This is a genomic window from Streptomyces sp. L500 (assembly GCF_054551825.1).
On record NZ_JBTOLC010000020.1, the window covers coordinates 1 to 54,053 of the forward strand.

At 72.4% G+C, this 54,053-nt stretch carries 58 protein-coding genes, 2 tRNA genes and 1 riboswitch (1 of these 61 running past the window's edge); of the genes, 17 read left to right on the forward strand and 43 right to left on the reverse strand.

Going from position 1 to position 54,053, the window contains the following annotated elements; translation table 11 throughout:
• The first annotated feature begins 118 nt into the window (after positions 1-118).
• The 3 genes from ACX9I7_RS19340 (at position 119) to ACX9I7_RS19350 (ending at position 2,215) form a co-directional block, all read left to right on the forward strand.
• Complete coding sequence (locus ACX9I7_RS19340) at positions 119-520, forward strand: hypothetical protein (RefSeq protein WP_459388009.1); 402 nt, start codon at positions 119-121, stop codon at positions 518-520.
• 76 nt (positions 521-596) lie between these two features.
• Positions 597-1,361 (forward strand): DsbA family protein, encoded by a 765-nt coding sequence (locus ACX9I7_RS19345; protein WP_459388010.1) that lies wholly within the window; start codon positions 597-599, stop codon positions 1,359-1,361.
• Positions 1,358-2,215, forward strand: coding sequence for a cytochrome c biogenesis CcdA family protein (locus tag ACX9I7_RS19350; protein ID WP_459388011.1), 858 nt, complete (start codon positions 1,358-1,360; stop codon positions 2,213-2,215). Before ACX9I7_RS19345 ends, ACX9I7_RS19350 begins: the two co-directional genes overlap by 4 nt.
• 52 nt (positions 2,216-2,267) lie before the next feature.
• On the opposite strand, the gene ACX9I7_RS19355 is transcribed toward ACX9I7_RS19350, so the two are convergent.
• Positions 2,268-2,858, reverse strand: coding sequence for a lytic polysaccharide monooxygenase auxiliary activity family 9 protein (locus ACX9I7_RS19355; RefSeq protein WP_387574928.1), 591 nt, complete (start codon positions 2,856-2,858; stop codon positions 2,268-2,270).
• Positions 2,859-2,974: 116 nt separating this feature from the next.
• Positions 2,975-3,784, reverse strand: coding sequence for a C40 family peptidase (locus tag ACX9I7_RS19360; RefSeq protein ID WP_459388012.1), 810 nt, complete (start codon positions 3,782-3,784; stop codon positions 2,975-2,977).
• A gap of 173 nt (positions 3,785-3,957) precedes the next feature.
• On the opposite strand from ACX9I7_RS19360, the gene ACX9I7_RS19365 reads away from it, so the two are divergent.
• From ACX9I7_RS19365 to glxA, 3 genes are all read left to right on the forward strand, one after another.
• Positions 3,958-4,031 (forward strand) — tRNA-Lys (locus ACX9I7_RS19365).
• Between the two features lie 344 nt (positions 4,032-4,375).
• On the forward strand, positions 4,376-6,223 hold the full coding sequence (locus tag ACX9I7_RS19370; RefSeq protein ID WP_387574932.1) for a glycosyltransferase family 2 protein: 1,848 nt from the start codon (positions 4,376-4,378) through the stop codon (positions 6,221-6,223).
• Positions 6,220-8,226 carry a radical copper oxidase GlxA gene (gene glxA, locus ACX9I7_RS19375; protein ID WP_459388013.1) on the forward strand — a complete coding sequence of 669 codons (2,007 nt, stop codon included), beginning with the start codon at positions 6,220-6,222 and terminating at the stop codon, positions 8,224-8,226. The genes ACX9I7_RS19370 and glxA overlap by 4 nt, the downstream gene beginning before the upstream one ends.
• Positions 8,227-8,230: 4 nt before the next feature.
• Here the strand turns inward: glxA and ACX9I7_RS19380 are convergent, their stop codons facing one another.
• From ACX9I7_RS19380 to ACX9I7_RS19440, 13 genes are all read right to left on the reverse strand, one after another.
• Entirely contained in the window at positions 8,231-9,286 is a 1,056-nt protein-coding gene (locus tag ACX9I7_RS19380) for a glycoside hydrolase family 6 protein (RefSeq protein ID WP_387575223.1), read from the reverse strand.
• Between the two features lie 190 nt (positions 9,287-9,476).
• Entirely contained in the window at positions 9,477-10,166 is a 690-nt protein-coding gene (locus tag ACX9I7_RS19385; protein WP_387574936.1) for a class F sortase, read from the reverse strand.
• A gap of 25 nt (positions 10,167-10,191) precedes the next feature.
• Complete coding sequence (locus ACX9I7_RS19390) at positions 10,192-10,824, reverse strand: hypothetical protein (RefSeq protein ID WP_387574938.1); 633 nt, start codon at positions 10,822-10,824, stop codon at positions 10,192-10,194.
• A 143-nt stretch (positions 10,825-10,967) separates the two neighbouring features.
• Positions 10,968-11,747, reverse strand: coding sequence for an HAD-IIA family hydrolase (locus tag ACX9I7_RS19395; RefSeq protein ID WP_387574940.1), 780 nt, complete (start codon positions 11,745-11,747; stop codon positions 10,968-10,970).
• A 123-nt stretch (positions 11,748-11,870) separates the two neighbouring features.
• Complete coding sequence (locus ACX9I7_RS19400) at positions 11,871-12,920, reverse strand: 2-aminoethylphosphonate ABC transporter substrate-binding protein (RefSeq protein ID WP_459388014.1); 1,050 nt, start codon at positions 12,918-12,920, stop codon at positions 11,871-11,873.
• Positions 12,921-12,948: 28 nt separating this feature from the next.
• On the reverse strand, positions 12,949-13,755 hold the full coding sequence (locus tag ACX9I7_RS19405) for an ABC transporter permease (RefSeq protein ID WP_459388015.1): 807 nt from the start codon (positions 13,753-13,755) through the stop codon (positions 12,949-12,951).
• Positions 13,742-14,602 carry a 2-aminoethylphosphonate ABC transporter permease subunit gene (locus tag ACX9I7_RS19410; RefSeq protein WP_459388016.1) on the reverse strand — a complete coding sequence of 287 codons (861 nt, stop codon included), beginning with the start codon at positions 14,600-14,602 and terminating at the stop codon, positions 13,742-13,744. The genes ACX9I7_RS19405 and ACX9I7_RS19410 overlap by 14 nt, the downstream gene beginning before the upstream one ends.
• The gene (locus tag ACX9I7_RS19415; protein WP_459388017.1) at positions 14,595-15,650 is read right to left on the reverse strand and encodes an ABC transporter ATP-binding protein; all 1,056 of its coding nucleotides are present in this window, start codon (positions 15,648-15,650) and stop codon (positions 14,595-14,597) included. Before ACX9I7_RS19415 ends, ACX9I7_RS19410 begins: the two co-directional genes overlap by 8 nt.
• Positions 15,647-16,372, reverse strand: coding sequence for a phosphonatase-like hydrolase (locus ACX9I7_RS19420; RefSeq protein WP_459388018.1), 726 nt, complete (start codon positions 16,370-16,372; stop codon positions 15,647-15,649). Before ACX9I7_RS19420 ends, ACX9I7_RS19415 begins: the two co-directional genes overlap by 4 nt.
• A gap of 5 nt (positions 16,373-16,377) precedes the next feature.
• On the reverse strand, positions 16,378-17,499 hold the full coding sequence (locus ACX9I7_RS19425; RefSeq protein ID WP_459388019.1) for a TIGR03364 family FAD-dependent oxidoreductase: 1,122 nt from the start codon (positions 17,497-17,499) through the stop codon (positions 16,378-16,380).
• 111 nt (positions 17,500-17,610) lie between these two features.
• Positions 17,611-18,366 (reverse strand): GntR family transcriptional regulator, encoded by a 756-nt coding sequence (locus tag ACX9I7_RS19430; protein ID WP_387575225.1) that lies wholly within the window; start codon positions 18,364-18,366, stop codon positions 17,611-17,613.
• A gap of 85 nt (positions 18,367-18,451) precedes the next feature.
• Positions 18,452-19,267 carry a hypothetical protein gene (locus ACX9I7_RS19435; protein ID WP_387574956.1) on the reverse strand — a complete coding sequence of 272 codons (816 nt, stop codon included), beginning with the start codon at positions 19,265-19,267 and terminating at the stop codon, positions 18,452-18,454.
• A 362-nt stretch (positions 19,268-19,629) separates the two neighbouring features.
• A complete protein-coding gene (locus tag ACX9I7_RS19440; protein ID WP_459388020.1) occupies positions 19,630-20,733 on the reverse strand; it encodes an ROK family transcriptional regulator in 1,104 nt (367 codons plus the stop codon).
• A gap of 48 nt (positions 20,734-20,781) precedes the next feature.
• Here ACX9I7_RS19440 and ACX9I7_RS19445 point away from each other — a divergent pair, with 48 nt between their 5' ends.
• Entirely contained in the window at positions 20,782-21,882 is a 1,101-nt protein-coding gene (locus ACX9I7_RS19445) for a Gfo/Idh/MocA family oxidoreductase (protein WP_459388021.1), read from the forward strand.
• Here the strand turns inward: ACX9I7_RS19445 and ACX9I7_RS19450 are convergent.
• Positions 21,874-22,800, reverse strand: a complete 927-nt coding sequence (locus ACX9I7_RS19450) for a phosphotransferase (RefSeq protein ID WP_459388022.1) — start codon at positions 22,798-22,800, stop codon at positions 21,874-21,876. The genes ACX9I7_RS19445 and ACX9I7_RS19450 overlap by 9 nt on opposite strands.
• A gap of 98 nt (positions 22,801-22,898) precedes the next feature.
• Between ACX9I7_RS19450 and ACX9I7_RS19455 the strand changes: the two genes are divergently transcribed.
• Complete coding sequence (locus tag ACX9I7_RS19455) at positions 22,899-23,558, forward strand: pyridoxamine 5'-phosphate oxidase family protein (protein ID WP_387574964.1); 660 nt, start codon at positions 22,899-22,901, stop codon at positions 23,556-23,558.
• Positions 23,559-23,681: 123 nt separating this feature from the next.
• A complete protein-coding gene (gene bla / locus ACX9I7_RS19460) occupies positions 23,682-24,608 on the forward strand; it encodes a class A beta-lactamase (protein WP_459388023.1) in 927 nt (308 codons plus the stop codon).
• Positions 24,609-24,639: 31 nt separating this feature from the next.
• On the opposite strand, the gene ACX9I7_RS19465 is transcribed toward bla, so the two are convergent.
• Positions 24,640-25,596 carry a GlxA family transcriptional regulator gene (locus ACX9I7_RS19465; RefSeq protein ID WP_459388024.1) on the reverse strand — a complete coding sequence of 319 codons (957 nt, stop codon included), beginning with the start codon at positions 25,594-25,596 and terminating at the stop codon, positions 24,640-24,642.
• A 72-nt stretch (positions 25,597-25,668) separates the two neighbouring features.
• Between ACX9I7_RS19465 and ACX9I7_RS19470 the strand changes: the two genes are divergently transcribed.
• Positions 25,669-26,616, forward strand: a complete 948-nt coding sequence (locus ACX9I7_RS19470) for an NADP-dependent oxidoreductase (RefSeq protein ID WP_459388025.1) — start codon at positions 25,669-25,671, stop codon at positions 26,614-26,616.
• 5 nt (positions 26,617-26,621) lie between these two features.
• Here ACX9I7_RS19470 and ACX9I7_RS19475 read toward each other — a convergent pair whose 3' ends face one another.
• The 8 genes from ACX9I7_RS19475 to ACX9I7_RS19510 form a co-directional block, all read right to left on the reverse strand.
• The gene (locus ACX9I7_RS19475; RefSeq protein ID WP_387574973.1) at positions 26,622-27,155 is read right to left on the reverse strand and encodes a class I SAM-dependent methyltransferase; all 534 of its coding nucleotides are present in this window, start codon (positions 27,153-27,155) and stop codon (positions 26,622-26,624) included.
• Between the two features lie 54 nt (positions 27,156-27,209).
• Entirely contained in the window at positions 27,210-28,592 is a 1,383-nt protein-coding gene (locus ACX9I7_RS19480) for a choice-of-anchor A family protein (protein WP_459388026.1), read from the reverse strand.
• A 97-nt stretch (positions 28,593-28,689) separates the two neighbouring features.
• Entirely contained in the window at positions 28,690-29,562 is an 873-nt protein-coding gene (locus ACX9I7_RS19485) for a fumarylacetoacetate hydrolase family protein (protein WP_459388027.1), read from the reverse strand.
• Positions 29,563-29,647: 85 nt separating this feature from the next.
• Positions 29,648-30,427, reverse strand: coding sequence for a YidC/Oxa1 family membrane protein insertase (locus ACX9I7_RS19490; protein WP_459388028.1), 780 nt, complete (start codon positions 30,425-30,427; stop codon positions 29,648-29,650).
• Between the two features lie 125 nt (positions 30,428-30,552).
• The gene (locus ACX9I7_RS19495; RefSeq protein ID WP_387574983.1) at positions 30,553-30,864 is read right to left on the reverse strand and encodes a DUF6412 domain-containing protein; all 312 of its coding nucleotides are present in this window, start codon (positions 30,862-30,864) and stop codon (positions 30,553-30,555) included.
• 72 nt (positions 30,865-30,936) lie between these two features.
• Positions 30,937-32,484, reverse strand: coding sequence for a sodium:solute symporter family protein (locus ACX9I7_RS19500; protein WP_387574985.1), 1,548 nt, complete (start codon positions 32,482-32,484; stop codon positions 30,937-30,939).
• Complete coding sequence (locus ACX9I7_RS19505) at positions 32,481-32,681, reverse strand: DUF3311 domain-containing protein (protein WP_387574987.1); 201 nt, start codon at positions 32,679-32,681, stop codon at positions 32,481-32,483. The genes ACX9I7_RS19500 and ACX9I7_RS19505 overlap by 4 nt, the downstream gene beginning before the upstream one ends.
• Before the next feature lie 60 nt (positions 32,682-32,741).
• Positions 32,742-34,091, reverse strand: coding sequence for a DUF445 domain-containing protein (locus ACX9I7_RS19510; protein WP_459388029.1), 1,350 nt, complete (start codon positions 34,089-34,091; stop codon positions 32,742-32,744).
• 138 nt (positions 34,092-34,229) lie between these two features.
• Between ACX9I7_RS19510 and ACX9I7_RS19515 the strand changes: the two genes are divergently transcribed.
• Entirely contained in the window at positions 34,230-35,552 is a 1,323-nt protein-coding gene (locus ACX9I7_RS19515; RefSeq protein WP_459388030.1) for an SGNH/GDSL hydrolase family protein, read from the forward strand.
• A gap of 14 nt (positions 35,553-35,566) precedes the next feature.
• Here ACX9I7_RS19515 and ACX9I7_RS19520 read toward each other — a convergent pair whose 3' ends face one another.
• The 4 genes from ACX9I7_RS19520 to ACX9I7_RS19535 are packed head-to-tail and all read right to left on the reverse strand — an operon-like array spanning position 35,567 to position 38,898.
• A complete protein-coding gene (locus tag ACX9I7_RS19520) occupies positions 35,567-36,250 on the reverse strand; it encodes a DUF1707 SHOCT-like domain-containing protein (RefSeq protein WP_459388031.1) in 684 nt (227 codons plus the stop codon).
• A 47-nt stretch (positions 36,251-36,297) separates the two neighbouring features.
• Complete coding sequence (locus tag ACX9I7_RS19525; protein ID WP_459388064.1) at positions 36,298-37,305, reverse strand: ABC transporter ATP-binding protein; 1,008 nt, start codon at positions 37,303-37,305, stop codon at positions 36,298-36,300.
• Positions 37,263-38,105: an ABC transporter permease gene (locus ACX9I7_RS19530; RefSeq protein WP_459388032.1), complete on the reverse strand. Its 843-nt coding sequence runs from the start codon at positions 38,103-38,105 to the stop codon at positions 37,263-37,265. Before ACX9I7_RS19530 ends, ACX9I7_RS19525 begins: the two co-directional genes overlap by 43 nt.
• Complete coding sequence (locus tag ACX9I7_RS19535; RefSeq protein WP_358628148.1) at positions 38,098-38,898, reverse strand: ABC transporter permease; 801 nt, start codon at positions 38,896-38,898, stop codon at positions 38,098-38,100. The genes ACX9I7_RS19530 and ACX9I7_RS19535 overlap by 8 nt, the downstream gene beginning before the upstream one ends.
• A 324-nt stretch (positions 38,899-39,222) precedes the next feature.
• Here ACX9I7_RS19535 and ACX9I7_RS19540 point away from each other — a divergent pair, with 324 nt between their 5' ends.
• Positions 39,223-41,532, forward strand: a complete 2,310-nt coding sequence (locus ACX9I7_RS19540) for a transglycosylase domain-containing protein (RefSeq protein ID WP_459388033.1) — start codon at positions 39,223-39,225, stop codon at positions 41,530-41,532.
• A gap of 20 nt (positions 41,533-41,552) precedes the next feature.
• Here ACX9I7_RS19540 and ACX9I7_RS19545 read toward each other — a convergent pair whose 3' ends face one another.
• From ACX9I7_RS19545 to ACX9I7_RS19555, 3 genes are all read right to left on the reverse strand, one after another.
• A complete protein-coding gene (locus tag ACX9I7_RS19545) occupies positions 41,553-41,873 on the reverse strand; it encodes a DMT family transporter (protein WP_229348848.1) in 321 nt (106 codons plus the stop codon).
• 32 nt (positions 41,874-41,905) lie between these two features.
• A riboswitch (guanidine-III (ykkC-III) riboswitch) is annotated at positions 41,906-41,971 on the reverse strand.
• Positions 41,969-42,271 (reverse strand): GroES family chaperonin, encoded by a 303-nt coding sequence (locus ACX9I7_RS19550; RefSeq protein ID WP_048831771.1) that lies wholly within the window; start codon positions 42,269-42,271, stop codon positions 41,969-41,971. (Overlaps the previous riboswitch by 3 nt.)
• Positions 42,272-42,380: 109 nt before the next feature.
• The gene (locus tag ACX9I7_RS19555) at positions 42,381-42,740 is read right to left on the reverse strand and encodes a DUF3618 domain-containing protein (protein ID WP_459388034.1); all 360 of its coding nucleotides are present in this window, start codon (positions 42,738-42,740) and stop codon (positions 42,381-42,383) included.
• A gap of 149 nt (positions 42,741-42,889) precedes the next feature.
• On the opposite strand from ACX9I7_RS19555, the gene bcp reads away from it, so the two are divergent.
• The gene (gene bcp / locus ACX9I7_RS19560; protein ID WP_126914314.1) at positions 42,890-43,357 is read left to right on the forward strand and encodes a thioredoxin-dependent thiol peroxidase; all 468 of its coding nucleotides are present in this window, start codon (positions 42,890-42,892) and stop codon (positions 43,355-43,357) included.
• Here the strand turns inward: bcp and ACX9I7_RS19565 are convergent.
• Together ACX9I7_RS19565 and ACX9I7_RS19570 are read right to left on the reverse strand one after the other, a co-directional pair.
• Positions 43,338-44,576: a sensor histidine kinase gene (locus tag ACX9I7_RS19565; RefSeq protein ID WP_459388065.1), complete on the reverse strand. Its 1,239-nt coding sequence runs from the start codon at positions 44,574-44,576 to the stop codon at positions 43,338-43,340. The genes bcp and ACX9I7_RS19565 overlap by 20 nt on opposite strands.
• 53 nt (positions 44,577-44,629) lie before the next feature.
• The gene (locus tag ACX9I7_RS19570) at positions 44,630-45,154 is read right to left on the reverse strand and encodes a hypothetical protein (protein ID WP_387575007.1); all 525 of its coding nucleotides are present in this window, start codon (positions 45,152-45,154) and stop codon (positions 44,630-44,632) included.
• A 184-nt stretch (positions 45,155-45,338) separates the two neighbouring features.
• Here ACX9I7_RS19570 and ACX9I7_RS19575 point away from each other — a divergent pair, with 184 nt between their 5' ends.
• Both ACX9I7_RS19575 and ACX9I7_RS19580 read left to right on the forward strand, forming a co-directional pair.
• Positions 45,339-45,635 carry a hypothetical protein gene (locus ACX9I7_RS19575; RefSeq protein WP_387575009.1) on the forward strand — a complete coding sequence of 99 codons (297 nt, stop codon included), beginning with the start codon at positions 45,339-45,341 and terminating at the stop codon, positions 45,633-45,635.
• A 160-nt stretch (positions 45,636-45,795) separates the two neighbouring features.
• Positions 45,796-45,879 (forward strand) — tRNA-Leu (locus ACX9I7_RS19580).
• Between the two features lie 47 nt (positions 45,880-45,926).
• Here ACX9I7_RS19580 and rdgB read toward each other — a convergent pair.
• From rdgB to ACX9I7_RS19595, 3 genes are all read right to left on the reverse strand, one after another.
• The gene (gene rdgB, locus ACX9I7_RS19585; RefSeq protein WP_358627894.1) at positions 45,927-46,529 is read right to left on the reverse strand and encodes an RdgB/HAM1 family non-canonical purine NTP pyrophosphatase; all 603 of its coding nucleotides are present in this window, start codon (positions 46,527-46,529) and stop codon (positions 45,927-45,929) included.
• A gap of 52 nt (positions 46,530-46,581) precedes the next feature.
• Positions 46,582-47,313 carry a ribonuclease PH gene (rph, locus tag ACX9I7_RS19590; protein ID WP_311611349.1) on the reverse strand — a complete coding sequence of 244 codons (732 nt, stop codon included), beginning with the start codon at positions 47,311-47,313 and terminating at the stop codon, positions 46,582-46,584.
• A gap of 90 nt (positions 47,314-47,403) precedes the next feature.
• Positions 47,404-47,637 carry a glucose PTS transporter subunit EIIB gene (locus ACX9I7_RS19595; protein ID WP_189452664.1) on the reverse strand — a complete coding sequence of 78 codons (234 nt, stop codon included), beginning with the start codon at positions 47,635-47,637 and terminating at the stop codon, positions 47,404-47,406.
• A gap of 192 nt (positions 47,638-47,829) precedes the next feature.
• Here ACX9I7_RS19595 and ACX9I7_RS19600 point away from each other — a divergent pair, with 192 nt between their 5' ends.
• Positions 47,830-49,140: a PTS transporter subunit EIIC gene (locus ACX9I7_RS19600; RefSeq protein WP_459388035.1), complete on the forward strand. Its 1,311-nt coding sequence runs from the start codon at positions 47,830-47,832 to the stop codon at positions 49,138-49,140.
• A 326-nt stretch (positions 49,141-49,466) separates the two neighbouring features.
• Positions 49,467-50,663, forward strand: a complete 1,197-nt coding sequence (locus tag ACX9I7_RS19605) for a PTS transporter subunit EIIC (protein WP_387575234.1) — start codon at positions 49,467-49,469, stop codon at positions 50,661-50,663.
• A 77-nt stretch (positions 50,664-50,740) separates the two neighbouring features.
• Here the strand turns inward: ACX9I7_RS19605 and ACX9I7_RS19610 are convergent, their stop codons facing one another.
• From ACX9I7_RS19610 to ACX9I7_RS19635, 6 genes are all read right to left on the reverse strand, one after another.
• Positions 50,741-51,493: an MBL fold metallo-hydrolase gene (locus ACX9I7_RS19610; RefSeq protein ID WP_459388036.1), complete on the reverse strand. Its 753-nt coding sequence runs from the start codon at positions 51,491-51,493 to the stop codon at positions 50,741-50,743.
• A 384-nt stretch (positions 51,494-51,877) separates the two neighbouring features.
• Positions 51,878-51,997, reverse strand: a complete 120-nt coding sequence (locus ACX9I7_RS19615) for a transposase (RefSeq protein WP_126914323.1) — start codon at positions 51,995-51,997, stop codon at positions 51,878-51,880.
• Between the two features lie 121 nt (positions 51,998-52,118).
• Positions 52,119-53,069: a PLP-dependent cysteine synthase family protein gene (locus ACX9I7_RS19620; protein ID WP_358627880.1), complete on the reverse strand. Its 951-nt coding sequence runs from the start codon at positions 53,067-53,069 to the stop codon at positions 52,119-52,121.
• Between the two features lie 17 nt (positions 53,070-53,086).
• Positions 53,087-53,368: a MoaD/ThiS family protein gene (locus ACX9I7_RS19625; protein WP_387575017.1), complete on the reverse strand. Its 282-nt coding sequence runs from the start codon at positions 53,366-53,368 to the stop codon at positions 53,087-53,089.
• Between the two features lie 137 nt (positions 53,369-53,505).
• Complete coding sequence (locus ACX9I7_RS19630; protein WP_387575019.1) at positions 53,506-53,928, reverse strand: M67 family metallopeptidase; 423 nt, start codon at positions 53,926-53,928, stop codon at positions 53,506-53,508.
• An 85-nt stretch (positions 53,929-54,013) separates the two neighbouring features.
• Positions 54,014-54,053, reverse strand: the final stretch of a protein-coding gene (locus ACX9I7_RS19635; protein ID WP_387575021.1) for an amino acid permease. Its footprint extends 1,409 nt past the window's final position; the window shows 40 of its 1,449 coding nt (coding positions 1,410-1,449); its start codon lies off the right edge, out of view — the gene reads right to left on this strand; the stop codon is at positions 54,014-54,016.

A 54,053-nucleotide genomic window follows, 5' to 3' on the forward strand; every position in this document is an offset into this window, starting at 1 on the left:
GCGTATGCCCCGGGCGCGCGGTCGCGGGCGGGCGGGCGGCCCGTAGCATGGAAGGCCGTCCCGGCGCCGGATCCCGGGACGCGCCGACGACGGGCAGGGAACAGGGAGGAGAGGACACGTGCCGCAGCACCGCCGGAGAGAAGCAGCCGCAGCGCTGCTGCTCCTCCTCGCGGTCCTCTTCGGCCCGGTCGTCTGCGGCGCCGGCTCGGCCGCGTACGCGACGGGCAGCGGCTCCGTCCCGGCCGTCTCCGCGCACCTCCAGCACCCGGCCGCCCCCACGGCGCCCGAGCTCCGGCCGCGCACCGACGTCAAGGACACCGGCGGCAGCTGCCGCCAGCAGGACACGCCCCTCAAGGGCGCCGAGACCGCCGTCCCGCACACCCAGGCCGACCCGCTCGGCGTCCCCGGCACCGCCCGCACGGCGCTCCCCCGCGCCCGGGCCCCGCAGGTCACCACCCCCAGGGCCCCGCCGATAGCGGCGGCCGGCCGCGCCGAGCTGCTCCCCGTCCTACGGATCTAGACCGCCCCACCACGGCCCGCGCCGGGCCGTGCTCCGGCACACCCAGATTCCGTACGACCCAGGGAGTCCCCTCCTCATGTCCGCACGTCCCGCACGCCTCTCCTCGCCCTCCCGCCGTCTGGCGGCCATCGGCGCGGTCCTCGCCCTCGTCGTGGCGGTCGTCGCCGCCGGCATCGCCATCGCCAAGAACACGGGCGGCTCCGGCAAGGACAAGCCCGCCGCCGACGCCGGGCCGTCCTTCGACCCCAACCAGGCCACCTACGACAAGCTGGAGAAGGCCACCAGCCGCCGCGAGAACGGCGACCCGCTCGCGCTCGGCAAGGCCGACGCCCCCGTCGTGCTGGTCGAGTACGCCGACTACCAGTGCTCCTACTGCGGCCGCTTCACCCGGGAGACCCAGCCCGAGCTGGTCAAGAAGTACGTCGACGCGGGCGTCCTGCGCGTCGAGTTCCGCAACTTCCCGATCTTCGGCAAGGACTCCGAGCGCGCCGCCCGCGCCTCCTGGGCCGCCGGCCGGCAGGGCCGCTTCTGGCAGTTCCACGACGAGGTCTTCGCCAAGCTCCGCAAGGGCGACGCGCTCGCCGAGGACAAGCTCGTCGACATGGCCGGCAAGGCCGGTGTGAAGGACCTCGACAAATTCCGCGCCGACCTGTCCGGCGCCGAGTCCGAGGCCGCGGTCAAGAAGGACCAGGAGGAGGGCTACTCCCTCGGCGTGCAGAGCACCCCGTCCTTCCTCGTCGGCGGCCGGCCGCTCGCGGGCGCCCAGCCGATGAAGGAGTTCGAGGCCGCCATCGCCCAGGCGAAGGCGGTCAAGGAGGCCGCCGGGAGGTCGGGCAAGTGACCGACATCGGCTACCTCGCCGCCTTCCTCGGCGGCGTCCTCGCCCTGGTCAGCCCGTGCAGCGCGCTACTGCTGCCCGCGTTCTTCGCCTACTCCCTGGCGAGCCCCACCAGGCTCCTCGCCCGCACCGGCGTCTTCTACCTGGGCCTCGCCACCACGCTCGTCCCCCTCGGGGCCGCCTCCACCGCAGCCAGCCGGCTCTTCAACGGCCACCGCGAGCTGCTGATCACCGTCGGCGGCTGGGTGGTGATCGCCCTGGGCGCGACCCAGATCGTCGGTCTCGGCTTCGCCTCGAAGAAGGCCCAGGCCGCGGCGGGCCGGATCACTCCGCGCACGGCCGCCTCGACCTTCCTCCTGGGCTGCGTCTACGGGCTGGCCGGCTTCTGCGCGGGACCGATCCTCGGCGCGGTGCTGACCGTGACGGCCGTGGACGGCGACCCCCTCCACGGGGCGTCGATGCTCGCCGTCTACGCGCTGGGCATGGCCCTGCCGCTGTTCGTGCTGGCCCTGCTCTGGGACCGCTTCGCGCTGGGCCGGCGGCGCTGGCTGCGCGGGCGGGAGCTGCGCCTGGGCCGGCTGCGGCTGCACACCACCTCGCTGGTGTCCGGGCTGTTCTTCATCGCCATCGGGGTGCTCTTCCTCGGCTGGGGCGGGACGACCGGCCTGCCGGGGCTCGTCGACGCCGAGCAGGAGTTCCGGCTGGAGGAACTGGTCTCCCGGGTGGGCGGCGCGGTGCCGGACTACGCGCTGCTGGCAGCGCTCGCCCTGGTGGCGGCGGGCGCGCTGGCGTGGTTCGCGCTGCGGCGCCCGGCCGACGGGAACGGTGACGGCCCGGACGGGTCCGACGGCCCGTAGGCCCCGGTGCCGCCGTGGGGCGCCCGAGCCGCCGGGCACCCCACGGCGACCGTCAGAACTGCACGTCGGAACAGGCGTAGAACGCGTTGCCCGTGTCGGCGACGGTCCAGACGGCGAGGATCAGCTGCTTGCCGCTCTTCCCCGCCGGGAGCGTGCCCTGGTGGGTGACCGCGGCGTCGGGGATCCGGCCGCCGTAGGGGACGGTGAGGAACGGCTGGGGTTCGAGGTCCGCTCTGCTGAGCGGCCGGTTCGGGTCGTAGTGGTCGTTGGTGATGTAGTAGCGGAAGTCCGTGGTGGCGTGGCGGGCCGTGAGCTTCCAGCGGAAGCTGTAGTCCCGCCCCGCCGTGACCTTGGTGGCCGGCCACTCCCCGCCGCGCGGGTCGTCGAGCTCCGCGAAGCGGCTGTTGCCGCCGGCGCAGAGGGTGCCGTCGGACGGGCCGTGGGACGGGAAGCCCTTGGGGCCCTCGACGGACTGGGGCTCCCACTGGATCTCACCGCAGTCGCTCACCGCGCCCTGGGCGCAGAACACCTGACGGCTGGTGGGTGCGTCGGTGTAACCGTGGCTGTTGGCGCTTCCGGTGGAGACGAGGGAGATACAGGCGACGCTCAGGCCGATGATCGCCGCACTGATCCTTTTGCGCATACGTCACTCCTCGAGAACGTGGGGGGTTCTGTGAGCCGAGTGGATTGCGGTCTAGACCAAGAGTGACGCTAGTACCGGCCGACGGTCATGTCCAGGCCAAAATTGGGGTCTTGACGTCACCGTCGGTCGCACCGCTCCTCGTCGCCCGTACAGGTGACCGGCGACCCGGACTCCTCGTCCCAGCGGAGCCCGTCACGGTCGGGTGACTCGATCCGGCCGTACATGCGCGCGTCGAAGTACGCGAGGCTGGAGATCCGCACCCGGGTCCCCGGGCGGGCCGCCTCGACGTAGCGCCCGCCGCCCAGGTAGATCGCGACGTGGTGCACCCCGGAGGCCCGGCCGTCGCTGGACCAGAAGACGAGATCGCCACGGCTGAGGGCGGAGCGCGGGATGCGCCGGGTGGCGCGGTACTGGTCGGCCGCCAGCCGGGGCAGCCGGACCCCCGCCCGCCGGTACGCCTCCTGGACGAGCCCGGAACAGTCCCAGCGGTGGGGCCCGGCGCCGCCGTAGCCGTAGGGGTCGCCCAGATGGGCCAGCGCGAAGACGATGGCGGGCTCCAGCCCGCGGATCCTGGCGCTCTCGCCGCCGCCACCGCCCCCGCCGCCCTGATCGGCGATGTCATCGCCGTCGACCACGGTCGTGTCGTCGGCGTCGGCGTCGGCCAGGGCCTCGGGGGGCACCTCGGCGGGCAGGTCCTCGGGCCTGGTCGCGGGCGGACCGCCGTCCGGGTCGTCCACGGCCACGACCACGGGGTCCGGGGTGGGGTCGGGCCGCTCGGTCGCGAGGGCGAGCGTGCCCGTACCGGCCAGCAGCGTCGCCCCGGCGGCCGCCAGCAGCGCCCGGCACCCGGTGCGCCGGGGACGCCCGGGGCGTCGATGTCGGGAGTGTCGGTGCCGGCCGCGCCCGGCGGGTATCTCCTCGGGCATCTCCCCGCCGCCTTTCCCTCGGTTCCGCTCGGCACAGCTTCTCAGCGACGAGGAAGAACCGCATGTCGCACGACAGTCACCCTCCGTAATAAATATCGCCTGATTTTCGGGCATAGCGATCTCGGTGGTCGGGGGCACCCCCGAACGTCGGGTAGAGTCTTCTCTGTCAGCAGGCGCCGCTAGCTCAGTTGGTTAGAGCAGCTGACTCTTAATCAGCGGGTCCGGGGTTCGAGTCCCTGGCGGCGCACGCGAGTCTCAGGGCTCCTCACCATCGGTGGGGAGCCCTGAGTCGTTCTCCGTTCGATGCGAACATCTACACGCATCATTGATGACCGCTTCCGCAACATTCGTAAGCATCTTCGTTCGACGTACCGCTTTGCCCGGTAAACACCTTGTTTCACCCTTGCGATCATGATGCGCGGTCCGAGATCCTAAAGCGCACGGCTTCACCCAATGTCACGTCGCCAACGGGTAGTTGGGTGGCGCCCGCAGGGAGCCGGCACGGGGCATGCCCGCGCGCGGCCAGGGGGGCCGGGGGGCCCGCGAAACGGCATACACACGCAGTGAGCATGCGTGCGGGGGGAATGACACATGACGTCCACGCCTGCCGACGCCCGGCAGCAGCCCTACGACCCAGCGGTGACGGCGCGCCCGCGCCTTCCGGCCCCGGCCGGCGCGGACGGACGGCCACCGGCGCCCCACCCGCCCAGACGCGCGTCGCCGCGCCGCCGCGAGCCCCTCCCCCGCTTCGACTACGAGCACTACAGCCGGCTCGCCGGCCCGCTGAGCCCGCCGCCGGAGGGCCCCGGCCCGTACCGGGTGCGCTATCGCAGCCTGCTCGCCGACGAGCCGCACCGCGTCCAGGCGGCGCTGCTGCTCGGCGCGGCGCCCGTGGTCTCGCTCGGCCTGCTGATCTGGCTGATGCAGCCCGCCCACTGGACCCAGCGGGAGCACGGCACCCCGCTGATGCGCGCCCTCGACACGGTGATGCTCGTGTCGATCGGGCTGATCGAGCTGTTCCGCACGCTGAACGTGACGTCCAACGCCCACGCCACCCTCGTCGCCCGCGACCCGATACCGGTCGTCCCCGAGACCGGCACCAGGGTGGCCTTCCTGACCTCCTTCGTACCGGGCAAGGAGCCCCTGGAAATGGTCACGAGGACCCTGGAGGCGGCCGTCGAGGTCCGCCACCGGGGGCCCGTGCACGTCTGGCTGCTGGACGAGGGCGACGATCCCGAGGTCAAGGCCGTCTGCGAGCGCCTGGGCGTCCGGCACTTCTCCCGCAAGGGCGTGGAGAAGTGGAACCAGCCGAAGGGCCCCCACCGCGCGCGCACCAAGCACGGCAATTACAACGCCTGGCTCGACGCCCACGGCGACGACTACGACTTCTTCGCGTCCGTCGACACCGACCACGTCCCGCTGCCCAATTTCCTCGAACGGATGCTGGGCTACTTCCGCGACCCGGACATCGCCTTCGTCGTCGGCCCCCAGGTCTACGGGAACTACGAGGCGGCCGTCACCAAGGCGGCGGAGAGCCAGCAGTTCCTCTTCCACGCGCTGATCCAGCGCGCCGGGAACCGCTACGGCTCACCCATGTTCGTGGGCACCAACAACGCCGTGCGGATCAGCGCCCTCAAGGGCATCGGCGGCCTCTACGACTCGATCACCGAGGACATGGCCACCGGCTTCGAGCTCCACCGCCACCGCAATCCGGAAACGGGCCGGAAATGGCGCTCGGTCTACACCCCGGACGTCCTCGCCGTGGGAGAGGGCCCGAACGCCTGGACGGACTTCTTCACCCAGCAGCTGCGCTGGTCCCGGGGCACCTACGAGACGATCATCAAGCAGTACTGGAAGGGCCCCTTCACCCTGTCGCCGGGGAAGTTCCTCAATTACACCCTGATGGTCATCTATTATCCGATGACCGCGATCAACTGGATGCTCGGCGCGCTGAGTTGCGCGCTCTTCCTGGGGCTCGGAGCCTCCGGGATCTCGATCAATTCCGAGATCTGGATGATGCTCTACAGCGACGCGGCGGCCCTCCAGATCGGCCTCTACATCTGGAACCGCCGGCACAACGTCTCCCCCCACGAGCCCGAGGGCTCCGGCGGCCTCGCGGGCATGGTGATGTCCGCGCTCTCCGCGCCGATCTACGCCCGCTCGCTGACGGACGCGGTGCTGCGCCGCAAGAGCTCCTTCGTGGTGACCCCCAAGGGCGATTCGGCCAGCCCCGACACCCTCTTCGGCACCTTCCGCATCCACCTGTTCTTCCTGCTCGTCTTCGGGGGGTCGCTGGTGGCCTCCTTCGTCCTCGGCCACACCCATGTGGCCATGCGCACCTGGGCGTCGCTCGCCCTCGCGGTCACCGTGGCGCCGATCGTCGCGTGGTCGTGGACGCTGTACCGCGCCAAGCATCCCGAGGGAGCCCGTCAGCGATGAGATTCCAACCGAGCCGCCGCACCCGGCGAACGGCGGCGGGCGCGACGGTCGTGTGCGCCCTGGCGGGAATGAACGGCCCGGCGCTCTGGGACTACACCGCCGCCCGGTATCACGCGTACACGATCAACCAGCCCGCCTACAAGGCGCGGAACGGCCACTGGGACGTCGTGGACGTCCCCCCGGAATACCGCATCAACACCATCCACGCCGCCCTGCTGCACACCGGCAAGGTGCTCCTCGTGGCCGGCTCCGGGAACAACGCCGCGAATTTCAAGGCCAAGTCCTTCCGCACGGTCCTGTGGGACCCCCGCAAGAACACCTTCAAGAACATCCCCACGCCCAAGGACCTGTTCTGCGCGGGCCATACCCAGCTCCCCGACGGCAGACTCCTGGTGGCGGGCGGCACCCAGCGCTACGAGAAGCTCAACGGCGACGTCACCAAGGCCGGCGGCCTGATGATCGTCCACAATGAGAACCCGGACAAGCCGATGACCTTCCCGGCGGGCACCCGCTTCACGGGCAAGGCCAACCACAAGACCTTCGAGTCCAAGGACGCCGTCCTCGTACCGCGCGCCACCAAGACCGGCGAGGGCGACAAGGTCAAGGTCACGGCCAGTACCGCCCGCGTCTATGTCGAGGCCCTGGAGAAGGGCCCCACGTACGAGACGGGGACCACCGACAACTACCGCATCGACGGCCTCACCAGCGTCGACGCGCAGAACAACTACGGCATCGCCAACAAACTCTCCTTCGACAAGAAGGATTTCCAGGGCATCAAGGACTCCTTCGAATTCGACCCCGTGGCCGAGCGGTACATCACGGTCGACCCGATGCACGAGGCCCGCTGGTACCCCACCCTGACCACGCTCCAGGACGGCAGGGTGCTCTCGGTCTCCGGGCTGGACGAGATCGGCCAGGTCGTCCCCGGGAAGAACGAGATCTACGACCCGAAGACCAAGAAGTGGACGTACCTCCCCCAGGAGCGGTTCTTCCCCACCTATCCGGCCCTCTTCCTCACCGACAAGGGAAAGATCTTCTACACCGGTTCCAACGCGGGCTACGGACCGGCCGACAAGGGCCGCACCCCGGGCCTGTGGGACCTGGAGAGCAACTCCTTCACCGAGGTCCCCGGCATCAGCGACCCGGACGTCCTGGAGACGTCGATGTCCGTGCTGCTGCCGCCCGCCCAGGAGCAGCGCTTCATGGTCCTCGGCGGCGGCGGGGTGGGCGAGGACCGCAAGTCCACCGCCAAGACCCGCATCGTGGACCTGCGCGAGGACAAGCCCCGTTTCCACGACGGCCCCGACCTCTACGCCGAGGTCCGCTACCCCAGCAGTGTCATCCTCCCCGACGACACCGTGCTGACCACCAACGGCTCGGGCGACTACCGGGGGCGCAGCCAGTCCAACGTCCTGCGGGCCGAGCTCTACGACCCGGGCGCCAACTCGACCCGGGGCGTCGCCGATCCGCTGGTGGGCCGCAACTACCACTCCGGTGCGCTGCTGCTGCCCGACGGCCGGGTGATGACCTTCGGCTCCGACTCGCTGTTCGGCGACAAGGACAACACCAGGCCCGGTACGTTCCAGCAGCAGATCGACCTCTACACCCCGCCGTACCTCTTCCGCGACGAGCGCCCTGCGTTCAAGGACACCGGCCCCCGGACCGTCGGGCTGGGCGAGCGGACCTCGTACCGCACCAGCGACCCGAAGGCGATCTCCCGGGCGCGGCTGATCCGGCCGGGGTCCTTCACCCATGTCACCAATATCGAGCAGCGCTCGATCGCGGTGGACCTGGCCAGATCGGCCGACGGTGTGACCGTGACGATCCCCGGTGACGCGTCCCTGGTACCGCCCGGCTGGTACATGCTGGATCTGGTCGACGAGAAGGGCACCCCGTCCGAGGCGGTGTGGATCAAGGTCCCGGTGGCGGAGAAGCCTTCCGGGGATCAGGAGAAGCCGTCCGGCGAGCAGGAGAAGCCCTCCGGGGAGCAGGGGGAGGGATGAGTGCTCAGCGGGTGTTGCGGGCCAGCTCCAGGGCGTAGGTCTCCCACCACTGGCCGGCGTCCGGGCCGCCCTTGCAGGCGCCGTCCGACTCCCCCGGCCGTTTGACCCACAGATAGGCGTCCACGAGCGCGTCCCCGGTCCGGGTGGTCGGGGGGGCGCCGAGGGCGCGGCCGGAGGGGTTGCACCAGGTCTTCTCGTGGTCGCCGCCGGAGAGCGGGCCGTTGCCGTTGCGGCTGGTGTCGATGACGAAGTGCTTGCCGCCCAGCAGCTCGGAGATCCGGTGGCCGTACTCCTTGCTGTCCTGGGTGGTCTGGAAGTTGGAGACGTTGAGGGCGAAGCCGTCGGCCTGGTCGACGCCCGCGCGACGCAGCGGGTCGGCCATGCGGCCGGCGGGCGTCACCCAGCTGGGGTTGCCCGCGTCCAGGTAGACCTTGGTCCTGGGGAGGGCCTTGAGCCTGCCGACGGCCTCCCTGAGCAGCGCGTAGCGCTCCTCGTGGAACTGCTGGGGGGTGCAGCCGTCCTCCATGTGCGGCAGGGCGTCGGGTTCGAGGATGACGGTCGCCCTGCGGTCGCCGATGCCCGCGGCGGCCTTGTCCAGCCAGGCGCGGTAGGCGTCGCCGTCGGAGGCTCCGCCCTGGGAGTACTGGCCGCAGTCGCGGTGCGGGATGTTGTAGAGGACGAGCAGCGCGTCGCGGTCGACGGCCGTGGCGGCCTCGGTGAAGCCCCGGGTCTGGGAGTCCGGGTCGTCGGCGCCCACCCATTCGGCGACGGGCTGGCCGGCGATCTTCGCGATCAGCGCGGCGTCCTCGGCCTTGCCGGCCTTGCCGAGCCGGACGGCCTCCCGGGCCGCGGTGCCGTCGGGGTTGACCCAGTAGGGGGAGGTGGACTTGGGGAGCTGGGAGGGGGCCTGGACGGCGAGGGCGTCCGTCCGGGGGGCGCCGGACTCGTCCGAGGAGCCGCAGCCCGTGGCCGCCAGGAGCAGGAGCACCCCCGCCGCCGTTCCCGTCCGTGCCCATACCCCGCGGCCCCGGCGCGCGCGGCCGGAGTAACTGCGGTACATCCAACTGCGGTACATCCACTCCCCCTTGGGTGTACTGCCTGTGGAGGTGATTGACGGAAGTGCCGTCCCCATGCTGGCACAGACGTGCCCACGCCCGGGGGCAGTCATGCCACGACACGTGGGGGGTCGCTCTGTCGGGCGACCCGGCCGGCGGGCGCCCGGGCGCCGGGCCGGACCGCCCGCCGGGGGCTCAGACGGCACGGCCGGATCCCGTGGCGGCGGCCTCGGTCGCGCCGGTCAGATAGGCGGAGACGACGACGTTGGCGCTGTAGGAGCGCCGGTCGCGGTCGTAGTAGCCACCGCAGGTGATCAGGCGCAGTTCGGCGCGGTCCTTGACGCGGGGTCCGTAGGCGCGCGCGGCGTCGAAGCGTTCCTTGGTGAAGACGGAGACGTCCTCGACGGTGAACCGGGCGACGGAGCCGTCGGCGCGGGTGACGTCGACCTCGGTGCCGCGCCGGATGCCGCCGAGCCCGTAGAAGACGGCGGGCGCGTGGTCGGTGTCGAGGTGGCCGACGAGGACGGCCGCGCCGGGGCTGCCCGGCTGGGGCCCGTCCCGATACCAGGCCACGGCGCCGGGCCGGGCGTACGGGGGCGGGGCGACGGCGCCCTGGGGGGTCAGGCCGTGGTCCTCGACGGGGGCGCGGACGTTCATGGCCTTGATGGTCAGGCCGCGTGGGGCGCTCCCGGCCAGGGGCCGGTGGGCGGGGGGCAGCGCGGGGTCGGCGGGCCGGCCGACGGCGGCCACGTCGCCGGTGGTGGGGGCGGTCGCCATGGGCACCTCGGTGACGTCGCGTCCCCACAGCCACAGCGCCACCAGCAGGGCGGCCCAGGCCGTGCCGGTGAGCAGCCGGCCGGTGCCTCCGGGGCGGTCCTCGTCCATGGCGGTCGTCCGTCCTCCGGCCGGGTCAGCGCCGGGCCGCGGTGGTGCGCCGCCGGTGCCAGATCAGCGCGCCGGCGATGGCCGCGGTGGTGCCCGCGAGGACGAGGCCGGCGGTGTCGGGCGGTTCCACTGCGGCCGCCCGGGTGGTGCTGCCGCCGCCTCCGGCGGGGACGGGGGCGACGGGCGAGGAGTGGCCGAGCCGGTGGTCGCGGCCGGTGAGGGCGTGGTCGTCGCGGTCGGCGAGGGAGCCGGCGGCCGGGTGGTCGGCGTCGGGGTGGTCGCCGCGGCGGACGTCGGAGCCGTCGGTGACGACGGTCAGCTTGCCCTCGGCCGTGTGTTCCGTCCCGTCGCAGCTGACCCGGACCGGGTAGGTCCCGGGGCGGACGGCCTCGCGGACGGTGGCCTCGGCGAACAGACCGGCCGAGTCCTTGGCGAGCTTGGCGTCGGAGACGAACGCCTCGGAGGTGGCGGTCCCGCGGTCGCCGGCGCAGCCGGAGACTCTCAGCTGCACCTCGGCGCCGGGCCGGCTGGTGACGGGGGTGAGCTCCATGGTCCCGGACATGGTGACGGGCCCGTCGTTGGCGTCGGCGGCGCCCGCGCCGGCGACGAGGGCCGCCGCCGTCAGGGCCCCGCAGAGGGCGGAGCGGACTGCATCCATAGTGAACCTCCTGGTACTCCCGAGGTTCACCCGGCGATGTCCGTGGACGCATCCGCTCCGTAGCCGTATTGCTCCATTTGACGATCATCCAAGCCGGTCGGGTCAGCGCGGGCCCGGACGGAGGCTCGGACGGGGGGCGGGCGTCAGATCAGGTCGACGAGGTCCGCGATGGAGTCGACGACCCTGGACGGGCGGAACGGGTGGAGGTCGACCTCCTCGGCGCGGGTGAGGCCGGTGAGCACCAGGAAGGTCTCCATGCCGGCCTCCAGGCCCGCCAGGATGTCGGTGTCCATCCGGTCGCCGATCATGGCGCTGGTCTCGGAGTGGGCGCCGATGGCGTTGAGGCCGGCCCGCATCATCAGGGGGTTGGGCTTGCCGACGAAGTAGGGCTCGCGGCCGGTGGCCTTGGTGATGAGCGCGGCGACGGAGCCGGTGGCGGGCAGCGCGCCCTCGGCGGAGGGGCCGGTCTCGTCGGGGTTGGTGGCGATGAACCGGGCGCCGTCGTTGATCAGGCGGATGGCCTTGGTGAGCGCCTCGAAGCTGTAGGTGCGGGTCTCGCCGAGCACCACGTAGTCGGGGTCGGCGTCGGTGAGGACGTAGCCGATGTCGTGGAGGGCGGTGGTCAGGCCGGCCTCGCCGATGACGTAGGCGGTGCCGCCCGGCCGCTGGTCGTCCAGGAACTGGGCGGTGGCCAGGGCGGACGTCCAGATGTTGGGGACGGGCACGTCCAGCCCGATCCGCTTCAGCCGGGCGTGGAGGTCGCGGGCGGTGTAGATCGAGTTGTTGGTCAGCACCAGGAAGGGCTTGCCGGACTCCCGTAGCCGGGCGATGAAGGTGTCGGCGCCGGGAACCGGGATGCCCTCGTGCATGAGGACACCGTCCATGTCGGTGAGCCAGGACTCGATCGGCTTGCGTTCTGCCACTGCGGACTCCTGCCGTGCTGTGCACCTGCCGTGCCGTGCCCGTCGCGGGGACGCGTCCGGGGACGCCGGGACGACACCGCTCGTGCGTCGCCCCGACACCTCCAGCCTAATCAGTCGCCCTGGTCAGCTGCCGGTGGCCGCCTTCCAGGCGCCGACGTAGGAGGGCAGGTTCCTGTCGATATCCACCCAGTCGGGACGGAATATCTCGACGCCCTTCATGAGGTTCGCGAGGGAGGTGGCGCTGAGGTCGGTGGCCTTCACATCCGCGCGGGAGGCGAAACCGCCGCCCACGCCGGAGACGGCCTTCTGGACGGGTTCGGTGAGGAGGTAGTCCAGGAATTTCCTGGCGTTCTCACTGTGCGGGGCGTCCTTCACCAGTCCGGCCGCGTAGGGCAGGGCGAAGGTGGTGGGCTTTCCGTCGTCGCCGGCGGGGAAGAAGATTCCCTGGTTCGGCATGGACTTCATGTTGGCGAAATTCATCTGGACGTCGCCGTTGGCCACCAGGAGTTCGCCCTTGTCGACCTTGGGGGCTAGCTGGCCGGTCGACTTCGAGGGGCCCACGTTGTTGACCTGGAGGTCCTTGAGGAAGGCCATGGCCTTGTCCTTGCCGCCCAGGTCGTGCATGGCCTTGATCAGGACGGCGGTGCCGTCGCCCGCGACGCCGGGGGTGGAGTACTGGAGCCTGCCCTTGAATCTCGGGTCGAGGAGGTCCTTCCAGGTCTTCGGCGGAGTTCCCTTGAGTTCCTTCGAGTTGTAGATGAAGCAGAGGTAATTGTTGGCGATCGAGGTCCATTTGCCGTTCGGGTCCTTGTCGCCGGCCGCGACGTTCTCGGCACCCTTGGGCGTGTAGGACCGCAACAGGCCCTTTCCGTCGGCCTGCTGGATGAAGGGCGGCAGGGTGACGACCACGTCGGCCTTGGTGTTGGACTTCTCCCGGTCCAGGCGCTGGACGAGCTCCCCGGAGCCGCCCTCGACGTAGTTGACCTTGATTCCGGTCTCCTTGCGGAAGTCCGCGAAGACCTTGTCGTAGAAGCCGGAGCCGTCCTCGGCCTTGAGGCCGTCGGCGCTGTAGACGGTGATTTCCTTGGCGTCGCCGGCGGCGGAGGTACCGCAGCCGGTGAGGAGCGCGCCGCCGAGGCACAGGAGGGGCAGGAAGCGGAGGGGACGGGGCATGGTGTGCCGGAACTCCTTCGGTGGTGGGCTAGCGGTAGGAGGCCCTCGTACGGATCCGGGAGACCGCGGTCAGGACGATCAGCGTCGCGCCCATGAGGACGACGGCGAGCGCGGCGCCCGAGAAGAGCGACCCCCGGTCGGTGGCGGCGAAGACCGTGACCGGCAGGGGCAGCCAGTCCGGCGGGTAGAGCATCATCGTGGCGCTCAGCTCGCCCATGGACAGGGCGAAGCAGAGCCCGGCGGCGGCCGACAGCGACGGCAGCAGCAGGGGCAGCTTGACCCGCCGCAGCACGTGCGCCGGGCTCGCCCCGAGACTGGCCGCGGCCTGCTCGTACGCGGGGTCCAGACGGCTCAGCGCGGCGGTCACGGACTGGTGGGCGAAGGCCGTCACCAGCACGGCGTGGGCGAGGACGACGATCGTGGGCGTGCCGTTGAGGAGCAGCGGCGGCCGGGAGAAGGCGACGAGGAGCGACAGGCCCACGACCACGGACGGCACGGCGACCGGCAGCATGAACAGCGTGTCGACGGCCCGGGCCGTCCGACGGGCCCGGGTGCGCAGCGCCTGGACGGCGAGGGCGGACCAGGTGCCGACGGCGAGGGCGGACGCGCTCGCCGCGAGGGCGGTCAGCAGGCTGGTGACCAGGGCGTCGAGCGCGTCGCCGCGGGCGGCGTCCCGGTAGTGCGCGAGGGTCGCGCCGGAGGGGAGCGCGCCGCTCCAGCCGGTGGCGAAGGAGGCCGCGACGATCACCAGGAACGGCAGCGCGAAGACGGGCAGGAAGACCGCGGCGAAGGCGGCCCACACGGCCCACCGGGCGGGGCGGCTATGCACGAGCACGTCGGACTCCGTTGAGGGAGGTGATGAACCGGTAGAGCCCGTAAAGGGCCACCGAGAGGGCGATGTTCACGACCGCGACGACGCAGGCGCCCGTGTAGTCGCCGTCGAGGATCGCCTTGCCGTAGACGAGCGTCGGCAGGGTGGTCACGCCCTTGGCGCCGGTGAAGAGGACGATCCCGAACTCGTTGAGGCACATCACCAGCACCAGCGAGCCGCCGGCCGCGAGCGACGGCAGCGCCTCGGGCAGGATCACCCGTCGCACGATCCGGGGCGCGGTGGCCCCGAGCGAGGCGGCGGCCTCCAGCTGCGCGGTCTCCACCTGGGAGAAGGCGGCGAGGAGTGGGCGCATCACGAAGGGCGTGAAGTAGGTGACCTCGGCGAGGAGGACGCCCCAGGGGGTGTGGAGGAAGTCGAACGGCCCGTGGGCGGCGCCGGTCGCCCCGGTCCACAGGCCGTTGGCCAGGCCGGCGGTGCCGTAGACGAAGAGCAGGGCGAGGGTGATCAGGAAGGACGGGAAGGAGAGGAAGACGTCGACGAAGCGGCTCAGCGCCTTTCCGCCCGGGAAGGGGACGAAGGCAATGACGAGCGCGAGCGCGAACCCGAGGACGACGGCGCCGAGGGTGGCGCCGACGGCGATGAGGACGGTGTTGGCGAGGGCGTCGCGGAACGCGGTCTGCGCGAGGACGTCGCCGTAGGCGGAGAGCGAGAACCCGCCGCCGTCCGGGGAGAGGGACTGCCGGACGACCAGGGTCAGGGGGTAGAGGAAGACGAGGCCGAGGACGGCGACGGGCGGGAGGGCGAGGACCCAGGCGGGAACGGCCCCCCGAGCCCCGCCGCGCTCAGCCACGTGCCACCGCCCCCGTCGGCAGCAACACCGCGTCCTCCGCCGCGAAGTGCAGCGAAATCTCCGTGCCGAGCGACGGCGCCTCCCTCAGCTCCCGCACGTCCGCCTTCACGCTGTGCCCGGCCACGTCGACGCACAGCCGGTGCGTGGCACCGCGCCACTGGAGCTCGGTGAGGGTGCCGCGCAGGGTGTTGGGCCCGGCGCCCAGCCCCACCAGATGCGGGCGGACGCACAGCGTGGCGACGGCCCCGGGCGCGGCGGCACCGGCCGCCACGTCCAGCCGGGTGCCGGCGAAGTCGGCGCCGCCGCCGTCCCCGACGGTGACGGGCAGCAGGTTCGCGTCGCCGACGAACGACGCCGTGAACTCGCTGCGCGGGCGGCGGTAGAGGTCGTGCGGGGTGCCGCAGTCCTGGAGGCGGGCGCTGTCCATGACGGCGACGCGGTCGGCGAGGGTCAGCGCCTCGACCTGGTCGTGGGTGACGTACAGCATGGAGACGTCGGGAAGTTCGCGGTGGAGCCGGGCGAGTTCGGCGAGCATGCCGGAGCGCAGCCGGGCGTCTAGCGCGGAGAGCGGTTCGTCGAGGAGGAGGACGCCGGGCCGGACGGCCAGCGCGCGGGCGATGGCGACGCGCTGCTGCTGTCCGCCGGACAGTTCGCGCGGGTAGCGCCTGGCGTAGGCGGTCATGCCGGTCATCTCCAGCGCCTCGGCGACACGGGCGGCGATCCCGGCGCGGGGCGCCTTGCGGGCCTTGAGCCCGAAGGCGACGTTGGCGTCGACGCGCATGTGCGGGAAGAGGGCGTACTGCTGGACCACCATGCCGACGCCGCGCCGGTGCGGGGGCAGCGCGGTGACGTCCCGGTCGCCGATGAGCACCCGTCCGGAGGCCGGCTGGACGAACCCGGCGACCGCCCGCAGCGCGGTGGTCTTGCCGGAGCCGGAAGGGCCGAGGAGCGCCATGACCTCGCCGGGTTCGACGGTGAGGTCGAGCGCGTCGAGGACGACGGTCCCGCCGTAGGCGACCGTCACGTTCTCAAACGTGATTCCGCTCATCGATCGCCTGCCATCGCGGCGGCGCGCTCGTACGCGGCGATGGTGTCGGGGAGTTCGGCGACCGACCCCAGGACGTGGGTGGCGCCGGCGGCGCGCAGGGCGGCCTCGTCATGGGCGCCGGTGAGGACGCCGGCGGCGAGGGCGGCGCCGGAGCGGCGGGCGCTGCGCATGTCGTACGACGTGTCGCCCGCGACGGCGATGCCCCGGACGGAGTCGGCGGCCCGGGTGCGCAGCAGGGCCGTGAGGACCATGTCGGGGTACGGGCGGCCGCGGCCGCCGGCGTCGGCGGGGCAGAGGGTGAGGTCGGCGAGGCCGGTCCAGCCGAGGGCGGCGAGGATGGCGTCCTGGGTGACGCGGGCGAATCCGGTGGTGAGGACGACGGTCCGGCCCTGGGCGCGCAGTCGCTCGACGGCCTCCCGGGCGCCGGGGATAGGCGCCACCTGTCCGGCGTCGACGAGCCGCCCGTAGGCGGTCTCGAAGGCGGCGTTGGCGCGCTGGGCCTTCTCCTCGTCGCCGCCGAAGAGGTGGCGGAAGACGGAGATCTTCGACTCGCCCATGGTGGCGCGTACGTAGGCCAGTTGCGCGGTGTGCTCGGGGGTGCCGGGTTCGACGCCCAGGGCGTGGGCGGCGGCGTCGAAGGCGCGCTCGACCAGGCCGTCGTCGGCGACGGTCGTGCCGGCCATGTCCAGGACGACCAGGCCGAGCTTCTCGTTCTCTCTCATCTCTCTCACCACTCCAGTGCGTCGGCGGTGGTCTCGGCGATCGCCGGGGAGCAGGTCATGCCGCGGCCGCCGGGGCCGGTGACCAGCCAGACGCCGTCGCGCACCCGCTCGCGGTGGACGACGCGGGTGGTGTCCACGCACTGCGCGTACACCCCGGCCCAGCGGTGCCGGACCTTCGGCAGCGGCCGGCCGAGGAGCCCTTCGGCGACGGCGGTCAGGTGCTCGTAGGGGTCCTCGACGACGTCGAAGGAGAAGGGCTCGGCGTATTCGTGGGTGTCGCCGATGGTCAGGCCGCCGTCGGCGCGCTGGACCATGAGCAGCTGCATCTTGTGCTCCGCCGCCACCGGGGGCTGGGGCTTCGCCGCCGCCATGGCGTCGAGGCCGGGGCCCGCGTAGGCGGGGTAGTAGCGGAAGCTGTCGGCGTCGGCGACGGAGGTGGTGAGCTTCTCGCCCAGCGGCGCGGTCTGCATCATCTGGAGCCGGACCCGGCGGACGGGCAGGTCGGGCGCGAGCTCGCGGACGAGGCCGCCCAGCCAGGCGCCCGTGCACAGGACGACCGCGTCGCCGGTGTGGGTCTCGCCGTGGTCGTCGCGGACGGCGCGCTCGCCGACGACCTCGCGGACCTCGCGGCCGCCGAGGAAGGTGTAGCGGCCGGAGGCGAGGAGGGCGTCCTTGAGGGCGCGCTGGGCGGTGCGGGGCTCGACGGCCGCGTCGCGCTCGCACCACAGGGCGCCGAGGAGGTCGCCGCGCAGGGCGGGGTTGAGGGCGCGGGCCTCGTCGGGGGTGAGCAGCGCGAAGCCGCGGGCGGCGGCGTCGGGGCGGGCCAGGGCGGCGCGGGCGACGGCCAGTTCGGTCTCGTCGGTGACGGCCGTCAAGGATCCGTTGGCGCGGAAGCCGAGGGCGGGGACGGCGGCGCCGATCTCCTCCCACAGCTCCCGGGCGCGCAGGGCGGTCGCCAGCTCCTCGCCGGCGGCCCGGCCGCTGACCCAGACGAGGCCGAAGTTGCGGACGGAGGCGCCCCGGGCCTCGGCCTCCCGCTCGATGTGCACGACCTCGTGGCCGCGCTGGACTGCCTGCCAGGCGTGCATGGTTCCCAGCACGCCCGCTCCGACGACTATGACTCGCATGACTCGAACGGTCGTCGGACGCGGTGTCGCCGAGGCGGCCGCGCGGCGACGCGGCGGTGAACGAGCCGCCAAACTTGGCCTAGACCCGTTATTGTTCCGTTATCTCCTCGCTCAGCCCTCGCCCCGCAGACGCGTCGTGAACGAGAACCGGTCCCCCCGATACAGCGACCGCACCCGCTCCAGCGGGCGGCCCTCCGTGTCGCGCGAGACCCGGTGGATCAGCAGCATGGGCAGCGCGGGCGGCGTGCCGATCAGCAGCGCCTCGCGCGGGGTGGCCAGCACGGTCTCCAGGCGCTCGTCGGCGTCGCCGAAGGAGATGCCGAGCCGCTCGCGCAGGTAGCCGTAGAAGGACGAGTCCGGGGGGAACTCCGTGTCCAGCGACGGCACTCGCGCCACCGCCACGTACGTGCTCTCCAGCCCCACCCGTTCGTCGTCCGCGAGCAGGACGCGCTCCATGTGCCAGACGGGCTCCCCCGGCGCCACCCCGAGGTCGGGGGCGAGACCCTCCGGGCAGGGGAGCCGGTCCAGGCCGATCAGGGCGCGGCCGGGGCGGCGGCCCTGGCGGCGCACGCCCTCGGTGTAGCTGGCCAGGGACAGCGGCTGCTCCAGCTTGGGCCCCGCGACGACCGTGCCACGCCCCATGCGGCGCAGCCGTCCCTCCAGCAGCAGCTCGCGCAGGGCCTGGCGTACGGTCTCGCGCGAGACCTCGAAGCGCGTCGCGAGCTCGCGCTCGGTAGGCAGCGTGCCGCCCTCGCCCAGTTCGTCGAGGAGGGCGGCCACGCGTGTCTTGACGGCGAAGTACTTGGGGATCCGGCCGTGTTCCGGGATGCCGGCGCGGATGGCGGCGCCGGGTCGCTGACCTGCCATGTCGTGGTGGTGCGTGTGCGTGTTGTCCACGGCGCGATCCTCGCACCCGTGGGTGAAGCCCCGGCGTCGACGGGGGCGGCCGGCGTCAGCGGTTCAGCCGACGCGCCCCGACGACCAGTGCCGTCCCGGCGATCAGGAGGGCGAGGGCGGCCGCGCCGACGGCGAACACGGGCCGTTCGTCGCCGGTGTCGGCCAGGCCGGGTGGTTCGAGGTGGGCGGCGGCGTCGGGCCGCGTGGGAGAGGCGGCGGCCGAGGACGGCGCGGCCCCGCCGCCGGCCCCCACGGCTCCGACGGCGAACGTGTAGTCGCCCGACTCCCCCACCCACGCGCCGTCGCCGCCGCGCTTCTGCACGGCCGTGACGTTGACCGTGACCGGCCCCTCGGGGGCGTCGCCGGCGAAGCCCAGCCGCACGGGCACGGTGACCGAGCCGTGGGCGGGCACGGTGAAGCCGGGGAAGGCGGGCGCCTCGCCGCCGGGGGCGGGTGCACCGCCGTCCAGGACGCCGACGTTCTCCGCCTCGTCGGTCCGCTCGAACCGCACGGGCAGCCAGCGGCCGTCCCCCGGGTCCTGGAAGTCCAGGTGGAAGTCGGCGGGTTCGAGGGCCCGGCCCCGGTCGGCGAGGACCGCGACGGGGTGGATGGCCCGGCACTCGGTGCCGGTGGCGTTGCGCAGCTCCAGCCGCCAGGTGCGCGGGGTGCCGCCGCGCTCGTACCCGGCGGGGCCGCCGGCGATCCGCGAGGTGATCGGGAACTCGGTGCTGTGCGGGTCGCCGCACTGCTGGCGCCCCGGGTCGGCGGGCGGCCGCGCCGCGCCGAGGGCGCCGAGGGCGAGCACGGCGGCGCAGGCGAGCAGGGCGCGGCGGGGGGCGGAGCGGGACGACGACGTGGGTGGCCTGTTCATCGAGGACCTTTGCGGCTGGGGGCTCCGGTCGTCCGCAACCTCCCACGGCCCTCGCCGCCGGGGGCGCGCGGCGCGGCCCCGTACGGCCGACCGGGCGTCAAACGCCGCCCGATGAGCCGACAGTCGTTTGATCCGGTCGGGTCACTCGGCCGAGCGGGTGAGCACGCCGGGTGCCTGGGCCGTGTCCGGCGGATCTTCGTCACGCGCCACCACGGCGGCCCGTAGGGGCGCGGGGCCGTGACACCGTGCGGCTCCGCCGCGTGGGCGCGACAAGCCACGACGTGCCCGCGGATTGCCCGGACCCCGGGGTGGCGTGTCGGCTGCGGGCCGTCGTCGGCCGACCGCGCAGTTCCCCGCGCCCCTTACGGGGCGCCGTGGTGTGCGGCGGGCGCCAGCACGCGGCCCGCGCGGGCCGCGCCGAAGAGCGGCGCGAGGACGAGTTCCGCCGCGCCCTCGACCACGGCGCGCTCCCCGCCGGGGGCGACGGCCACGGGCACGGACGCCGGGAGTTCGGCGCGTACGCCCCGGACGTACGGGTCGGGATCGGCCAGCGCGGTCCGGCCGCCGAGCAGCACGCGGTCGATGTCCAGGAGCTGGACGAGGTTGGCGGCGCCGACGCCGAGCAGACGCGCGGCGAGGGCGGTGTCGCCGTCGGCGACGGCCCGCAGGCACAGCACTTCCAGACAGCCGCGCCTGCCACACGGGCACGGCGGCCCGTCGAGCCGCAGCACCTGGTGCCCGAACTCCCCGGCGCCGGTCCGGGCGCCCCGGTGCACCTCGCCGCCGAGCACGAGCCCGGCGCCCAGGCCGGTGCCGAGGTGGAGGTAGGCGAAGGAGCCCGGCTCGCGCGGGGCGGACCGCAGGAGGCCGAGCGCGGCGGCGTTGGTGTCCTTGTCGAGGACGACGGGCAGCCCGAGCCGCTCGGCCAGCGCGTCCCGCAACGGAAAGCCGCTCCACCGCGGGAAACCGGTGACGTCCCGCAGCACGCCCTCGGCATGATCGAGCGGCCCGGGCGCGGCGACCCCGACGCCGAGGACTCCGCCGCCTTCCACCAGCGCCCGCACCTCCTCCGCCACCACACCGACCAAGGTTTCCGCTGTCGCGCCGGCCGCGAGCGCCACCGCACGCGTCGCCACGACGGCCCCCGCGAGATCCACGACCGCGGCCGTCACCGCGTCCCGCTCCACGTGCACCCCCACCGCCCGCCCCGCCCCCGGCACCAGCCGCAGGGCCGTCGCCGGCTTGCCGCCCGTGGAGAGCCTGCGGCCGGCCTCGGCCGCGAAGCCGTCCGCCCGCAGCCGGGCCGTGATCTTGCTGACGGCCTGGGGCGTCAGCCCCGACCGCGCCGCCAGCTCCGCGCGGCTCGCGCCGCCCTCGCCCGCGTCGCGCAGCAGCCCGAGGACGACGGCGGCGTTGTGATCGCGCAGGGCGGCGAGGTTGGCTCCAAGATTGCTCACAGAGCCCATTCTCCCCTCCACTTGCGCTTACGCAACAGCGTTGCCAAAGTGGTGGGCATGGACACCGCCGACATCGCCTCCCTGCGTGCCCCCTTCCGCGTCGGCCTGATCGGCTACGGCCTCGCGGGCTCCGTCTTCCACGCCCCGCTCATCGCCGCCACCGACGGGCTCACCCTCGACACGGTGGTCACCGCCAACCCCGAGCGGCGGCGCCAGGCCGTCGCCGAGCACCCCCAGGCGCGTACCGCCACCACCGCCGAAGAGCTCCTGGGCCGTGCCGACGAACTCGACCTGATCGTCATCGCCTCGCCCAACCGCACGCACGTCCCGCTCGCGCGGGCCGCGCTCGAGGCCGGGCTGCCGGTGGTCGTGGACAAGCCGCTGGCCGCGACCGCCGCCGAGGCGGAGGAGCTGGCCGCGCTGGCGGAAGGGCGCGGGCTGCTGCTCAGCGCGTTCCAGAACCGCCGCTGGGACAACGACTTCCGTACCGTCGCCAAGCTGGTCGAGGGCGGCGCGCTCGGCAAGGTCCAGCGCTTCGAGTCCCGCTTCGAGCGCTGGCGGCCCCGCCCCAAGGGCGGCTGGCGGGAGTCCGGCGACCCCGCCGAGATCGGCGGCATCCTCTACGACCTGGGCAGCCACCTCGTCGACCAGGCCCTCACCCTCTTCGGCCCGGCCGTCACGGTCTACGCCGAGTCGGACGTGCGCCGGGCGGGCGCGGAGGCCGACGACGACACGTTCATCGCCATCGGCCACGCCTCCGGCGTCCGCTCCCACCTGTGGATGAGCGCCACCGCCGCCCAGCTCGGCCCGCGCTTCCGGGTGCTGGGCGACACGGCCGGATATGTGAAGTACGGGCTCGACCCGCAGGAGGGCGCGCTCCGCGAGGGCCTGCGGCCGGGCACGGCGGCCTCCTGGGGCGTCGAGGCGGAGTCCTCCTGGGGCCGGCTGGGCGCGGGCGAGTCCCCGCTGACGGGCGGTGGCGAACCGGTGCCGACGCTGCCGGGCGACTACCCCGCGTACTACGCCGCGATCGCCGAAGCGCTGCGCACGGGCGGCCTGCCGCCGGTGACGGCCCGGGAGGCGGCGGCCGCGCTGCGGGTGCTGGAGGCGGCGAAGACCTCCGCCGCCGAGGCCCGAACGGTCACGCTGTCAGACTGAACGGCCGACGGACAGCGGGGCCTTCTCGCGCCAGCGCGCGACGGCGGGCTCCAGCATCGCGCCCATCTCCGGCATCACCGGCACGAACGCCAGCGCCCCCACCACCTGGAGCAGCCGCGCGCCCTCCATGACCTCCAGGAGGGCGGGGTCCACGGGCCCGCCACCGGCACGCTCGTACGCCTCGATCCCCTGCGGGCCGACGAGCGTCAGGTCCCACTCGACGGGGCCATAGGTGACGTCCTCGAAGTCGCTGAAGAGCCGCCGGCCGCCGGTGACGCGCAGCATGTTGTACGCCGGGGAGTCGCCGTGCAGCGGCTGGAGGCGGGCGCCGGGGAAGTGCGCGGGGAAGTCCGCGACCAGGGCTTCCAGCGCGGCGTACTCGCTCTCGGCCCGGTCCAGGTCCGCCGTGGTGAGCCCGTCCGGGCGGCGCTTCCCCAGCTCGTCCAGCAGGGGGCGCAGGCCGGGCACGAGCGGGGACAGCACGGGGAGTTCGCCGGGGTAGCCGGCCAGGAGGGCGTGCAACTCGGCGGCGTTCCCGGTCTGTTCGACGAACCGCGCCTGGAGGTCCTCGTCGGCGGCGGGCTGCTCCTCGCTGACGAACTCCCAGAACGTCAGCGACGTCCCGTCCGTCACGACCGGCTCGCGCGGCACCAGCGGGCTGGGCCGGACGACCGGCGCGCCGGTGTCCGCCAGCCAGCCGGCGACGGCGAGTTCGCGGCGCTGCTTGCGCTCCAGCTCCTCGGCCCCGGCGAAGCCCAGGGACGGCACCCGCACGACGACGGGCTCGGGCGCGAGGTGCACCAGGACGTTGAACACGTCGTGCAGCACGCGGGGTTCACCGGCGTCGAGCCCCAGCCGGCGTCCGGCCCGGGTCGCGATGTCCACGGCGCGCTCGGCGCGTTCACTGAGGTTCGTCATGGAAATGATCTTGCCGTCCGGTCGGGGTCCTGTCGAAGAGTTTTCCCGGGACCTAAGCTCGAGACAGCATGATCCAGCCCAATGGGGAGGACTTACTCATGGATACCGCCGGTACAACCGCCGGGACGGCCCCCACAGCCTCGATAGCCGAGATCACCTCACCCGAGGAACTGCGCGAACTGCTCGGCGAACCCACGGCGGCGGCGCGCGACAAGGTCCGTACGCGGCTGCACGAGCTGGACAAGGAGTGGCTGGCCCTGTCCCCGTTCTGCCTCGTGGCGACGGCGGCGGCCGACGGCACCTGCGACGTCTCGCCGAAGGGCGACCCGGACGGCCTCGCGCTCGTCCTCGACGACACCACCGTCGTCCTCCCCGAACGCCCCGGCAACCGCCGCGCCGACGGCTTCTTCAACGTCCTGAGCAACCCTCACGTCGGGCTGATCTTCTTCATTCCCGGGCGCACGGACACGCTCCGCGTCAACGGCCGCGCGCGGATCGTGCGCGACGCGCCCTTCTTCGACGCGATGGTGGTCAAGGGGCACCGCCCCCGGCTGGCGCTCCTGGTCGAGATCGAGGAGGTCTTCCACCACTGCTCGAAGGCGTTCCTGCGCTCCTCCCTCTGGAAGCCGGAGACATGGCGGCCCGAGGAGATGCCCTCCCGCGCGCGGATCGCCAAGCGCCTGGAACGTCCCGAGACGCCACTGGAGGAGCTGGAGCGCTACTACGGCCCCCGCTACGCGGACCACCTGTACGACTGACGGGCACAGCACCCTGGGTACTTTCCAGCCATTTGACCGGATCGCTCAAGAAGCGGAACCGATGCCCCCTTTCGCCGCGTCGTGAGTGATGTTCTGGCCGCAACTGGAGAGGAAACCGAGACGTTGGAGACCACAGGGGCACACCCGTCGCGCCGCGCCATGCTGGCCCTCGGCACCGGAGCCGCGCTGGCCGCCACCCTGACCACGGGCGGAAGCGCCGTGGCGGCCACGCCGCGGCGCGAGGACGAGATCACCCGGCAACTGAAGGAGTGGGAGCGGAAGCACTCCGTCCGGATCGGCGTGTACGCGCGTGACACGGCCACGGGCCGGACCGTCGAGTACGGCGCGGACGACACGTTCCCGATGTGCTCGGTGTTCAAGACCCTCGCCGCGGCGGCCGTACTGCGCCAGGACCGGCACGGCGAACTCCTCGGCAAGCGGATCCGGTACACCGAGCAGTTCCTCAAGGACTCGGGCTACGCCGACTCCACCAAGAAGCCGGAGAACCTCGCGAACGGCATGACCGTCGCCGAGCTGTGCGCCGCCGCCGTCAGCGAGAGCGACAACGCCGCCGCGAACCTGCTCCTCCGCGAGCTGGGCGGCCCGTCCGCGATCACCCGCTTCTGCCGCTCGATCGGCGACGACACGACCCGCCTCGACCGCTGGGAGCCCCAGCTCAACTCCGCCGAGCCGGACCGCGAGACCGACACCACCACCCCCGGTGCCATCGGCCGCACCTACGAGCGCCTCGTCCTCGGCCACGCGCTCACCCGCCCGGACCGCGAGCGGCTGACCGGCTGGCTGATCGCCAACACCACCAACAAGCAGCGCTTCGGCAAGGGCCTGCCGGGCTGGACCCTCGCCGACAAGACCGGCGGCGGCTCGGACTACGCCGTGGCCAACGACGTCGGCATCGCCTGGCCCCCGCACCGCCGCGCCCCGATCGTCCTCGCCGTCCTGACGACGAGCCTCTTCGCCACCGCCCCGACGAACAACCAGCTGGTGGCCGACATCGCCGGCCTGGTGGGAACGGCTCTCGCCCGAGGCTGACGAGGCCGGCGAGACCGACGAGGCAGCCCCCTCACGCCCGGAACGTCCTCCGGTACGCCCCCGGTGAGACGCCGATCGCCGCGTGGAGGTGCTGGCGCAGGGTCGCGTCCGTGCCGAAGCCGACGCGTTCGGCGACGCGGGTCACCGGGAGGTCGCTGCTCTCCAGCAGGTGGCGGGCCAGGTCGACGCGCTGCTGGGTGAGCCACTGGCCGGGGCTGAGGCCCACTTCGGCGCGGAAGTGGCGGGTGAAGGTGCGCCGGCTCATGCCCGCGTGCCGGGCCAGGTCGGTGAGCTGGAGGGGCTCGTGGAGGCGGTCGAGGGCCCAGGCGCGGGTCGCGGACGTGCCGGTGTCGGCGCTGTGCGGCACCGGGCGCTCCACGTACTGGGCCTGGCCGCCCTCCCGCTGCGGCGGGACGACGCAGCGGCGGGCCACGTGGTTGGCGACGCCGCTGCCGTGGTCGCGGCGGACGAGGTGGAGGATCAGGTCGATGCCCGCCGCGGCCCCCGCCGAGGTCAGGACGCGGCCCGCGTCCACGAACAGCACGTCGGGTTCCAAGGCGACGTGCGGGTACAGCCGCTGGAAGCGGTCGGCGTGGCACCAGTGGGTGGCCGCGCCCTTGCCGTCCAGCAGGCCCGCCGCCGCCAGGACGTAGGTGCTGAGGCAGATCCCGACGATCCGGGCGCCGGGCCGGATCACGGCCAGGGCCTCGGCGACGGGGGCGGGCAGCGCGGCGCTGTCGACGATCTCGGCGAACGTCTCGGACGCGGGGATCACCACGGTGTCGGCCGTGGCGAGCACCGACGCGTCGTGCTCGACGCTGATCGAGAAGTCGGCGCCCGTGCGGACCGGGCCGCCGTCCGGCGAGCAGGTGAGCACCTCGTAGAGGTGCCGCCCCTCGGCGTCGACGGCCACGCCGAACAGGCGCGACGCCAGGCTCAGCTCGAACGGGATGACGCCGTCCAGCGCCAGGACCACCACACGATGCATGGCCCGATCCTTGCACATCATGGCCTCCGGGCCACTGTCGACGGGGTTCCGGCCCGGGGAATCCTTGCCGTCATGAGCAAGAGCACGATGAAGGCGATCAGCCAGGACACCTACGGCGGCCCCGAGGTCGTCCACATGGTCGAGACCGAGCGCCCGGTCCCCGGCCCCTCCGAGGTCCTCGTCCGCGTCCGCGCGGCGGGCATGAACCCCACCGACTGGAAGCACCGGCAGGGCTCCGGCTTCCTCGACCGGCTCCCTCTGGTGCTGGGCTGGGACGTCTCCGGCGTCGTCGAGGCCGTCGGGACCGGCGTCACGCTGCACGAGATTGGGGACGAGGTGTTCGGCATGCTCCCCTACCCCTACGGCGTGGGGTCGTTCGCCGAGTACGTCGTCGCCCCGGCCCGCGCGCTGGTGCGCAAGCCGGAGGGCGTCGACCACGTCCAGGCGGGCGCGATCCCGCTGGCCGCGCTGACCGCCTGGCAGGTGCTCGTGGACGCGGCGGACGTCCGCCCCGGGCAGCGGGTGCTGATCCACGCCGCCGCCGGTGGCGTGGGCCACCTCGCCGTGCAGATCGCCAAGGAGCGGGGCGCGTATGTGATCGGCACGGCCAGCGCCCCCAAGCACGCGCTGCTGCGCGAGCTCGGCGCGGACGAGACCGTCGACTACCGGAACCAGGACTTCACCGAGATCGACCCCGTCGACCTGGTCTTCGACACCATCGGCGGCGACACGGCCGACCGCTCCCTGGACGTCCTCAAGCCCGGCGGGCAGCTGATCAACATCGCCATCCGGTCCTACGCCGAGGACCTCCCGGAGCGGGCCGCCGCCCGGGGCGTGCGGTTCCGCCCCTTGCTCGTGGAGGCCGACCAGGAGGGCATGCGGTCCATCGCGGACCTCATGCGCGCGGGCAGGCTGAAGGCGGTCGTCGAGGCCGTCTTCCCGCTGGAGCAGGCCGCGAAGGGGCACGCGCTGGGCGACACCAACCGGGTGACCGGGAAGGTCGTCCTCACCGTTTCCTGAACACGTCAGCGCCTGCGGTAGGCCAGGCGCAGGTTCTGGCCGCCGCGCCGGGCCCGCCGCAGGTCGAAGGCGTCGATGTCGCCGAGGGCGGCCACGTGCCCCCGCCGGAGCACGGGGCGCCAGAGGAAGAGCACGAGCTGTCCGCCCGGGCGCAGGACCCGGGCGGCTTCGGCCAGCGCCGCCGCCGGGTCGGGCATCTCCTCCAGGCTGTAGCTGTAGAGCAGCGCGTCCAGGGCTCCGGAGGCGAAGGGCAGGGCCAGTCCGTCGCCGCTGACGTGGACGGTCGTCGCGCCCGGGCCCGTCCGGCGGTGGGCGCGGGGGTCGTGGGCGGCCGGGTCGAGCGCGACCAGCAGGCCGCCGGGCCCGAGGTGGGCGGCGAGGGCGGGGGTGTAGTACCCGCCGCCGCTGCCGATCTCGGCGCAGCGCATCCCCGGTCCGGCCGCGATCCAGCGCACGTCGCGGCGCGGGTCGTCGCCGAGGATCCGGCGGGCGAGGCGGAGGCTGACGACGGGGTAGCAGCCGCTGGGGGTGCGGGGCATGGGGAGACCTTTCCGCGCGAGACCGTGAGACGTTTCCGCGGCTGTCCGCCGCCCTCACTCCACCACCCTCATCCGGGTGCGGAAGAGGACGACGAGGGCGAGCCCGGCGCCGGCGGCGACGAGGGCGGTGCCCGCCGCCATGTACGCGCCCATCGGCGGTCCGCTGCGGGCCAGTTCGTGGCCGTCCCCGGCGACCGGGGCGACCGGCGCGTCCGGGGCGGCGGACCAGGAGGCGCCGGGGGCCCCGGCGAGTCCGGCCGGGCCGACGGCCGGGGCGGCGGGGCCGCTGGGCATCGGCAGGGGCAGGGGCTCGCCGGAGTCGGCCGGCCCGGCGGGCACGGTGGTGCCGCAGTCGGGGAGGGAGCCGTCGAAGGGGTAGGCGTGGAGGGCCTGGCCGACCGCGCCCGCGCCGGACTCGTGGATGAGCGAACCGGCCGTGAAGAACCGCCCGTTGACGCCCGCCATGGTGACCCGCGTGACGCTGGAGCGCCGGCCGACGAGCACGGTGCCGTCCAGCTGGCCGGCGCCGGTGAGCCGCACCTCCTTCGCGTCGGGGAAGTTCCACAGCAGCCGCTCGCGCCGCACGCCGGCGAGCCTGCCGGAGGACGTGCTCAGCGCCCGGGTCGTGCCGCCCTCGGGGTTGGTGACGTTGACGAGCACGGTCGCCCCGTCCGGGACGCCGCGGAACAGCAGCTCCTGCGCGCCGCCGCCGGGCGCGACCAGGTCGAAGGGGGCGTTGAAGACCTGGAGGCGGGAGCGGCCGTCGCCGGTGAAGACCGTGGCGGCGCCCAGGTTGACGGCCGTGCCGGTGCTCCGGCGGGCCACGCCCCGGTCGTAGGCGTAGCAGCCGCTGGCGGAGGTCACCTCCTCGCGCAGGGGCCCGTAGAGGGCGACGGCGCCCACGTCGCGCACGGCCTTGGGGCTGACCGTCCCGGTGTGGACGCTCCCGGCGTACGCCACGGTCCCGCTGACCGCGCCCTCCTCGGCGACGAGCCGCTGCCCGGCGGCCACCTTGAGGTCGCCGCCGATCCGCAGGAACGGCGAGCCGTTCTCCGGCGGCACCCGCGAGCCGGTCCCGACGACGCCCACGTTGTAGACGGGCGGGACCCCGGATGCCTTGGAGACGTCGAAGTCGCCCAGCACGACGATCCGTCCCTCGGCGTCCGCCGCCGCCTGGCGCACGGTGTAGTCGCCGCCGACGAAGATGTTGAGGCCGTTGTCACGGCTGGTGACGGGCCCGTTGTTCGGCTCGGGGTACGCGCCCGGGCACGTCCCCGGGACGCAGGGCCCCGGGCCCGCCACGGGTGCCGACTCCTCGGGGCCCATCATGCTGAAGGCGCAGGCCAGCAGCGCGCCCCCGATCAGGGACAGCAGGGCCATCACCGAGGCCGCCGGGCGGTTCACCCGGAGCCATCGCACATATTCTTTGTGCTGCATGGGGTGCATATCCGAAAATATGCCTATCTGGGGGGACGGATCCCCGCAGCACACGCCTCCGTCCCCCCGGACGGCCCAGGAGGCGCGGTGGCCGGGGCTAGGCTGCCTTGAACTGCTGCCGCTGCCGCCCCAGTCCCTCGATCTCCAGCTCCACCACGTCCCCGGCCCGCAGGTACGGCTTGGGCTCGGGCCGCGCCAGCGCCACGCCCGCCGGGGTGCCGGTGTTGACGACGTCGCCGGGATGGAGCGTCATGTACTGACTCAGGTGACGCACCAGATGGGCCACCGGAAAGATCTGCTCCGCCGTGCTGGAGTCCTGCATCAGCCTGCCGTTGACCCACAGGCGCATCCTCAGCGCCTGTGGGTCGGGTATCTCATCGGCCGTCACCAGCCAGGGGCCCAGCGGGTTGAACGTCTCGTAGTTCTTGCCCTTGCCCCACGCGTTGCCCCACTGGCCGCCGTTGCGCCCGTTCTGGTACGCGCGCTCGGAGACGTCGTGGGAGAGGACGTAGCCCGCGACCGCCGCCAGCGCCTCCTCGTCCGTCCGCAGATAGCGCGCGGTACGGCCGATGACGACGCCCAGCTCGATCTCCCAGTCCGTCTTCACGCTGTCGCGCGGCACCAGCACCGTGTCGTCCGGGCCGACGACCGTGTCGGGCGCCTTGAGGAAGACCACCGGCTCGGCCGGTGTCGCCACCCGGGACTGGACGACGAGATCGCGGTAGTTGACCCCGATGCCCACGATCTTGCCGATCCGGGTCAGGGGCGGGCCGGTGCGCAGCCCGGCCGGGTCGAGGACGGGCAGTATCCGGGCCCCGACGGCCGCCCGGATGTGGGCGAGGGCCGCGGGGTCGGCGAGCAGCGCCCCGTCCACGTCCGTCACCAGGGGCGACAGGTCGCGCAGCGTCCCGTCCTCTTCCAGCAGCGCCGGGCGCTCGGCCCCGGCGGGCCCGACCCTCAGCAGTCTCATCGCCACACACCCCCACATGATCGAACAGGACCGGAGGCTCTCTCCACAAGCCCCCTTTCGGCCCCTGGCCCTCTTCCCTGGATGGCTAGGCGGCGGACGGCCGCGCCTTCGGGCCCCGCTCCGCCGCCGCCTCGCGCGGCGTGCGCAGCGGCTGGAGCAGCGCCCGCTCGACCGCCGTCCACGTGGTGGTCGTCGCCAGGTACAGCCCGGCCGCCAGAGGGACCACCCCGGCCGTGACCAGCGTGCCGAACGACAGCAGCGGCAGCACCTTCGCCATCGCCGCCATCCCCGGCACCTGCTCGTCGCCCGCGACCGGCGCGGGCAGCGCGGCGGCGGCCTTGCGGTTGCGGACGTACGTCCACGTGGCCACGGCCGCGATCAGCGCGAACAGCCCCAGGTAGACGAGCCCCTGGGCGCCGAACACTCCGCCGTGGCCCAGCGCGCCCGTCCAGCGGCCGCCGAGCGGGGCGCCCAGCAGGGTGTGCTCCAGCAGATCGCCGCCGTCGCCGGTGGAGAACAGGTGGTACATCACATAGAAGACCGGGAGCTGGGCGAGCGTCGGCAGACAGCCCGACAGCGGCGACGCCCCCGTCTCCGCGTACAGCTTCGCGCCCTCCTCGCGCAGCCGCTCGGGGTCCTTGCCGTGCTTGCGCTTGAGCTCGGCCAGCCGGGGCGCGAGCTCGGCCCGGGTGCGCTCGCCCCGGGCCGCCGACCGGGCGAGCGGAAGCAGCGCGAGCCGTACGCAGCAGGTGAGGACCACGATCGCGGCGGCCGTGGCCGAGGCCCCGAAGAGCGGTTCGACCGCGTCCGCGAGGTGGGTGAGAAGCGAACCGAGAGTGGTGAACAGCGGTGAGAGGAAAGACATGGCGAGTGAGCCCTCCACGGGGTCCCGTCGTGACCGAACGAAGCCAGAAGCCAAAAGAGGCGAGGAATCCGGTGTGACGAGCCGCGCGGGCACCCCCACGGGCGGAAGGGCCGGGGTGGGCGCGCCTACGCGGCCGTCGGGACGGGACGGCCGGGCGCCCGGGGCCGCCGACGGCCACGGGCATCGGGATCGCGCTGGGCGAGGAACGCCGTCCGCAGCTCACGGTCCCGGATCGCCGTGCGTATCCGGGTCGGGGTGAGCGGGCCGGACGTCCGGGCGGCGACGGCGGCCAGCAGCAGCGCCGCGGTGGCCACCACGGAGGCGGCCACGGCGACGGCGACCGAGGCCATCAGGCCGCTCAGCCCGCTCTGCGCCAGCCACAGCTCGGCGAGCAGGAAGAGGAGCATGCCGACGTGCGTACGGAAGACGACGTTCACCACAGCTCCCCCCTTGCCGACCACGTCTCACGATCAGGCGAACACCTGATCACATCTCAACTGCCGTCGATACTAGCCCCTGCCACTGACAACGCCACCGGCCCGTGCGTCGGCCGGCTCCGGATCGCGGCCCGGGTCCCGGGCCAGGACCTCGTCGTCGGGGCGGGCCGCCTCGGCCGGGCCCGGTCGCGGCCCCCACCACGAGACGGCCAGCGCCACCAGCACGTTCGCCACCAGCGCCAGGGCGCCCGCGTTCACCCCCCACACCGGGTCGTGTTTGGTGAAGACCAGCGCGCACACCAGCGTGCCGCCCACCACAAGGCCGCTCAGGGCGCCCCACAGCGTCAGCCTCCGCCACATCAGCCCCAGCAGGATCATGGGCACGAGCTGGGCCATGCCCTCGTAGGAGATGAGCGACAGCCGCACCAGCGTGTTGGGCGCGGTGTACGTGAGCAGCAGCGCCAGCGCGCCCGCCCCGACCACCACGATCCGCGCCGCCGCGGTCTGCCGCTCCGGGCGCTGTGCGAGCCGGGGGATCGCCCCCAGCACGCTCCGCCCCCACATCGTGCCGATGACCAGCATGAACACGGCCATGGGGACGATCGACGAGAGCGCTCCGGCCACTCCGATCACCCCGACCGCCCACGCCGGCAGCGAGTCGACCACCAGCTTGAACAGGGCCAGGTTCGAGCCCGCGCCCGTGAGCCCGGGCACCACGAAGATCGCCGCCATGCCCAGCAGCATCGGCACGAACAGCAGCACGTTGTAGAAGGGCAGCAGTATCGCGTTGCGCCGCAGCGCGTCGGCGTTACGGGCGCCCAGATAGCCCGCCACGGTCGTCGGGAAGATGACGACCGTCAGGGAGTTGAGGAAGCTGGTGGTGACGAACCAGCCCCCGCCCATACCGCTCCCGCCGTGCCCGGAGAAGGTCAGCCAGGCCGGCTTCTCCGCCACCATCCGGTCCAGGAACGGGCCGTAGCCGCCGAAGTAGTGCAGCGGGACGTACACGGCGAGGAAGCCGAGGGTGCCGATGACCAGGACGTCCTTGAGCACGGACACCCACGCGCTGCCGCGCAGGCCGCTCACGACCACGAAGGTGGTGGTCACGGCGAAGGCGATGAAGTAGGCCCAGTTCAGGCTGATCGCGCCGTAGGAGATCGTCGAGACGACGACCCCCATCCCCGTGATCTGCAGCTGGATGTACGGCAGCAGGCACACCGTCGCCAGGACCGCCACCAGCGCGCCCACCCACGGGCGGCCGTAGCGGTGGGCCACCATGTCCGTGATGCTGACGAGCCCGTGGCGGCGGGCGTAGGCCCACAGCGTCGGGCCGACGACGTAGCCGATGGCGTAGCCGCAGGAGAGGTAGGCGACGACGTAGAGGACGGGCGCGCCGTAGTTGTAGCCCCAGCCCGCCGCGCCGAGGTAGCTGAAGCTGGTGTAGCCCTCGCCCGCCATCAGCACCCAGATGAAGACCGTGCCCAGGCTGCGGCCGCCCACCGACCACTCGGTGAGCCCGCCGCCGCGGCCGTGCCCCCGGACGGCCAGCAGGCCGAGGGCGACGGTCAGGAGCATGAAGACGCCGAAGATCGCCGAGGCGACGGCGGCGTTCCCGCTCATGCCCGCCCCCGCGCGCGGTCGCCGCGCCAGGCGAGGAAGACGGCGACGGGCGTGAGGAGGGTGGCCAGGAGCAGCCAGAAGAAGAGGAAGGGCAGGCCCAGGACGGTGGGACGGACGCGGTCCACGAGGGGCAGGGCTGCCAGGTAGAGCACGTAGGGGCCCAGGAGCCACAGGAGATGGGGACGTTTCTTCAGCACGCCCCCGACCCTAGGGGGTGGGGGCGCGCTTCCCGGGTCTCACGCCCCCGATGACACGGCTCACGCCCCCAGCAGCCGGGACGCCGTGTAGATCAGCAGGCCCGCCAGGGCGCCCACCACCGTGCCGTTGATGCGGATGAACTGGAGGTCCCGGCCGATGTGGGCCTCGATCTTGCGGGAGGTGTGCTCCGCGTCCCAGCCCGCCACCGTGTCCGTGATCAGGGCGGTGATCTCGTCCCGATAGGTCGTCACCACATAGACGGCCGCGTCCTCCAGCCAGCCGTCGACCTTCCGGCGCAGCCGCTCGTCCTCCGTCATCCGGGCGCCCAGCGAGAGGATCGAGGCGCGGGTGCGCAGCCGCAGCTCGCTGCGCTCGTCCTCGGCGGCGGCGACGATCATCGCGCGGACCGAGGACCAGACCGAGGCGATCACGTCCTGGACCTCACCACGCCCCAGCACCTCGGACTTGAGCCGCTCCACCCGGGCCCGGGTGTCTTCGTCGGACTGGAGGTCGCGGGCGAAGTCGGTCAGGAAGCGGTCGACCGCGCCGCGCGCCGGGTGGTCCGGCATGTCGCGCGTCTCGGTGACGAAGCGCAGCAGCTCCTTGTAGACGCGTTCGCCGACCTTGCGGTCGACGAAGCGCGGCGTCCAGCCGGGCGCGCCGCCGGTGACGGCGGACATGACGGAGTCGCTGTGGGTGACGAGCCAGTCGTGGGCCCGGACGCACACCAGGTCGACGACCCGGTGGTGGCCGCCGTCGGCGACGACCTTCTCCAGGGTCGCGCCGATGCCGGGGGCGATCTCGACGGCGTCCGCGCGCCGGGTGATGGCCTCGCCGACGACCGCCTGGACGTCGGAGTCGCGCAGCACGGTCAGGGCGCCGCGCAGGGCGGTGGCCAGCTCGGCGGTGACCCGGTCGGCGCGCGCGGGGTCGGACAGCCAGGCGCCGAGCCGGGAGCCGATGCCGACGGCCCGCAGCCGCACCCGCACCACGTCGCCGGAGAGGAAGTTCTCGCCGACGAACTCGCCCAGGCTCTGGCCCAGCTGGTCCTTCTTGGTGGGGATGATCGCCGTGTGCGGGATGGGCAGGCCCATGGGCCGCCGGAAGAGCGCGGTGACCGCGAACCAGTCGGCCAGCGCGCCGACCATGCCGGCCTCGGCGGCGGCCGCCACGTACCCGGCCCAGCCGCCCGCGCCGGCGGACTGCGCCCACTTCGCGAGGGCGTACACCAGGGCCACGGTCAGCAGCAGCCCCGTCGCGAGGGCCTTCATCCGGCGCACGCCGCGCCGTTTCTCCTCGTCCGCCGCGCTGTAGGTGAATCCGGCCGCCGGCCCGGGCAGCATCACTCCATCGGCGGCATTCGCGCCGCCCCCGGCGGCAGCCGGCTCCTCTTCATGGAACCGTTTCATCGACACCACCCGTTCCGACTGTCCTCGCTGTGCATTGTCCCTACCCGACGTACTCGGGGAACGGACGAAGAGTTCCCCGCGTCGTTCCCCGCGTCCGGCCGTCGCCCGCCGTCGATGTGTCCCCGGGAGTTGTCCGCGATGAACGGTCCGCCCCTGTCCCGTGGCGCGGCCCACGCCCTGCTGGCCGCGCTGCTGGCCCTGGTCGTGGCCGCCTCGGTGGCGATATTCACCGGCGTGGGCGGAGCGGACGGCCCGGCCGGCCGGGCGCCGCGGTCCCCGCGCCCGGCCGCGCCGGCCGCCACCGGGCGCTGGATCGGCGCCTGGTCGGCGTCCCCGGCCGCCGCCGAACCGGGCACCGAGCGCGGCTATCCCGGCCGCTCCATCCGCAATGTGGTGCACACCACGCTCGGTGGCGGCATGGCCCGCGTCCAGCTCTCCAACCTCTTCGGCGGCGCCCCGCTGACCGTCGACCATGCCTCGCTCGCCCTCGCCGCGACCCCCGGCGGCCCGGAGGCGGCACCGGGCGGCATGCGGGAGCTGACGTTCGGCGGGGAGCGGTCGGTGACCGTCCCGGCCGGGCGGGCGACCTACAGCGACCCGGTCCGCCTCGCCCTCGCCGCCCCCGCCGACCTGCTGATCAGCACCTACGTCTCGCGCCCGGCCGGCCCGGTGACGATCCACCCGCACGCCCGGCAGATCTCCTACCTCGCCTCCGGCGACCGGACGCAGGACGCGGGCGGCGCCGCGTTCACCGCGAAGAGCCTGTTCTGGCGCTACGCGACGGCCGTCGACGTCTGGACCACCGAGGCCACGGGCGCGGTGGTGGCCCTCGGCGACTCCATCACCGACGGCGTCTCCGCCACCATCGGCGCCGACCACCGCTGGACCGACTACCTCGCCGGCCGGCTGCGCACCGAGCCCGGCGCCCCGCGCCTGGGCGTCCTCAACGAGGGCATCAGCGGCAATCGCGTCCTCCTCGGCGGAATGGGTTCTTCCGCCGTGAACAATCCCAGCGCCCTGGACCGCTTCGACCGCGATGTGCTCTCCCGCACGGGCGTGCGCGCCGTCGTCGTCGAGCTCGGCGTCAACGACATCCTGCGCCTCCCCCGCCAGACCGATTCCGCGCGCATCGCGGCGGGCCTGCGGACGCTGGTCGAGCGGGCGCACGAGCGCGGGCTGCGGGTGACGGGCGCGACGCTGTCGCCCTTCGGCGGGCGGACGGGCACCGGGCCGGACCAGGAGCTCGTCCGGCGGGGCCTCAACGCCGAGATCCGCTCGGGGCGCGTCTTCGACGACGTCGTCGACTTCGACCGGGTGCTGCGCGACCCGGCCGACCCGCAGCGGCTCCTCCCGGTGTACGACTGCGGGGACCATCTCCACCCGAACGACGCCGGCTATCTGGTGATGGCCCGGGCGCTGGACCTCGGCGTGCTCAAGGGGGAGGTCAGGGCGGCGCTGTGACGCCCGGCCGACGGCTATCCGAGGCTCTTGCCCCCGCCGTGCCGCCGGTCCTCCCACTCCAGCCGCTTCTGCTCGCGCAGCCGCTCCCGTTCGGCCCGGGTCGCCTTGCGCTCGACCCCGACGCCGCCCCACAGCGCCAGACCGGTGACCCGCACCTTGGGCGAGCCGGGCGTACCGGGCCCGGTCGCCCTGTCCCCGAAGCCGCCCATGATGCCGATGCCGCGCACCTCCACATCGAGGTCCGGGGGCACGACGACGGCCATGCCGCCCATGAGGGCGAAGCACCGGATGACGACCTCGCGGTCCTCGAAGCGGGCCTCGCGCAGGTCGATCTTCCCGCCGCCCCACATGGTGAAGGCGGTGAAGCGCCGCCCCACGGTCCAGCGGCCCGCCCGGCTGAAGCCGCCCCAGATCGCCATCGCCCAGGTGGACGTGGCGGACCCGCCGACGCGCTCCGCCCAGCCGCCCCCGCCCGCCGGCACCGGCGCGACGGCCGCCCGCCCGGCGTCCGGGGCCACCGGCAGATCCCGCACCAGCGGCGTCAGCTCGGCGTGGGTACGGGCCTTGTAGGCGGCGTCCAGGCGCTCCTCGAACTCCTCCATGGTCAGCCGGCCCTCGGCGACGGCCTCGCGCAGGACCTCGGCGATCCGTTCGCGCTCCGCGTCGGAGGCCCGCATCTCAGGAAGTTCGCTCATCATGGCGGACAGATTAGATGGCCGGGCCGGATGACCACAGCGCGCCGTCGTCACCTCTCGGCGTACATGCGGGCGATGACCTGCTCGATGTCCGGTTCCCGCACCGACAGGTCCACCAGCGGATAGCGCTCGGCCACCGCCGCCACGACCGTCGCCGCGCTGTGGGTGGCGGCGAACGCCAGCCACTGGCGCGGCCCCTCGACCCGCACCACCCGGGCCCCGGGTACGCCCGTGATGGGCGGGAACTCCCGCTCCAGGTCGACGACGAGCGTCCGCTCGCTCTCCCCCTTGGCGTGGAGGCCGTCCAGCCCGCCGTCGTAGACCAGCCGGCCGTGGTCGATGACCATCACCCGCTCGCACAGCTGCTCGATGTCGGTCAGGTCATGGGTCGTCAGCAGCACCGTCATCCCGCGCTCGGCGTTCACGTCCCGCAGGAACTCCCGCACCTTGGCCTTGCTCACCACGTCCAGTCCGATGGTCGGCTCGTCGAGGTAGAGCACCTCGGGGTCGTGGAGCAGGGCCGCCGCGATGTCCCCGCGCATCCGCTGCCCCAGCGACAGCTGCCGCACCGGCACGTCCAGCAGCTCCCCGAGGTCGAGGAGCTCCACGCAGCGCTCCAGATTGGCCCGGTAACGGGCGTCGGGAACCCGGTACATGCGGCGCACCAGCCCGTAGGAATCCCGCAGCGGCAGGTCCCACCACAGCGTGGTGCGCTGCCCGAAGACGACCCCGATCCGGCGCGCCAGCCGCGAGCGGTCGCGGGAGGGGTCGATGCCCGCGACGCGCAGCCGGCCCGCGCTGGGCGTCAGGATGCCCGTCAGCATCTTGATCGTGGTGGACTTGCCCGCGCCGTTCGGCCCGATGTAGCCGACCATCTCCCCGCGTGGGACGCGGAAGCCGATGCCGTCCACCGCGCGCACCTGGTGCCGCTCCCGCCGCAGGAAACCCGCCCGGCGGCGTACGTCGAAGACCTTCTCGACGCCTTCCAGAAGGATCAGATCATCCACCGCGTCCGTCAACTCCCCGTACTTCGATAGCCCCTGAGCCCCGCCCGCCAGGCCAGCCCCGCCAGCACCCAGCACACCAGCGCCACCAGCGGCGACGCGAAGTCCACCCAGCCCGGCAGCCCCAGCGGATCGTCCCGCCCCAGCACCCTCAGCGCCGGCAGCCAGTTGACGAAGGCCAGCGGCACCACGAACGTCACCCCGCGCACCAGGTCCCTGGCGAACACCGACGGCGGGTACTGCAGCAGCGTCGTCCCGCCGTAGGTGAACGCGTTCTGCACCTCGGCCGCGTCGACCGCCCGGAACTGGAAGGCCGCACCCGCCACGAACAGCGCCCCGAATATCACCGCACCGGCCACCAGCATCACCGGCACGAGCAGCACCGTCACCGGCGTCCACGCCACGTCCAGCCGCGCCAGCGACCACCCCAGCAGCAGCCCGCCCTGCGTCACCCGGCCCAGCCGGCGCAGCGCGAACTGGTCGGCGGCCACCTGCGCCAGGACCGGCGCGGGGCGGGTCAGCAGCGTGTCCATCGTCCCGTCGCGCACCCGCCGCCCGACCCGGTCCAGATTGCCCAGGACGAGATCCGCGAGCCCGAAGGACACACTCGTCGTGCCGTAGAGGAAGGCCACTTCCGGCAGCGTGAACCCGCCGAGCGCGTCGATGTGGGAGAACATGAACGCGATCGCGACGAAGTCCAGGACCGTCGCCGCGAAGTTGCCGACCGTCATCATCACGAACGACACGCGGTACGCCATCGTCGAGCGCACCCACATCCGCACGACGAGCCCGTAGGCACGCACCCCGTCACGGACGTGCGAGAGCCCGCGCGCGTACGCCTCCGCCTCAGCCACCCTGGACCACCACCTTGCGGGTGGCCGCCGTCTGGAGCGCCCGCCCCGCCAGCAGCAGCGCCACCGCCCACGCCGCCTGGAACCCCAGCGCCCCCGCCAGCCCCGCGCCGGTCCGCCGCTCCAGCAGGACGTCCACCGGCACCTGCAGCATCGCCGACCACGGCAGCACCCGCGCGACCTCGCCGAAGACGCCCGGGAAGACGTTGAGCGGCAGCAGCGTCCCGGAGAAGAACATGCTCAGCAGGGCGAACGCCATGTTGACCCCCGCCCCGTCCAGCAGCCAGAAGGCACACAGCCCCACCAGATACCGCAGTCCGAAACTCACCAGCAGACCCAGCAGCACCGACAGCAGAAAGGCGGCCCAGGTCAAGGACAGCCCCGGCAGCGCCAGTTCGAAGCACAGCGCGCCCACGGCCAGCGGGACCACACCCCGCCCCAGCAACTGGAAGAACGCCCGGCCCAGGTCGCTCGCCAGCCACCACAGCTGCAGATCGGCCGGCCGGTAGAGGTCCACGGCGATGTCCCCGGACCGGATCCGCTCCTGCAACTCCTCCTGGAATCCCCCGCCGATCAGGCATGCCGCACCCAGCAGCGCCTGGCTCGTCCACACGAACGTCAGCGCCTGCTCCCGGCCGTAACCACCCAGGTGGGGACGCTCGTTCCACAGCGCGATGTAGGTGTACGCGAGGATGAAGCCGAAGACGGTGTTGGTGAACACCCCGGCGGCCGTGGCCACCCGGTACGTGGCGTGCCGCCGGAAGCCGCTGACCGCGACCGCCGCGTACAACCGCATCCTACCGACCCCCCGCTCGTTGAACCCGGTTGAACGTCGCCGCATGTCCCCGATCCGGGTCCGGACGCTTCGGGCCGTCGCACCCCGAAGTGCGGGAGCCTAGCCGCACACCACGTCCAGGAACCACGGATTTTCACTCCATGGAGTGGTCGGACTGGCCCGAACGGCCCTTCCGGGCCTCCCAACGGTGCGCTGGGCCCTTCCGCCGGAACGCATGATGCGACAGTGTCCTCCGGGGCGTACGACGCAGTCCGGACCCGCCCGAGACGACACCCCTCCGCCGAGGCGGCACAACCCCGGCGGCGGCCGAGGAGTCCCTAAGACATGAGCGACGAGCAGTCACAGCGGCGTCCCGCCGGACGCGGCCACGCGCCGCCGGGCTGGGCCCCCAGGGGCCCGGCGCACGGCGCGCCGCCCGCCGGGCCGGGCGACGGCCCCGGCCGGAACGGCCGGCCCGCGCGCCCCCGCCGGACGGGCTGGCGCCGGCTCGTACCCACCTGGCGGATGGTCCTCGGCGGCTTCCTGCTGATCGTGCTGATCATCGTCGGCGGCCTGATCGCCGGCTACATGCTCGTGAACATCCCCCCGGCCAACAAGGCCGCCACCGCCGAGAGCAACGTCTTCCTCTACTCCGACGGCTCCCAGCTCGCCCGCGACGGCGAGGTCAACCGCGAGAGCGTGCCGCTCAGCAAGGTCCCCAGAAACGTCCAGCACGCCGTCCTCGCCGCCGAGGACCGCGACTACTACTCCGAGTCCGCCGTCAACCCCGAGGCCATGCTGCGCGCCGCCTGGAACACCGTCACCGGCAAGGGCAAGCAGTCCGGCTCCACCATCACCCAGCAGTACGTCAAGAACTACTACCTGGGCCAGGAACAGACCATCAGCCGCAAGGTGAAGGAATTCTTCATCGCCATCAAGCTGGACCGCGAGGAGAGCAAGAACGACATCCTCGAGGGCTACCTCAACACCAGCTACTTCGGGCGCAACGCCTACGGCATCCAGGCCGCCTCCCAGGCGTACTACAGCAAGGACTCGGACAAACTCACCACCGCCGAGGGCGCCTATCTGGCCACCCTCCTCAACGCCCCCAGCGCCTACGACGTCGGCGCCCACCCCGAGAACAGACCGCGCGCCGAGGCCCGTTGGCGCTACGTCCTCGACGGCATGGTCAAGAAGAAGTGGCTCAGCCCCGCCGACCGGGCCGCGATCACCTTCCCCACCCCCGGCAAGACCAAGCCCCGCCTGAGCATGTCCGGCCAGCGCGGCTACCTCGTCGAGGCCGTCAAGGACTACCTCACCAGCAACAAGATCGTCGACGAGAACACCCTCGCCACCGGCGGCTACCGCATCACCACCACCATCGAGAAGAAGAAGCAGGACGCCTTCGTCGCCGCCGTCCGCGACCAGCTGATGAGCGAACTCAGCGACACCCGCAAGGTCGACCGCTACGTCCGCGCCGGCGGCGCCTCCATCGACCCCAGGACCGGCAAGGTCGTCGCCCTCTACGGCGGCATCGACTACACCAAGCAGTACGTCAACAACGCCACCCGCCGCGACTACCAGGTCGGCTCCACCTTCAAGCCGTTCGTCTTCACCTCGGCCGTCGACAACCACGCCACCACCCTCGCCGGCCAGACCATCACCCCGAACACCGTCTACGACGGCACCAACAAGCGCCCCGTACAGGGCCCGAACGGCCCCGTCGGCTACGCCCCCGAGAACGAGGACGGCTACTCCTACCCCCACATCACCGTCACCCGGGCCACCGACCTGTCCGTCAACGCCGTCTACGCGCAGATGGCCCAGGACGTCGGCCCCGGCAAGGTCAAGGACACCGCCGTCGCCCTCGGCGTCCCCGAGAAGACCCCCGACCTCACCGCCACGCCCTCCATCGCGCTCGGCCCCGCCACCGCCAGCGTCCTGGACATGACCCAGGCGTACGCCACCCTCGCCAACCACGGCCGGCACGGCCCCTACACGCTGGTGGAGAAGATCTCCAAGGGCGGCGAGGAGGTCCAGCTCCCGGACGGCGAGGACACCCGGCAGGCCGTCTCCCGCGAGGCCGCCGACACCACCACGTCCATCCTCCAGAGCGTCGTGGAGGCCGGCACCGGGCGCCGCGCCCAGTCGGCGGGCCGCCCGGCGGCCGGCAAGACGGGCACGGCCGAGGAGGACAAGGCCGCCTGGTTCGCGGGCTACACCCCCGACCTCGCCACCGTCGTCGCCGTGATGGGCCAGGACCCCGACACCGGCGACCAGAAGCCGCTCTACGGCGCCACGGGCGAGGACCGCGTCAACGGCGGCGGCTACCCGGCCCAGATCTGGGGCGCCTACACCGCGCAGGCCCTGGAGGGCACCGAGGCCACCGACTTCGACCTGGAACTCGAGAACGGCGCGACCCCGCCGACGCTGGAGCCCGAGCCGACGACCGCGCCCCCGTCGCCCACCGGACCACCGTCCACGGCCCCGCCGACCGGCCCGCCGACCCTCCCGGTGCCCACCCTGCCGCCGACGATCCCGGCGCCCCCGCCGACCCCGCCGGGCTTCCCGACCCCGCCCGGCCCGCCGACCTTCGGCCCACCGGGCGAGGGCAAGTCGGACCGCCACGGCGATCTGCTGGGGTACGAGTACTGAGAGCGACCGGGCAGCGCCCGTCAGTGGCCGGAGGTCGCCTTCAGGCCGACCACGGCCACCAGCAACAACACGATGAAGAAGATCCGCGCGGCGGTCGCCGGCTCACCCAGCACCACCATGCCGAGCACCGCCGCCCCGGCCGCGCCGATGCCGACCCAGACGCCGTACGCCGTGCCGATGGGCAGCGTCCGCGCGGCCTGGGCCAGCAACAACATGCTCGCCGCGATGCCCGCGACCGTGAACACACTCGGCCACAGCCGCGTGAAACCCTCGGTGTACTTCATGCCGATCGACCAGCCGACTTCAAGCAGACCGGCGACAGCGAGCAGGACCCATGCCATGACGGCACCTCCGGTGGAAACGACTCTCCAGGGGTGCGTCGTCTTGTCCTGACCCGGTACGGCGCGTCTCGTCGGGTTCCCTACGAGCGTAGCAACTACAGGTACAGCCCCGTGGAGTCCTCGGACCCCTCCAGCCGCTCCGCGGCCACCGCGTGGAGATCCCGCTCGCGCATCAGCACATAGGCGACCCCGCGGACCTCGACCTCGGCGCGGTCCTCCGGGTCGTACAGCACCCGGTCGCCCGGCTCCACCGTACGCACGCTCTGCCCGACCGCGACGACCTCGGCCCAGGCCAGCCGGCGGCCCACCGCCGCCGTCGCCGGAATGACGATCCCGCCGGTGGACCGGCGCTCGCCCTCGGGAATGTCGGTCCGGACCAGAACCCGGTCGTGGAGCATCCGGATGGGCAGCTTGTCGTGGGTGGTATTCGTACTCACGCCACGACCGTACCTGCCCGAAGGCCGCACCGAGGCCACTGGGCGGTCATCCGGCCCGAACCGGCCACCGCTAGCGCTTGCGGCGGCCCGACGCCTTGGCGGCCTTGGCGGCCTTCTCGCCCGACTTCGACGACGACACCAGCAGACCGACCACGCCCACGGCCACCAACGCCACCGGAACGATCCGCTCCAGACGCGGCTCGCCCTCCTCGGTGACGAAACGGGAGCGCACCTCGGAGACGACCCGGCTGGCCGCCACACAGGCCCGGCCCGCCACATGGTCCACCTTCGAGGTCACCTTCGCCCGGGCGTCCCCGATGATCGTGCTCGGGTGCATCCGCACCCCGATCTCGTCGAGCACAACGGCGAGCTCCTGCCGCCGGCGGTCGATGTCCGCCTCGATCTGCGCAGGGGTCCTGGCTTCCGCCACCGCGCTGCCTCCGTCCCGTCGATGTCGATAAGAATGATGAAGAGTGATGACTACAGTCTGTCAGCTCCCCGGGGCCACCGCCCCGCGGCACCCCCGAACCGTGACCTGGCTACCCTCGGGACCATAACCACCATCTGTCGAGGAGAGCCATGAGCGAGCGCCTTACGACCGGCGACACCGCCCCCGCCTTCACCCTGCCCGACGCGGACGGCAAGCAGGTGTCGCTCGCCGACCACAAGGGCCGCAAGGTCATCGTCTACTTCTACCCCGCCGCACTCACCCCCGGCTGCACCAAGCAGGCCTGCGACTTCACCGACAACCTCGACTTCCTCGCCGGCCACGGCTACGACGTCATCGGGATCTCCCCCGACAAGCCCGAGAAGCTCGCCAAGTTCCGCGAGAAGGAGAACCTGCGCGTCACCCTCCTCGGCGACCCCGACAAGGAGGTCCTCACCGCCTACGGCGCCTTCGGCGAGAAGAAGCTCTACGGCAAGACCGTCACCGGCGTCATCCGCTCCACCGTCATCATCGACGAGGACGGCAAGGTCGAGCGCGCCCTCTACAACGTGAAGGCCACCGGCCACGTCGCCAAGGTCATCAAGGACCTGGGGCTGTAGCCCCCGGCGCCAGCGCGCCCCGGCACACCGGACGATCGCCCTCCGGCACGTCCTCGGCCTCCGGCAGGTCGAGGACGGCCTGGGCGCCACCACCCGGCGCCGAACCGAACACCAGCCGGGCGCCCAGCACCGCCGCCTGCCCCACCGCGATCGTCAGCCCCAGGCCATGCCCCGTGCCCCGCTCCGGCGCGGCCGTACGGAACCGCCGCGGCCCCTGATCCACCAGACCCGGCGGAAAACCGTCCCCGTGGTCCCGGATCACGATCCGCGTCCCGTCCACGGTGATCTCGATCGGCGGCCGGCCGTGCTTGGCCGCGTTCGCCAGGATGTTCACCAGGATCCGCTCCACCCGACGCGCGTCCGTCGCCACGATCCGGCCCTCGCCGACCACCTCGACCGCCACATCGTCCACACCCCGCTGACCACGCGCCCGCTTCACGATCCCGCGCACCAACGACGGCAGCTCCACCGCGTCCAGCTGCGCGCTCTCCACCCCCGCGTCCAGCCGCGAGACCTCCAGCAGATCCTCCACCAGCGCCCGCATCGTCTGCGCCCGCTCCTGCACCATCTCCACCGCCCGCGGATGCGGCAACAACTCCGCCGACGCCACCAGCCCCGCCACCGGCGTCCGCAACTCATGCGCCACATCCGCCGTGAACTGCCGCTCCGCCGACACCCGCGCCGCCAACGACGTCGCCATCTGATGCACCGACCGGCCCAGCTCCGCGACCTCGTCCCGGCCACCACCGCCCAGCGCCCCCGCGTCCAGGGTCTCCCCCGCCGCGATCCGCCGCGCCGCCGCCGCGCTCAACCGCAACCGCCGCGACAACCCCTGCGCCACGAACCACGCCACCACGGCCATCAACGCCACCGTCGCGGCACCCGCCACCACCAGCGCCTTGTCCAGCGCCCGCTGCAACGGATCACGCGCCGGATAGGACGCCGAGATCGACAACACCCGGTCCCCGGCCACCCCCGTCGCCGCCCACACCCGCGGATCCTCACCACCGCTGATGTACGTACCCGACTGCCCCCGCGCCACCGCCTGCGACAACGTGAACGGCAACGTCGAATCGTCCAGCTGCGCCCCCAGCGCCAGCGTCCCGTCCCGCTGATAGATCTGCAGCGCCGAACTCAGCAACCCGTCCTGATACGCCTTCGCCTGCCGGTCACGCTCCAGCCCCGAGATGTGGTGCACGGCCACACCCAGGACCACCACGGCCAACGCGGTGACGAAAGAGATCGCGAACGCGATCCGCCCACGAATACCCATCACGCGATCGGAAGAACCTCTCGGTGCTCACCGGAAGGGGTGGCACCCGTATAAACGACCTCCAGCGCGGTGAACGCCACCGAACCGTCGACCTCCTTCGGCCCGTACAGCCGCAGCTTCGCCTGGAACGACTTCGCCGCCGCCCCCGACGCCCCGCCCGACACCTGCACGACACCGCTGCCGTTCGCACCGTCCTCCGTATAGGCGTCCCAGCGGATACCACTGGCCACCCGGCCCGACGTCGAACAGTCCAGCGTGATGATCGTCGGCTCCTGCACCGGCTCGCCCATCCCGCAGTCCCGCACCCCGGGCAACTCCCGCGCCGCCGAATCCTCGGCCTCCACCTGCGAACCCTCGGCCCCCGACCGCTGCGCCGCCGCGGTCTTCGGCGCCTCGTCCACCATGCTCGCCCGGTCCGTGGCGCCCTCCAGCCACACCCCACCCGCCACCAGCACGGCCACCCCCACCAGGATCGCCACCACGCTGCGCCAACCCGCCCAGCGGGCCACGGTGCGGTCGGTCATCGGGCTCTCTTCCTCACTCACAGGCGGCTGTTCGTCCACGGGCCTGTCCCCTTCCCCGCTCTGACTGACGGAGAAATGCGCCCGCGCGTTCCCTTCGGGGCGTACGGACGTGTGTGGGGGGGGATCGATCACGTAACCGATCGGCCGCCCGGGCGTCGCCACTTCCACGACGCTGCGTGAGGTCGTGCGGAAGCTGGGAGCGCCACCGGCCTCGGGAACGCTCTCGCTCATTCGTCGTCGGATCGACGCCGCCGGTATCGATGTGAGCCACTTCCCGGGCTTGAACCGGCCTCAGCTCAAGCTGCCGTTCACCGACCAGGAGCTGAGGGCCGCCGCTACGTCCGCGCGCAGCATCCGCGAGATGGCCCGAACGCTCGGCATCGGGGACGACAGCGGCTCCCGCGCGGCGCTCAGGCGCATGCTCGGCGAGCTGAACATCGACATCAGTCACTTCCGCGACGGGCGTTCTGGCGTTGCCTGAAGATCGCATGCGAGAGGCGGTCGCCAAGGCGACCAGCTTCGCCGACGTGATGCGCGCACTGGGGCTGCCGGTGAACGACACGAACCATCGCAGGGTCCGGCGCCGAGCGGCGCACCCGTCGCCACCGGAGCCGCCAGACCGATAGCATGTCTGGCGGCTAGCGGCGGTGGCGCAGTGGCGACGCAGCAGACTTAGGATCTGTGGCCTGTGAAAGGGCTTGAGGGTTCGAATCCCTTCCGCCGCACGGCAAATGGCCCGCGAATCGACGTTTCGATTCGCGGGCCATTTTTCTTACCCCAAAAGCTCCCGCACCACCGGCACCAGCCCCCGGAACGCCTTCCCCCGGTGGCTGATCGCGTTCTTCTCCTCCGCCGTCAGCTCCGCGCACGTGCGGGTCTCGCCCAGCGGCTGGAGGATCGGGTCGTAGCCGAAGCCGCCCGTGCCCGCCGGCTCGTGGCGGAGGGTGCCCTCCAGGCGGCCCTCTACGACGCGCTCGGTGCCGTCCGGCAGGGCCAGCGCCGCCGCGCAGGCGAAGTGGGCGCCGCGGTGCTCCTCCGCGATGTCGGAGAGCTGGGCCAGGAGCAGGTCGAGGTTGGCCTTGTCGTCGCCGTGGCGGCCCGCCCAGCGGGCGGAGAAGATGCCGGGGGCGCCGTTCAGGACGTCGACGCAGAGGCCGGAGTCGTCGGCGACGGCGGGGTGGCCGGTGGCCTGCGCCAGGGCGTGGGCCTTGAGGAGGGCGTTCTCGGCGAAGGTGACGCCGGTCTCCTTGACGTCGGGGATCTCGGGGTAGGCGTCGGCGCCGACGAGTTCGACGTCGAGGCCGGCGCCGGCGAGGATCGCGCGGAGCTCGGTGACCTTGTTGGCGTTGCGGGTGGCGAGGATCAGGCGCTTCATGGTGCCGATTATCCCGGGGGCTCCGGCGATGCCCCCGGGCGGCCGGGCCCGCTTACAGCGTGCGGGCCAGGGCCTCGCGCTGGGCCGCGTCGAGCGAGGCGCAGCCGGCGACGGCGAGGTCCAGGATGTTGTTGAGCTCGTCGCGGTCGAAGGGCTGCGCCTCGGCGGTGCCCTGGACCTCGACGAAGCGGCCGTCGCCGGTGCAGACGACGTTCATGTCGGTCTCGGCGCGGACGTCCTCCTCGTAGCAGAGGTCGAGGAGGGGGACGCCGTCGACGATGCCGACGCTGACGGCGGAGACGGTGCCGGTGAGCGGCTTGCGGCCGTGCTTGATGAGCTTCTTGCCCTGGGCCCAGGTGATGGCGTCGGCCAGCGCGACGTAGGCGCCGGTGATGGCGGCGGTGCGGGTGCCGCCGTCGGCCTGGAGGACGTCGCAGTCGAGGACGATGGTGTTCTCGCCGAGGGCCTTGAAGTCGATGACGGCGCGCAGGGAGCGGCCGATGAGGCGGGAGATCTCGTGGGTGCGGCCACCGATCTTGCCGCGGACGGATTCGCGGTCGCCTCGGGTGTTGGTGGAGCGGGGCAGCATCGCGTATTCGGCGGTGACCCAGCCCTCGCCGGAGCCCTTGCGCCAGCGCGGGACGCCTTCGGTGACGCTGGCGGTGCAGAAGACCTTGGTGTCGCCGAAGGAGACGAGGACGGAGCCTTCGGCGTGCTTGCTCCAGCCGCGCTGGATGGTCACGGGGCGGAGCTGGTCGGGGGTACGGCCGTCGATGCGAGACATGGGTGTGAGCCTATCCGCAACGGCAGAGGGCCCTGTTCCGGTTGAGGGAGCAACCGGAACAGGGCCCTCGCGGGGAGCGCGTGGCTCAGCTCACATCATGTCTTCGATGTCGGCGGCGATCGGGTCGGCGTCGGTGCCGATGACGACCTGGATGGCGGTGCCCATCTTGACGACGCCGTGGGCGCCGGCGGCCTTGAGCGCGGCCTCGTCGACGAGCTCGGGGTCCTTGACCTCGGTGCGGAGACGGGTGATGCAGCCCTCGATCTCCTCGATGTTGTCGATGCCGCCGAGGCCGGCGACGATCTTCTCAGCCTTGCTGGCCATGTGCACTCCTGGTTGTCTCGGCCCCTCGGCGATCTCGCCGACCGGCTTTCACACGGTATTCCACGTATAGCCCAACTATGCGGGCGTATGTCCGCCATCTCACGAAAGATGGCGACCACCCGGGACTGCGTTCCGGGGGCCTCACCGCCCATAAGTGGTCTACACCAGTATGCCAGCAGCCGGAGGACGCAGATGAGTTCGGTCGCCGCGGCGGCGCCCCGGAAGAAGTGGTCGCAGGGGCTGTTCCAGGGGCTGCAGAAGATGGGCCGCAGCCTCCAGTTGCCCATCGCGGTGCTGCCGGCGGCCGGCATCCTCAACCGGCTCGGTCAGCCGGACGTCTTCGGCAAGGACGGCCTGGGGTGGACGGACGTCGCCAAGGTGATGGCCGGGGCGGGCGGGGCGCTGCTGGACTCCTCGCTGGGGCTGCCGCTGCTCTTCGCGGTGGGTGTGGCGATCGGGATGGCGAAGAAGGCGGACGGTTCGACGGCGCTGGCGGCGGTGACGGGCTTCCTCGTCTATTACGCGGTGGTGCACCAGTTCCCGGAAACGTGTCCGGGCGGGGGCACCTTCACGGGGCTGGGGCTGCTGAGCGGGGTGTGCGTGGGGACGGCCGGGCCGGCGGGCCCGGCGACGTACCAGAACCCGGGGGTGTTCGGCGGGATCGTGATCGGGCTGCTGGCGGCGTGGTTCTGGCAGCGTTTTCACCGGGTGCGGCTGGTGGACTGGCTGGGGTTCTTCAACGGCCGCCGGCTGGTGCCGATCATCATGGCGTTCGTGGCGATCGCCTTCGCCGCGCTGTGTCTGTGGATCTGGCCGCCGGTGGGGCGTGGTCTGACGAGCTTCAGCCAGTGGCTGTCGGATCTGGGCTCGTGGGGTGCGGGCATCTTCGGTGTGGCCAACCGGGCTCTGCTGGTGATCGGCCTGCATCAGTTCCTGAACGTGTTCGTCTGGTTCCAGTTCGGTTCGTTCACCAAGCCGGACGGCACGGTGGTGCACGGCGACATCAACCGGTTCCTGGCGGGCGACCCCCACGCGGGCCAGTTCACCTCGGGCTTCTTCCCGATCATGATGTTCGCGCTGCCGGCGGCGGCACTGGCGATCACCCACTGCGCCCGGCCGCACCACCGCAAGGTGGTGGGCGGCATGATGCTGTCGGTGGGCCTGACCTCGCTGGTCACGGGCATCACCGAGCCGATCGAGTACTCGTTCCTCTTTATCGCGCCGGCGCTCTACGTGATCCACGCGGTGCTGACGGGCGTCTCGATGGCGGTGACGTGGGGGCTGGGGGTGCACGACGGCTTCAGCTTCTCGGCGGGCCTGATCGACTACGTCATCAACTGGGGGCTGGCGACCAAACCGTGGCTGATCATCCCGATCGGGCTGTGTTTCGCCGTCGTCTATTACGCGGTCTTCCGGTTCGCGATCACCTTCTTCGACCTCCCGACGCCGGGCCGTGAGCCGGAGGAGCTGGCGGAGCGGATCGAGAAGGACAACGTCGGGTAACCCCGCGTTAATCAACGTGCCGTAAGGGTGGCGTGACGCAGCGCTGAGCGCTCACGCCGCCCTTACGTCTGTGGTCCAGGCCACCTGGAACGATGGATTCCTTTATGCCCGACTCACGTGCTACAACAGGTCTAAACCAGTAGTGGTGTAGACCAAATCGCGGGCCGTCCCCCTTCCCCCCGAGCGCCCGCCTCACCTGGAGGAATCCGATGAGTACGGCAGCCAAGGCGGCGAAGAAGGCGCCTGGAAAGGCCGGGAAGGCCGAGAAGGCTGAAAAGCCCGAAAAGGCCGCACCGGAGCAGAAGAAGAAGTTCGGCGCCGGCGCCATGGCGATCGCCCAGCGTATCGGTCGCAGCCTGATGCTGCCGGTGGCCGTCCTGCCGGCCGCCGCGCTGCTGGTGCGCCTGGGCAATGACGACATGCTCGGCCGGAAGTCGTTCCCCGAGTTCATCATCAAGATCGCCGGTTATATGTCGGCCGGCGGCAACGCGCTGCTGAGCAACATGGCGCTCCTCTTCGCCGTCGGTGTCGCCATCGGCTTCGCGAAGAAGTCGGACGGCTCCACCGCCCTGGCCGCCGTCACCGGCTACCTGGTCTTCCAGAAGGTGCTGGCCACCTTCACCGACGGCAACCTGCCGAAGGTCGCCACGGTGGTCGACAACAAGATCGTGATGGTGGAGAAGCCGGTCGACGCCGGTGTGCTCGGCGGCATCGTCATGGGTCTGGTCGTGGCCCTGCTCTTCCAGCGCTACAGCCGCAAGAAGCTGCCGGACTGGCTGGGCTTCTTCGGCGGCCGCCGTCTCGTCCCGATCCTCTCGGCCTTCGCCGGTCTGCTCATCGGCATCGTCTTCGGCCTCATCTGGCCGGTCCTCGGCGCGGGTCTCCACAACTTCGGCGAGTGGCTGGTGGGCTCCGGCGCCGTGGGCGCGGGCATCTTCGGTGTCGCCAACCGTGCCCTGATCCCGGTCGGCATGCACCACCTGCTGAACTCCTTCCCCTGGCTGCAGGCCGGCGAGTTCCACGGCAAGAACGGCGACATCGCCCGCTTCCTCGCCGGCGACCCGAACGCCGGACAGTTCATGACCGGCTTCTTCCCGATCATGATGTTCGCCCTCCCGGCGGCCTGCCTGGCGATCGTCCACTGCGCCCGCCCGGAGAACCGCAAGGTCGTCGGCGGCATGATGACCTCGCTCGCGCTCACCGCGTTCGTCACCGGCGTGACCGAGCCGATCGAGTTCACCTTCATGTTCGTCGCCCCGGTCCTCTACGCGATCCACGCGGCCCTCACCGGTGTCTCGCTGGCCCTGACCTGGGCGCTCGGCATGAAGGACGGCTTCGGCTTCTCCGCCGGCGCCATCGACTTCGTGCTCAACCTGGGCATCGCCACCAAGCCGTGGCTGCTGGCCCTGGTGGGCCTCGCCTTCGGCGCCCTGTACTACGTGGTGTTCCGCTTCGCGATCACGAAGTTCAACCTCCCGACCCCGGGCCGCGAGCCCGAGGGCCAGCTCGAGGACGTCAAGTGACGATCTGACGAGCGCTCGTCACGAAGCCCCCGGAACTGTCAGGTGTTCCGGGGGCTTCGGCGTATCACCGACGAGGATCAGAGCTCGTACACCGCCCCCGCGTGCGCCAGCTCCGCCGGGCCGTCGTAGACCGAGCGCGCGTCGCGGAGGTTGGTGAAGGGGTCCGTCCACGGCGGGATGTGGGTGAGGACCAGCCGGGCCGCCCCGGCGCCGGCGGCGACCGCGCCCGCCTCCCGGCCGTTGAGGTGGAGGTCGGGGATGTCCTCCTTGCCGTGGGTGAAGGACGCCTCGCACAGCAGCAGGTCCGTGCCCCGGGCCAGCTCGTGGAGGGCCTCGCAGGGGCCGGTGTCGCCCGAGTACACCAGCGACGTGCCGCCGTGCTCGACCCGGAAGGCGTACGCCTCCACGGGGTGGCTCACCCGGGCCGTGCGGATGGTCAGCGGGCCCAGGGTGAAGGTGCCGGGATTGAAGGTCCGGAAGTCGAAGACCTCGCTCATGCAGGCCTCGTCGGGGACGTCGCCGTACGCGGTGACCAGCCGCCGCTCGGTGTCCGCGGGGCCGTACACCGGGATGGCGTCGGCCCGGCCGCCCTCGTGGCGGTAGTAGCGGGCGACGAAGTAGCCGCACATGTCGATGAAGTGGTCGGGGTGCAGATGCGACAGGAGCACGGCGTCGAGGTCGTAGAGACCGATGTGGCGTTGCAGCTCGCCGAGGGCGCCATTGCCCATGTCGAGGAGGATCCGATAGCCGTCGGCCTCCACCAGATAGCTCGAGCAGGCCGATTCCGTGGACGGGAACGAGCCCGAGCATCCGACGACGGTGAGCTTCATGCGGGCCTGAACCTCCGTGGGCCGGTTACGGGGGGCCATGCGGTGCAGTCGAGGGTAAGGCGAGAGAACGGGCCGTGACTCCTCCGGGACGGTGCGTGTGGGCGGAATCACCAGGACGGACGTGGGTCGCGCCGGTGGCGCCCGCACGCGCCAGGGCCCCGGCCGCGCTTGCCGGTGAGGCGCGATCGGGGCCCTGCGAACGTGAAGAACGGAGAACGGGAAGGAACGGGGAACGGGCGGCGGACGGGCTACAGCGGCGGCCGGTGCGCCTCGGCGCGGTCCAGCGTGTCCATGAAGCGCTGGAAGCGCTCGGCCGACTCCTTGCTGCCGGCCGTCACCGTGAACACCTCCGGCGTCATGAACGCCGCCAGCCGCTCACGCGTCTCAGGGGCGAGCGCATCCCAGGCCGCTCGATCCAGCCGTGACTGCGCCGCAGCTTCCGCACTGCCAGTTTCCATTGTTGAGTTGCCTCATGTCCGAAGATCCACATGCGGGACAGTTCATGCGCGTCTCCTACGTGATGATGTCAGCCGCTTCCCAACATCGGTAGTGCAAGTTCACCCGTGCACAGTTCTGTTTTTTACGGACCGGCGCGCTCGGACGGCGCGTTGGGGCGGAACCGGGGTCAGGCCCAGAGCTGGCCGTGGAGGGCCTCGACGGCCTCTTCCGTGGTGGGGGCGGTGTAGACGCCCGTGGACAGGTACTTCCAGCCGCCGTCGGCGACGATGAAGACGATGTCGGCCCGCTCCCCCGCCCGTACGGCCTTCCGGGCGACGCCCAGCGCGGCGTGGAGGACCGCGCCGGTGGAGATGCCCGCGAAGATTCCCTCCTCGGTGAGGAGTTCGCGAGTGCGGCGGACGGCGTCCTCGGAGCCCACGGAGAACCGGGTGGTGAGGACGGAGGCGTCGTAGAGCTCGGGCACGAAACCCTCGTCGAGATTGCGCAGGCCGTAGACGAGGTCGTCGTAGCGCGGCTCGGCGGCGACGACCGCCACGTCCGGCTTGTGCTCGCGCAGGTAGCGGCCGACGCCCATCAGGGTGCCGGTGGTGCCGAGCCCGGCGACGAAGTGGGTGATCTCGGGGAGGTCGGCGAGGATCTCGGGGCCGGTGGTCGCGTAGTGGGCGCCGGCGTTGTCGGGGTTGCCGTACTGGTAGAGCATCACCCAGTCGGGGTGCTGCTCGGCGAGCTCCTTGGCCATGCGCACGGCCGTGTTGGAGCCCCCGGCGGCGGGCGAGGGGATGATCTCGGCGCCCCACATGGCGAGCAGCGAGCGGCGCTCCTCGCTGGTGTTCTCCGGCATCACGCACACCATGCGGTAGCCCTTGAGCTTGGCCGCCATGGCGAGGGAGATGCCGGTGTTGCCGGAGGTGGGCTCGAGGATGACGCAGCCGGGGGTGAGCCGGCCGGCCTTCTCCGCCTGCTCGATCATGTGGAGGGCGGGGCGGTCCTTGACCGAGCCGGTGGGGTTGCGGTCCTCCAGCTTGGCCCAGACGCGGACGTCCTCGGCCGGGGACAGGCGCGGCAGGCGGACGAGCGGGGTGTTGCCCACCGCGGCCAGGGGGCTGTCGTAGCGCATGCGGGACGCGCCGCCGATCAGACCGCGCCGCCGGCCACGGCCGGGAGGATCGTCACGCTGTCGCCGTCGCCGAGCTCGGTGGCGATGCCGCTGATGAAGCGGACGTCCTCGTCGTTGAGGTAGACGTTGACGAAGCGGCGGAGCTCGCCCTTGTCGTCGACGAGGCGCTCGCGGATGCCCGCGTGCCGGGTCTCGAGGTCCTTGAAGAGCTCGTCGAGCGTGGCGCCGCTGCCCTCGACGGCCTTCTTGCCGTCCGTGTAGGTGCGGAGGATGGTCGGGATGCGGACCTCGATGGCCATGGGGTGCTCCTGTCGGAGTGCGGAGAGGTGCCTGGTTCCAGTGGGAGAACGGTGGGCGCATCGTATCGATTCCCCGTGCGCCAGCCGTATGTTCGTCCCGGTATGCGGGATGTGCCGTCTCGGGTCCCGGTACCCGCTCAGTACTCCGGGACGACCTTCACCTCCTCCTCGGTGACCTCGCCGTCGACGATGCGGAAGGAGCGGAACTGGAAGGGGCCGGAGCCGTCGGTGTCGGCGGTGGAGACGAGCACGTAGTGGGCGCCGGGCTCGTTGGCGTAGGAGATGTCGGTGCGGGAGGGGTAGGCCTCGGTCGCGGTGTGGGAGTGGTAGATGACGACCGGTTCCTCATCGCGGTCGTCCATCTCGCGGTAGAGCTTGAGCAGGTCGGTCGAGTCGAACTCGTAGAACGTGGGCGACCGGGCGGCGTTGAGCATGGGGATGAACCGCTCGGGCCGCCCGCCGCCCTCGGGACCCGCGACCACGCCGCACGCCTCGTCGGGGTGGTCGGCGCGGGCGTGCTCGACGATCCGGTCGTACAGGGCCTGGGTGATGGTCAGCATGCGCGCCAGGATAGGCAGGAAAACGAAGAACCGGCCCCGTACCGAGGTCGGTACGGGGCCGGTTCATTCAGGGTTCACACATGACCTACGCGGCCGGCGTGTAGTCCTTGCGCTCGAACGCCTTG

What these genes read in the sequence shown, in the direction of transcription:
- ACX9I7_RS19345 (WP_459388010.1), top strand. Translation starts at nt 597, where the DNA reads ATGTCCGCACGTCCCGCACGCCTCTCCTCGCCCTCCCGCCGTCTGGCG.
- ACX9I7_RS19355 (WP_387574928.1), bottom strand. Translation starts at nt 2,858, where the DNA reads ATGCGCAAAAGGATCAGTGCGGCGATCATCGGCCTGAGCGTCGCCTGT.
- ACX9I7_RS19360 (WP_459388012.1), bottom strand. Translation starts at nt 3,784, where the DNA reads ATGCCCGAGGAGATACCCGCCGGGCGCGGCCGGCACCGACACTCCCGA.
- ACX9I7_RS19370 (WP_387574932.1), top strand. Translation starts at nt 4,376, where the DNA reads ATGACGTCCACGCCTGCCGACGCCCGGCAGCAGCCCTACGACCCAGCG.
- glxA (WP_459388013.1), top strand. Translation starts at nt 6,220, where the DNA reads ATGAGATTCCAACCGAGCCGCCGCACCCGGCGAACGGCGGCGGGCGCG.
- ACX9I7_RS19380 (WP_387575223.1), bottom strand. Translation starts at nt 9,286, where the DNA reads ATGTACCGCAGTTACTCCGGCCGCGCGCGCCGGGGCCGCGGGGTATGG.
- ACX9I7_RS19385 (WP_387574936.1), bottom strand. Translation starts at nt 10,166, where the DNA reads ATGGACGAGGACCGCCCCGGAGGCACCGGCCGGCTGCTCACCGGCACG.
- ACX9I7_RS19390 (WP_387574938.1), bottom strand. Translation starts at nt 10,824, where the DNA reads ATGGATGCAGTCCGCTCCGCCCTCTGCGGGGCCCTGACGGCGGCGGCC.
- ACX9I7_RS19400 (WP_459388014.1), bottom strand. Translation starts at nt 12,920, where the DNA reads ATGCCCCGTCCCCTCCGCTTCCTGCCCCTCCTGTGCCTCGGCGGCGCG.
- ACX9I7_RS19415 (WP_459388017.1), bottom strand. Translation starts at nt 15,650, where the DNA reads ATGAGCGGAATCACGTTTGAGAACGTGACGGTCGCCTACGGCGGGACC.
- ACX9I7_RS19420 (WP_459388018.1), bottom strand. Translation starts at nt 16,372, where the DNA reads ATGAGAGAGAACGAGAAGCTCGGCCTGGTCGTCCTGGACATGGCCGGC.
- ACX9I7_RS19425 (WP_459388019.1), bottom strand. Translation starts at nt 17,499, where the DNA reads ATGCGAGTCATAGTCGTCGGAGCGGGCGTGCTGGGAACCATGCACGCC.
- ACX9I7_RS19430 (WP_387575225.1), bottom strand. Translation starts at nt 18,366, where the DNA reads ATGGCAGGTCAGCGACCCGGCGCCGCCATCCGCGCCGGCATCCCGGAA.
- ACX9I7_RS19435 (WP_387574956.1), bottom strand. Translation starts at nt 19,267, where the DNA reads ATGAACAGGCCACCCACGTCGTCGTCCCGCTCCGCCCCCCGCCGCGCC.
- ACX9I7_RS19440 (WP_459388020.1), bottom strand. Translation starts at nt 20,733, where the DNA reads ATGGGCTCTGTGAGCAATCTTGGAGCCAACCTCGCCGCCCTGCGCGAT.
- ACX9I7_RS19445 (WP_459388021.1), top strand. Translation starts at nt 20,782, where the DNA reads ATGGACACCGCCGACATCGCCTCCCTGCGTGCCCCCTTCCGCGTCGGC.
- ACX9I7_RS19450 (WP_459388022.1), bottom strand. Translation starts at nt 22,800, where the DNA reads ATGACGAACCTCAGTGAACGCGCCGAGCGCGCCGTGGACATCGCGACC.
- ACX9I7_RS19455 (WP_387574964.1), top strand. Translation starts at nt 22,899, where the DNA reads ATGGATACCGCCGGTACAACCGCCGGGACGGCCCCCACAGCCTCGATA.
- ACX9I7_RS19465 (WP_459388024.1), bottom strand. Translation starts at nt 25,596, where the DNA reads ATGCATCGTGTGGTGGTCCTGGCGCTGGACGGCGTCATCCCGTTCGAG.
- ACX9I7_RS19470 (WP_459388025.1), top strand. Translation starts at nt 25,669, where the DNA reads ATGAGCAAGAGCACGATGAAGGCGATCAGCCAGGACACCTACGGCGGC.
- ACX9I7_RS19475 (WP_387574973.1), bottom strand. Translation starts at nt 27,155, where the DNA reads ATGCCCCGCACCCCCAGCGGCTGCTACCCCGTCGTCAGCCTCCGCCTC.
- ACX9I7_RS19480 (WP_459388026.1), bottom strand. Translation starts at nt 28,592, where the DNA reads ATGCAGCACAAAGAATATGTGCGATGGCTCCGGGTGAACCGCCCGGCG.
- ACX9I7_RS19485 (WP_459388027.1), bottom strand. Translation starts at nt 29,562, where the DNA reads ATGAGACTGCTGAGGGTCGGGCCCGCCGGGGCCGAGCGCCCGGCGCTG.
- ACX9I7_RS19490 (WP_459388028.1), bottom strand. Translation starts at nt 30,427, where the DNA reads ATGTCTTTCCTCTCACCGCTGTTCACCACTCTCGGTTCGCTTCTCACC.
- ACX9I7_RS19500 (WP_387574985.1), bottom strand. Translation starts at nt 32,484, where the DNA reads ATGAGCGGGAACGCCGCCGTCGCCTCGGCGATCTTCGGCGTCTTCATG.
- ACX9I7_RS19510 (WP_459388029.1), bottom strand. Translation starts at nt 34,091, where the DNA reads ATGAAACGGTTCCATGAAGAGGAGCCGGCTGCCGCCGGGGGCGGCGCG.
- ACX9I7_RS19515 (WP_459388030.1), top strand. Translation starts at nt 34,230, where the DNA reads ATGAACGGTCCGCCCCTGTCCCGTGGCGCGGCCCACGCCCTGCTGGCC.
- ACX9I7_RS19520 (WP_459388031.1), bottom strand. Translation starts at nt 36,250, where the DNA reads ATGATGAGCGAACTTCCTGAGATGCGGGCCTCCGACGCGGAGCGCGAA.
- ACX9I7_RS19535 (WP_358628148.1), bottom strand. Translation starts at nt 38,898, where the DNA reads ATGCGGTTGTACGCGGCGGTCGCGGTCAGCGGCTTCCGGCGGCACGCC.
- ACX9I7_RS19540 (WP_459388033.1), top strand. Translation starts at nt 39,223, where the DNA reads ATGAGCGACGAGCAGTCACAGCGGCGTCCCGCCGGACGCGGCCACGCG.
- ACX9I7_RS19545 (WP_229348848.1), bottom strand. Translation starts at nt 41,873, where the DNA reads ATGGCATGGGTCCTGCTCGCTGTCGCCGGTCTGCTTGAAGTCGGCTGG.
- ACX9I7_RS19550 (WP_048831771.1), bottom strand. Translation starts at nt 42,271, where the DNA reads ATGCTCCACGACCGGGTTCTGGTCCGGACCGACATTCCCGAGGGCGAG.
- bcp (WP_126914314.1), top strand. Translation starts at nt 42,890, where the DNA reads ATGAGCGAGCGCCTTACGACCGGCGACACCGCCCCCGCCTTCACCCTG.
- ACX9I7_RS19570 (WP_387575007.1), bottom strand. Translation starts at nt 45,154, where the DNA reads ATGACCGACCGCACCGTGGCCCGCTGGGCGGGTTGGCGCAGCGTGGTG.
- rdgB (WP_358627894.1), bottom strand. Translation starts at nt 46,529, where the DNA reads ATGAAGCGCCTGATCCTCGCCACCCGCAACGCCAACAAGGTCACCGAG.
- rph (WP_311611349.1), bottom strand. Translation starts at nt 47,313, where the DNA reads ATGTCTCGCATCGACGGCCGTACCCCCGACCAGCTCCGCCCCGTGACC.
- ACX9I7_RS19595 (WP_189452664.1), bottom strand. Translation starts at nt 47,637, where the DNA reads ATGGCCAGCAAGGCTGAGAAGATCGTCGCCGGCCTCGGCGGCATCGAC.
- ACX9I7_RS19600 (WP_459388035.1), top strand. Translation starts at nt 47,830, where the DNA reads ATGAGTTCGGTCGCCGCGGCGGCGCCCCGGAAGAAGTGGTCGCAGGGG.
- ACX9I7_RS19605 (WP_387575234.1), top strand. Translation starts at nt 49,467, where the DNA reads ATGGCGATCGCCCAGCGTATCGGTCGCAGCCTGATGCTGCCGGTGGCC.
- ACX9I7_RS19610 (WP_459388036.1), bottom strand. Translation starts at nt 51,493, where the DNA reads ATGAAGCTCACCGTCGTCGGATGCTCGGGCTCGTTCCCGTCCACGGAA.
- ACX9I7_RS19615 (WP_126914323.1), bottom strand. Translation starts at nt 51,997, where the DNA reads ATGAACTGTCCCGCATGTGGATCTTCGGACATGAGGCAACTCAACAAT.
- ACX9I7_RS19620 (WP_358627880.1), bottom strand. Translation starts at nt 53,069, where the DNA reads ATGCGCTACGACAGCCCCCTGGCCGCGGTGGGCAACACCCCGCTCGTC.
- ACX9I7_RS19625 (WP_387575017.1), bottom strand. Translation starts at nt 53,368, where the DNA reads ATGGCCATCGAGGTCCGCATCCCGACCATCCTCCGCACCTACACGGAC.
- ACX9I7_RS19630 (WP_387575019.1), bottom strand. Translation starts at nt 53,928, where the DNA reads ATGCTGACCATCACCCAGGCCCTGTACGACCGGATCGTCGAGCACGCC.